This window comes from Lactobacillus sp. ESL0684 (genome assembly GCF_029392675.1).
Classification (GTDB): domain Bacteria; phylum Bacillota; class Bacilli; order Lactobacillales; family Lactobacillaceae; genus Lactobacillus.
In genome coordinates, this window is sequence record NZ_CP113941.1 from 1 (window position 1) to 45,000 (window position 45,000).

39 protein-coding genes and 1 tRNA gene are annotated in these 45,000 nt (G+C 36.6%); 29 read left to right on the forward strand and 11 right to left on the reverse strand.

All coding sequences use genetic code 11. The features are described 5' to 3' along the window. Positions 1-4 precede the first annotated feature (4 nt). The 13 genes from dnaA to OZX56_RS00065 all read left to right on the forward strand — a co-directional run bounded on the left by dnaA (position 5) and on the right by OZX56_RS00065 (position 14,380). Complete coding sequence (gene dnaA, locus OZX56_RS00005; protein ID WP_277125308.1) at positions 5-1,369, forward strand: chromosomal replication initiator protein DnaA; 1,365 nt, start codon at positions 5-7, stop codon at positions 1,367-1,369. Positions 1,370-1,539: 170 nt separating this feature from the next. Further along, on the forward strand, positions 1,540-2,670 hold the full coding sequence (gene dnaN, locus OZX56_RS00010; protein ID WP_277139699.1) for a DNA polymerase III subunit beta: 1,131 nt from the start codon (positions 1,540-1,542) through the stop codon (positions 2,668-2,670). Positions 2,671-2,890: 220 nt separating this feature from the next. After that, complete coding sequence (gene yaaA, locus OZX56_RS00015; protein WP_277125304.1) at positions 2,891-3,112, forward strand: S4 domain-containing protein YaaA; 222 nt, start codon at positions 2,891-2,893, stop codon at positions 3,110-3,112. Positions 3,113-3,115: 3 nt separating this feature from the next. Then, a complete protein-coding gene (gene recF, locus OZX56_RS00020; RefSeq protein ID WP_277139700.1) occupies positions 3,116-4,243 on the forward strand; it encodes a DNA replication/repair protein RecF in 1,128 nt (375 codons plus the stop codon). Next, positions 4,244-6,205, forward strand: a complete 1,962-nt coding sequence (gene gyrB, locus OZX56_RS00025; RefSeq protein ID WP_277139701.1) for a DNA topoisomerase (ATP-hydrolyzing) subunit B — start codon at positions 4,244-4,246, stop codon at positions 6,203-6,205. It begins immediately after the preceding gene. A 10-nt stretch (positions 6,206-6,215) separates the two neighbouring features. Continuing rightward, positions 6,216-8,696, forward strand: a complete 2,481-nt coding sequence (gene gyrA / locus OZX56_RS00030) for a DNA gyrase subunit A (protein ID WP_277125298.1) — start codon at positions 6,216-6,218, stop codon at positions 8,694-8,696. 209 nt (positions 8,697-8,905) lie between these two features. Further along, the gene (gene rpsF / locus OZX56_RS00035; protein WP_277125296.1) at positions 8,906-9,202 is read left to right on the forward strand and encodes a 30S ribosomal protein S6; all 297 of its coding nucleotides are present in this window, start codon (positions 8,906-8,908) and stop codon (positions 9,200-9,202) included. A 44-nt stretch (positions 9,203-9,246) separates the two neighbouring features. After that, positions 9,247-9,768, forward strand: coding sequence for a single-stranded DNA-binding protein (gene ssb / locus OZX56_RS00040; protein WP_277139702.1), 522 nt, complete (start codon positions 9,247-9,249; stop codon positions 9,766-9,768). Between the two features lie 25 nt (positions 9,769-9,793). After that, positions 9,794-10,030 (forward strand): 30S ribosomal protein S18, encoded by a 237-nt coding sequence (gene rpsR / locus OZX56_RS00045; RefSeq protein WP_277125293.1) that lies wholly within the window; start codon positions 9,794-9,796, stop codon positions 10,028-10,030. Between the two features lie 149 nt (positions 10,031-10,179). After that, the gene (locus tag OZX56_RS00050) at positions 10,180-12,198 is read left to right on the forward strand and encodes a DHH family phosphoesterase (RefSeq protein ID WP_277125291.1); all 2,019 of its coding nucleotides are present in this window, start codon (positions 10,180-10,182) and stop codon (positions 12,196-12,198) included. Positions 12,199-12,210: 12 nt separating this feature from the next. Next, complete coding sequence (gene rplI, locus OZX56_RS00055) at positions 12,211-12,666, forward strand: 50S ribosomal protein L9 (RefSeq protein ID WP_277139704.1); 456 nt, start codon at positions 12,211-12,213, stop codon at positions 12,664-12,666. Between the two features lie 39 nt (positions 12,667-12,705). Further along, entirely contained in the window at positions 12,706-14,088 is a 1,383-nt protein-coding gene (dnaB, locus tag OZX56_RS00060; protein ID WP_277139705.1) for a replicative DNA helicase, read from the forward strand. A 133-nt stretch (positions 14,089-14,221) separates the two neighbouring features. After that, positions 14,222-14,380, forward strand: coding sequence for a CsbD family protein (locus tag OZX56_RS00065; protein ID WP_277125286.1), 159 nt, complete (start codon positions 14,222-14,224; stop codon positions 14,378-14,380). A 63-nt stretch (positions 14,381-14,443) separates the two neighbouring features. Here OZX56_RS00065 and OZX56_RS00070 read toward each other — a convergent pair whose 3' ends face one another. Continuing rightward, positions 14,444-15,643: an Mbeg1-like protein gene (locus tag OZX56_RS00070; protein ID WP_277139706.1), complete on the reverse strand. Its 1,200-nt coding sequence runs from the start codon at positions 15,641-15,643 to the stop codon at positions 14,444-14,446. Between the two features lie 93 nt (positions 15,644-15,736). Continuing rightward, a complete protein-coding gene (locus OZX56_RS00075) occupies positions 15,737-16,438 on the reverse strand; it encodes an MgtC/SapB family protein (protein WP_277125282.1) in 702 nt (233 codons plus the stop codon). Positions 16,439-16,591: 153 nt separating this feature from the next. Between OZX56_RS00075 and OZX56_RS00080 the strand changes: the two genes are divergently transcribed. The 3 genes from OZX56_RS00080 (at position 16,592) to OZX56_RS00090 (ending at position 18,989) form a co-directional block, all read left to right on the forward strand. Next, positions 16,592-16,664, forward strand: a tRNA-Thr gene (locus tag OZX56_RS00080). Between the two features lie 359 nt (positions 16,665-17,023). Further along, positions 17,024-17,500 (forward strand): GNAT family N-acetyltransferase, encoded by a 477-nt coding sequence (locus tag OZX56_RS00085; RefSeq protein ID WP_277139707.1) that lies wholly within the window; start codon positions 17,024-17,026, stop codon positions 17,498-17,500. Positions 17,501-17,969: 469 nt separating this feature from the next. Further along, positions 17,970-18,989 (forward strand): matrixin family metalloprotease, encoded by a 1,020-nt coding sequence (locus OZX56_RS00090; RefSeq protein WP_277139708.1) that lies wholly within the window; start codon positions 17,970-17,972, stop codon positions 18,987-18,989. Between the two features lie 69 nt (positions 18,990-19,058). On the opposite strand, the gene OZX56_RS00095 is transcribed toward OZX56_RS00090, so the two are convergent. Further along, entirely contained in the window at positions 19,059-19,481 is a 423-nt protein-coding gene (locus OZX56_RS00095) for a MerR family transcriptional regulator (protein WP_277139709.1), read from the reverse strand. A 96-nt stretch (positions 19,482-19,577) separates the two neighbouring features. On the opposite strand from OZX56_RS00095, the gene OZX56_RS00100 reads away from it, so the two are divergent. Further along, positions 19,578-20,438, forward strand: coding sequence for an aldo/keto reductase (locus tag OZX56_RS00100; protein ID WP_277140377.1), 861 nt, complete (start codon positions 19,578-19,580; stop codon positions 20,436-20,438). A gap of 85 nt (positions 20,439-20,523) precedes the next feature. Here OZX56_RS00100 and OZX56_RS00105 read toward each other — a convergent pair whose 3' ends face one another. After that, the gene (locus OZX56_RS00105; protein ID WP_277139710.1) at positions 20,524-21,057 is read right to left on the reverse strand and encodes a TetR/AcrR family transcriptional regulator; all 534 of its coding nucleotides are present in this window, start codon (positions 21,055-21,057) and stop codon (positions 20,524-20,526) included. A gap of 114 nt (positions 21,058-21,171) precedes the next feature. Between OZX56_RS00105 and OZX56_RS00110 the strand changes: the two genes are divergently transcribed. The 6 genes from OZX56_RS00110 to OZX56_RS00135 all read left to right on the forward strand — a co-directional run bounded on the left by OZX56_RS00110 (position 21,172) and on the right by OZX56_RS00135 (position 27,930). Further along, on the forward strand, positions 21,172-22,176 hold the full coding sequence (locus tag OZX56_RS00110; RefSeq protein WP_277139711.1) for an NAD(P)-dependent alcohol dehydrogenase: 1,005 nt from the start codon (positions 21,172-21,174) through the stop codon (positions 22,174-22,176). 164 nt (positions 22,177-22,340) lie between these two features. Continuing rightward, positions 22,341-23,567 carry an SLAP domain-containing protein gene (locus tag OZX56_RS00115; RefSeq protein WP_277139712.1) on the forward strand — a complete coding sequence of 409 codons (1,227 nt, stop codon included), beginning with the start codon at positions 22,341-22,343 and terminating at the stop codon, positions 23,565-23,567. 318 nt (positions 23,568-23,885) lie between these two features. Then, on the forward strand, positions 23,886-25,256 hold the full coding sequence (locus tag OZX56_RS00120; RefSeq protein WP_277139713.1) for a DHA2 family efflux MFS transporter permease subunit: 1,371 nt from the start codon (positions 23,886-23,888) through the stop codon (positions 25,254-25,256). 94 nt (positions 25,257-25,350) lie between these two features. After that, on the forward strand, positions 25,351-26,019 hold the full coding sequence (locus OZX56_RS00125) for a hypothetical protein (protein ID WP_277139714.1): 669 nt from the start codon (positions 25,351-25,353) through the stop codon (positions 26,017-26,019). A gap of 167 nt (positions 26,020-26,186) precedes the next feature. After that, positions 26,187-27,050 carry an NAD(P)-dependent oxidoreductase gene (locus OZX56_RS00130; RefSeq protein WP_277139715.1) on the forward strand — a complete coding sequence of 288 codons (864 nt, stop codon included), beginning with the start codon at positions 26,187-26,189 and terminating at the stop codon, positions 27,048-27,050. Positions 27,051-27,078: 28 nt separating this feature from the next. Continuing rightward, positions 27,079-27,930: an aldo/keto reductase gene (locus tag OZX56_RS00135; protein ID WP_277139716.1), complete on the forward strand. Its 852-nt coding sequence runs from the start codon at positions 27,079-27,081 to the stop codon at positions 27,928-27,930. 41 nt (positions 27,931-27,971) lie between these two features. On the opposite strand, the gene OZX56_RS00140 is transcribed toward OZX56_RS00135, so the two are convergent. From OZX56_RS00140 to nrdJ, 4 genes are read right to left on the reverse strand one after another with little or no spacing between them, the layout of a single operon-like run. Beyond that, complete coding sequence (locus OZX56_RS00140) at positions 27,972-28,511, reverse strand: cob(I)yrinic acid a,c-diamide adenosyltransferase (protein ID WP_277139717.1); 540 nt, start codon at positions 28,509-28,511, stop codon at positions 27,972-27,974. Then, entirely contained in the window at positions 28,511-29,026 is a 516-nt protein-coding gene (locus OZX56_RS00145) for an ECF transporter S component (protein ID WP_277139718.1), read from the reverse strand. Before OZX56_RS00145 ends, OZX56_RS00140 begins: the two co-directional genes overlap by 1 nt. Before the next feature lie 16 nt (positions 29,027-29,042). Further along, complete coding sequence (locus OZX56_RS00150) at positions 29,043-29,438, reverse strand: DUF4430 domain-containing protein (RefSeq protein ID WP_277139719.1); 396 nt, start codon at positions 29,436-29,438, stop codon at positions 29,043-29,045. A gap of 33 nt (positions 29,439-29,471) precedes the next feature. Next, a complete protein-coding gene (gene nrdJ, locus OZX56_RS00155) occupies positions 29,472-31,706 on the reverse strand; it encodes a ribonucleoside-triphosphate reductase, adenosylcobalamin-dependent (protein WP_277139720.1) in 2,235 nt (744 codons plus the stop codon). Between the two features lie 598 nt (positions 31,707-32,304). On the opposite strand from nrdJ, the gene OZX56_RS00160 reads away from it, so the two are divergent. Together OZX56_RS00160 and OZX56_RS00165 are read left to right on the forward strand one after the other, a co-directional pair. Next, entirely contained in the window at positions 32,305-33,018 is a 714-nt protein-coding gene (locus OZX56_RS00160; protein ID WP_277139721.1) for a YjjG family noncanonical pyrimidine nucleotidase, read from the forward strand. Between the two features lie 67 nt (positions 33,019-33,085). After that, on the forward strand, positions 33,086-33,850 hold the full coding sequence (locus tag OZX56_RS00165; protein ID WP_277125229.1) for a pyrroline-5-carboxylate reductase: 765 nt from the start codon (positions 33,086-33,088) through the stop codon (positions 33,848-33,850). A 69-nt stretch (positions 33,851-33,919) separates the two neighbouring features. Here OZX56_RS00165 and OZX56_RS00170 read toward each other — a convergent pair whose 3' ends face one another. Then, a complete protein-coding gene (locus OZX56_RS00170; RefSeq protein WP_277139722.1) occupies positions 33,920-35,848 on the reverse strand; it encodes a PTS glucose transporter subunit IIABC in 1,929 nt (642 codons plus the stop codon). A 189-nt stretch (positions 35,849-36,037) separates the two neighbouring features. Here OZX56_RS00170 and treR point away from each other — a divergent pair, with 189 nt between their 5' ends. Together treR and treC are read left to right on the forward strand one after the other, a co-directional pair. Next, positions 36,038-36,763 carry a trehalose operon repressor gene (gene treR, locus OZX56_RS00175; protein ID WP_277139723.1) on the forward strand — a complete coding sequence of 242 codons (726 nt, stop codon included), beginning with the start codon at positions 36,038-36,040 and terminating at the stop codon, positions 36,761-36,763. Positions 36,764-36,771: 8 nt separating this feature from the next. Continuing rightward, on the forward strand, positions 36,772-38,433 hold the full coding sequence (gene treC / locus OZX56_RS00180; protein WP_277139724.1) for an alpha,alpha-phosphotrehalase: 1,662 nt from the start codon (positions 36,772-36,774) through the stop codon (positions 38,431-38,433). An 80-nt stretch (positions 38,434-38,513) separates the two neighbouring features. Here the strand turns inward: treC and OZX56_RS00185 are convergent, their stop codons facing one another. After that, complete coding sequence (locus tag OZX56_RS00185) at positions 38,514-39,524, reverse strand: D-2-hydroxyacid dehydrogenase (RefSeq protein ID WP_277139725.1); 1,011 nt, start codon at positions 39,522-39,524, stop codon at positions 38,514-38,516. 373 nt (positions 39,525-39,897) lie between these two features. On the opposite strand from OZX56_RS00185, the gene OZX56_RS00190 reads away from it, so the two are divergent. Both OZX56_RS00190 and OZX56_RS00195 read left to right on the forward strand, forming a co-directional pair. After that, positions 39,898-40,725 (forward strand): exodeoxyribonuclease III, encoded by an 828-nt coding sequence (locus OZX56_RS00190; RefSeq protein ID WP_277139726.1) that lies wholly within the window; start codon positions 39,898-39,900, stop codon positions 40,723-40,725. A 67-nt stretch (positions 40,726-40,792) separates the two neighbouring features. Continuing rightward, positions 40,793-43,627 carry a DEAD/DEAH box helicase gene (locus tag OZX56_RS00195; protein WP_277139727.1) on the forward strand — a complete coding sequence of 945 codons (2,835 nt, stop codon included), beginning with the start codon at positions 40,793-40,795 and terminating at the stop codon, positions 43,625-43,627. 203 nt (positions 43,628-43,830) lie between these two features. Here OZX56_RS00195 and OZX56_RS00200 read toward each other — a convergent pair whose 3' ends face one another. Continuing rightward, complete coding sequence (locus tag OZX56_RS00200) at positions 43,831-44,793, reverse strand: serine hydrolase domain-containing protein (protein ID WP_277140378.1); 963 nt, start codon at positions 44,791-44,793, stop codon at positions 43,831-43,833. Positions 44,794-45,000 lie beyond the last annotated feature (207 nt).

The window sequence follows — 45,000 nt, forward strand, 5'->3', positions numbered from 1 at the left end:
TATTTTGTTTGACATTAATCAATTTTGGCAACATTTCAATCATGAAATGCGCGAACGTTTTAACGAAGTTGCCTATAACGCCTGGTTCAAAAATACTAAGCCCATTTCCTACAATAATGATACCCATGAATTAAAAATTGTGGTCCAAAACCCGGTAACGAAGGGATATTGGGAAAAAAATCTAGCTTCAGAATTAATTCAATCCGCATATGGCTATGCTAATATTGAAGTTATTCCAGTTTTTCAGATTGCCGATGAGCAGAGTACTGAACGAATTGTAGCACCTAAACCGAAAACGCCAACTCAACCTGTCCAACCTACGATTACCAACAATAATTTTGTTCGTAATCTAAAGTTAAACGAAAAGTATACTTTTGATAATTTCGTCCAAGGTGAAGGCAATAAGCTCGCAGCCGGAGCAGCTCTGGCAGTTGCTGACAGTCCCGGCAGTTTTTACAATCCTTTATTCATTTTTGGTGGAGTTGGTTTAGGTAAAACTCACTTGATGCAAGCAATCGGTCACCAAATGTTGGCTGAACGCCCAAACGCCAAAGTCGTCTACATTCAAAGTGAAACTTTCGTCAATGATTTCATTAATTCTATTAAAAACAAAACGCAAGACCAATTTCGTAAAAAATATCGGACTTGCGATCTATTATTAGTTGATGATATTCAATTTTTTGCTAAAAAAGAAGGAATTCAAGAGGAATTCTTTCATACTTTTGAAACCCTGTATAACGATCAAAAACAGATCGTCATGACCAGTGATCGCTTACCAACAGAAATTCCAGATCTATCGGAACGTTTAGTCTCACGATTTACCTGGGGCTTGCAAGTTGAAATTACTCCACCTGATTTAGAAACTAGAATTGCGATTTTACGCAAAAAGGCTGAAGCTGAAGATTTAACGATTAATGATGATACACTGGATTACATTGCTTCGCAGGTTGACACTAATATCCGAGAGCTTGAAGGTGCCTTAGTGAAAGTTCAGGCTCATGCCACGATTCAGCGTGAAGATATCAACGTGAATTTGGCACGCGAGGCACTAGCTGATCTAAAGCTCGTACAGAAGAACCGTGGACTACAAATTTCTAAAATCCAAGAGGTTGTCGCCAATTACTTCCAAACTTCGACACATGAACTAAAAGGTAAGAAGCGGGTCAGACAAATCGTTGTTCCTCGGCAAATTGCCATGTACTTATCACGCGAATTAACTGATTCTAGTTTACCGAAAATCGGTCAGGAATTTGGTGGCAAAGACCATACCACTGTCATGCATGCATGTGAAAAAATTAGCCGTGCTATTAAAACAGATTCTGAAATCAAAACTGCAGTTTTTGACTTAAAGCAAATGCTGGATCATTAGCTGGTGTATAATTGTGGAAAACTCTCTGGCTTGTGCACATTTTGTAAACCGTACTAATTACGCTATTTTAAGGCTACTAGTGTTTTTCAACAGAATAAACAGGCCCTACTAATACTACTAATTTATATAATAAATAATAAAAAAGCATACCTAACTTCAGGAGGTCCAAAATGAAATTTTCAGTTAACAGAAACCTATTTATCGATAATCTAAATAATGTGATGCGTGCCATCTCATCAAGAACAACGATTCCCATCTTAAGTGGTATCAAACTTAATTTAACGGAAAATGAATTACTGCTAACTGGTAGTGATACTGATATTTCAATTGAAGTACGTATTCCGACTAGTGAAGATCTAACTGTTGAATCACCTGGAGCAATTGTTTTACCTGCACGTTTCTTCAGCGAAATTATTAAAAAGCTTCCGGGAAAAGAATTTTCGCTTGAACTTAAAGAAAGTATGCAAACTCAAATTATTTCTGAAAATAGTGAATTTACTATCAATGGCCTGGATGCAAATAACTATCCAAGATTACCGGAAATTGCTGATGAGTCCGCTTTTGTTATTTCGGGGAAAACTTTCCGAGAAATTATTACAGAAACGCAATTTGCAGTTGCTACCCAGGAAAGCCGTCAAGTTTTGACGGGTGTTCACTTTACCTTTAGCCCAGAGCAGATCAGTGCAGTCGCCACTGATTCACATCGTTTATCCAGTCGAGCTCTCAGCTTAACTGCAGGTCCACAAACTGAAACTGATTTAATTATTCCTGGTAAAAGTTTGCTTGAACTAGCGCGAATTATTGGTGAAACTGATCCGGAAATCAAGGTTTGTCCTGGGGATAGCCAAGTTTTATTTGAAATTGGGAATATGCTGTTTTATTCTCGATTACTTGAAGGTAGCTATCCAGATACTGATCGCTTAATTCCTACAGAGAGTACTACTAGCGCTGAATTTGACTTAGCAGAACTATCTAGTGCATTAGACCGTGCAAGCTTATTAACACATGCCGGTCGAAATAATGTAGTTGATTTAACTCTGGATACGGAAAAGCAGACAGTTACTTTATCAGGTGAATCTGCAGAAATCGGTAATGTTGAAGAAGAAGTTAGTTTTAAGCAATTATCTGGTCAAAATTTAAAGATTTCGTTTAATCCAGATTATTTACGTGATGCATTACGGGCTTCAGTAACTGATTCGGTGGTAACAGAATTTACGCAACCACTGCGGCCGTTTACGGTTAACCCAGCTGATAATACAATTAATTTTGTACAGTTGATTACGCCAGTAAGAACGTTTTAATAATTATTAGTAATACAAAAGCTAAAAGCCATCTGATTGATGGCTTTTTTTAGTCCAAATTTTTAAGAATTGACTAAATCAGCACTCTCTTGTGTCTTTTTAGTCGTTCACTATGAAAAGTATCTTTTACAAAACATCGTTTATATGGCGTTATATTGGCTATTTGAGTTGTTTTTTGCTAGTGAAACGAATATACTTAACTTATAGGTAAATAGAAGTGGTGAAGGTGAAGACGATTAAGGAATTTAAGATCAAGGGGGATTACATTACCCTCAGTCAATTTTTAAAAGAAGAAAGTATCATTTCTTCTGGTGGACAAGCAAAGTGGTATCTGCAAGAAAATCCAGTTTGGTTGAACGAAGTAAAGGAAGCTCGGCGTGGCAAAAAACTTCGCCCTGGTGACCAACTTCAAGTAGAGCAAACGAACTATGTGTTTCGATAAAAGATGTATCTGAAGCAGTTCAAGGCGCAGCACTATCGGAATTTACAAGAATTTGAGTTGGAATTCGATCCTAATGTTAATATTTTCATTGGAAAAAATGCGCAAGGGAAAACTAACTTACTAGAAGCAATTTATTTTTTAGCATTGACTAGATCGCACAGGACTAATAGTGACAAGGAATTAATCGCTTTCGGTGATGAATTTGCTAATGTTTATGGTCATGTTTACAAGAGTCAGGTTGATTTAACTTTACGAGTATTAATCACTAAAAAAGGCAAAAAGGTTTGGCTTAATCGTGTGGAGCAGGCAAAGTTATCTAAATATGTGGGTCAGTTAAATGCAATTTTATTTTCGCCAGAAGACCTGGAATTGATCAAAGGTGCACCAGCTTTGCGTCGGCGATTTATGGATCAAGAGTTTGGCCAAATTAATGCAGAATATTTGTATTTTGCTAGTAAATATAAACAAGTTCTGCAGCAAAAAAACAATTATCTAAAACAGCTGGCTAAAAAAGAAGCACATGATTTGCTTTTTTTAGATGTGCTATCAGATCAACTGGCAGGTGTCGCAGCGGAAGTCGTTGTTCGGCGTTACCAATTTTTAACGTATTTAGATGAATTTGCACAGGATGCCTATAAAAGCATCAGTTCTAGTGGTGAAGAACTAAAACTGCGATATCACCCATCAGTTGCTGACGTATCTGAACAAGATGATACAGAAACCGTCTATCACAAGTTGTTAGCAAATTTTAAGCAGAATAAGCAACTTGAGATAAAAAAGGGAACTACCTTAGTTGGTCCCCATCGTGATGACATTAGTTTTGAATTAGATGGCAAAGATGCTCATCTATATGGTTCTCAAGGGCAACAACGTACGATTGCACTTAGCATTAAGCTAGCAGAGATTCAGTTGGTCCATCAATTAACTTCAGAATACCCGTTGTTGTTACTTGATGATGTAATGAGTGAATTAGATCATGAGCGCCAAGGTGCATTGCTTAGTTATATTCATGGCAAGACGCAGACTTTTATTACGACAACTGATCTTGCAGGTATTTCCCGGGAAATAATCAAAAAACCTAAAATATATCAAATTAATTCTGGAAAAATTCGTTTAGCAAAGGAGAATTAAATGGCTGATAATAAAGAAAATCTTGAGCAAATCGAGCAATATGAAAAAGAAGCTGATAAATATAATGCTAGTCAAATTCAGGTTTTGGGTGGACTTGAAGCGGTTCGTAAACGACCGGGAATGTATATTGGCTCTACTAGTTCGCAAGGACTGCATCATTTGGTTTGGGAAGTAATTGATAACAGTATTGACGAGAGTTTAGCTGGTTTTGCTACCAAAATTGAAATTACAGTTAACGAAGATGGTAGCGTGACTGTTCAAGATGATGGCCGCGGAATTCCTACTGATATTCAAAAAAAGACGGGGCGGCCAGCATTGGAGACTGTTTTTACCGTTTTGCATGCCGGTGGTAAATTTGGCGGTGGCGGCTATAAAGTTTCAGGTGGTTTGCATGGTGTTGGTGCTTCTGTAGTCAATGCTTTGTCTACTGAATTAGATGTTACGACTGTGCGTGATGGTAAACAGTATTATATTGATTTTACTCGTGGTCGCGTTAAGTCAGAAATGACAATGATTGGTAATGCTCCACTTAGTGAGCATGGGACCAAAGTTCATTTTTATCCAGATCCAGACATTTTTACTGAAACCACAGCTTTCGATGATAAGATTTTAAAAACTAGAATTCGGGAATTGGCCTTTTTAAATAAGGGATTAAAGTTAACCTTTACAGATAAGCGTAAAGATAGTGCAGAAACTGATGTTTATCACTATGAAGGTGGTATTAAGGAGTATGTGGCCTTTTTAAATAAGGGAACCGATGTTTTATATGACGAGCCAATTTACGTTGAAGGAAATTATGATGAAATCAACGTAGAGGTTTCATTGCAATATACAGCTGGCTATAAGACCACATTAATGACTTTTGCTAATAATATTCATACTTATGAAGGTGGAACTCATGAAGCTGGCTTTAAAACAGCTCTTACTCGAGTAGTTAATGATTATGCTCACAAAACCAAGATTTTGAAGGAAAAAGACGATAATCTTTCAGGAGAAGATATTCGTGAAGGGATGACGGCTGTTGTTTCGGTGAAGCACCCAGATCCACAATTTGAAGGACAGACTAAGACTAAGCTAGGAAATTCTGATGCTAGAACAGCGGTTGATAAGGCCTTTTCTGAAGCATTTACTAGTTTTTTGATGGAAAATCCGCAAGTTGGTCGTAAAATTGTCGAAAAAGCACAACTGGCTGAAAGAGCGCGTAGTGCTGCTAAGCGAGCTCGAGAAGTAACCCGTAAAAAGTCAGGTTTAGAAATTGCTAACTTACCCGGAAAATTGGCAGATAATACTAGCAATGATCCAAGTATTTCAGAATTATTTATCGTTGAGGGGAATTCTGCCGGTGGTTCTGCTAAACAGGGGCGTTCACGTTTGACCCAAGCAATTTTGCCAATTCGAGGAAAAATTCTGAATGTGGAAAAGGCTTCGATGGACCGAATTTTGGCTAATGAAGAAATTCGTTCTCTATTTACTGCTTTAGGAACAGGCTTTGGTGCTGATTTTGACATTACTAAAACTCGTTATCATAAGCTAATTATTATGACAGATGCCGATGTTGATGGAGCACATATTAGAACTTTGCTTTTAACATTATTCTACAATTACATGAAGCCAATGATTGATGAAGGCTATGTATATATTGCCAAGCCACCTCTATATCAGGTTCGTCAAGGTAAAGTAATTAGATATCTTGATACTGATGAAGAGCTGCACGATTACCTAGGTCAATTACAGCCAAGTCCTAAGCCACTTGTTCAACGTTATAAGGGATTAGGGGAAATGGATCCCGAGCAATTATGGGAAACTACCATGAATCCTGAAAATCGGCGGCTTGATCGGGTTAGTCCGGAATATGCCAAAGATGTTGATGAGGTCTTTGAGCTGTTGATGGGCAATGAAGTAGCACCTCGACGCAAATTTATTGAAGATAATGCCAAATATGTTGAAAACTTGGATGCTTAGGAGGGCTTAAATGAATAATGACAATCAAGGTCAAGATCATCGGATAACTAATGTTGATTTGACTAGCGTGATGAATAGTTCATTCTTAGATTATGCGATGTCAGTTATCGTTGCGCGGGCTTTGCCTGATGTTCGAGATGGTCTAAAGCCTGTTCAACGGCGAATCTTATATGGAATGAGTGAATTAGGCGTAACTCCTGATAAGCCTTATAAAAAATCAGCTAGAATTGTCGGGGAAGTAATGGGAAAATTTCACCCCCATGGCGATTCTTCGATCTATTTAGCAATGGCGCATATGGCGCAAGATTTTAGTTATCGGTACATGCTGGTTGATGGCCATGGTAACTTTGGTTCTGTTGATGGTGATGAGCCAGCCGCAATGCGTTACACTGAGGCGCGGATGAGTAAAATCGCGGTAGAGATGCTGCGTGATATCAATAAGAATACGATTGATTGGCAACGTAACTATGATGATGAGGAAAATGAGCCGGTTGTATTGCCGGCACGGATTCCTAATTTGCTAGTTAATGGTTCTAGCGGAATAGCTGTTGGAATGACTACGAATATTCCGCCACATAATTTGTCAGAAGTAATCAGTGGAATTCATTTGCTAATGGATAATCCGGATATTACCACTAAGGAATTGATGAAGGCCATACCGGGTCCAGATTTTCCAACTGGCGGGATTATTATGGGTCGCGGTGGGATTTATCGCGCTTATGAATCTGGTCGTGGTAATATTGTCGTTCGCGCTAAGACTGAGATTGAAACTGAAAAGAGTGGGCGTGAACGAATTGTCGTTAGTGAGTTGCCATATTTAGTTAATAAGGCAGAACTAGTTAAGAAAATTGCTGATTTAGCACGTAACAAGACGATCGATGGTATTACTGGTGTGCGGGATGAATCCGATCAATCTGGGATGCGAATTACAATTGATATCCGCCGTGATGCCAGTGCTAGTGTAATCTTAAATAATTTATTTAAGTTAACACAAATGCAGGCTAATTTTGGGATGAATATGGTGGCGATCGTTGATGGTGCGCCGCATTTCTTGACCGTTAAAGAAATGCTGCAACATTATCTGCGTCATCAAGAAGATGTGGTAACTCGTAGAACTAAGTTTGAACTTGGGAAAGCGCAGGCACGAGCACATATCCTGGCTGGGTTAAAAGTTGCCCTTGATCATATTGACGAAATCGTTCATATTATTCGTGAAAGTAACTCAAGTGACATTGCTAAAGCCGCTCTAATTAGTCGTTTTGGTCTTGATGATAAGCAGTCACAAGCGATTTTGGATATGCGATTGGTCCGACTGACCGGACTAGAACGTGATAAGGTGGAAGCTGAATATAGTGAATTGCAAGCCAAAATTGCTGATTACAAAGATATTTTAGCGAAGCCTGAACGAATTAATGAAATTATTTACAATGAATTACTAGATATTCAAAAACGCTTTGGCGATAAGCGCCGCACTGAAATTGGTGCTAGCGAAGTCGTTTCAATTGAAGATGAAGATTTAATTGAAAAGCAAGATGTCTTATTGACGCTAACACATAGCGGTTATATTAAGCGCATGCTAATCAATGAGTTTAAGACTCAGAATCGTGGTGGTAAAGGTATCAAAGGAATGGGCGTCAAAGATGGCGACTTTATTGAAAAGCTAATTTATGCAAGTACCCACGATATGCTGCTATTCTTTACTAACAAGGGTAAGGTATATTCCAAGAAGGCTTATGAAGTTCCTGAATTTAGTCGAACAGCTAAAGGTTTGCCAATTGTCAATTTGCTGCAATTAGAAAAAGGTGAGCGAATTCAGACGATTGTTAATATTCCAGAAGATGCTGATGATCAATATCTCTTCTTTGTTACTAAGTTAGGATCAGTTAAACGGACCAAGGTTAGTGAATTTGCTAATATTAGAAATAGTGGGTTGATTGCATTGACTCTGCGTGATGGCGATGAATTAATCAATGTTTTAACAACTGATGGTCAACAAACTATCTTGCTTGGAACCCATTTAGGTTATGCGGTTCGCTTTAGCGAGCAAGTGGTTCGTTCAATGGGACGGACTGCTGCTGGCGTGCGCGGGATTAATTTACGCGCCGGTGACTATGTTGTTGGTGATGGTACGATCAAGGATAGCGATGAAGTTTTAGTTATTTCTGAAAAAGGATACGGGAAACGTACCTCGGCTAAGGAATATCCGGTTAAAGGTCGTGGTGGTAAAGGAATTAAGACCGTTAATATTACCGAAAAGAATGGGCCACTTGCTGGTGTTACAGTAGTTGATGGTAGCCAAGACATCATGGTAATTACTAATGACGGGATTATGATTCGTTTTAAGATTGACAATGTGTCGCAGACCAGTCGAAGCACGGTCGGTGTGCGGTTAATCAAAGTGAATGACCAAAGTAAAGTAGCAAGTCTAGCACTGGTACCTGCTGAAGCTGACCAAGAAGTAGTTTCTGATTCAACTGAAGCGGTTGACTAGTTATAAATTATTAATTTAAAAACGAAAAAAATTGGCAAGCTTTTTTACGTAATTATCTTTAGAGTAAAAATTTCTCAGAGGATCACGTGAAGATAGTTTGGTAATTTTTTTATTTATGTGCTAAAATTAGAGATTGCGAGTAATAAATTCATTACTCCTTGTTCTTGATTTTAGCAAGAACCATTTAGACCAAAAGGAGGTGCACTAGTATGACAACTACTAAGTACGAAATAACTTATATTATTAAGCCTGATATTGATGAGGAATCAAAAAAAGCGCTAACTGAAAATTATGATAAGGTTATTGCTGATAACGGCGGTACAATGGTTGAATCTAAAGACTGGGAAAAGCGTCATTTTGCATATGAAATCGATAAGTATCGTGAAGGTACTTACCACATTATGACTTTCACTGCTGATAACGCTGACGCAGTTAACGAATTTGATCGTTTGTCTAAGATTGACACTGCTGTTTTACGTTCAATGACTGTTAAGTTGGACAAGTGATTTTATTATCGTTTTCGTGATTTAGGAAAGAGAGGACATGAAGTATGATTAATCGAGTTGTACTTGTTGGCCGTTTAACACGTGATCCTGAATTGCGTACTACTGGGAGTGGAATCTCGGTTGCTACGTTTACTCTTGCTGTTGATCGTCAGTTTACTAACGCTCAAGGTGAGAGAGGTGCGGATTTTATCAGTTGTGTAATTTGGCGTAAGGCTGCAGAAAATTTCTGTAACTTTACTTCTAAAGGCTCACTTGTTGGAATTGACGGCCGAATTCAAACCAGAACTTACGATAATAAAGACGGGCAAAGAGTCTATGTGACTGAAGTTGTTGTTGACAATTTCTCACTGCTTGAATCACGTAAAGATCGTGAAACCCGTGGTCAAAATGGTGGTTATACACCGAATAATAATGCGAATTTTGGTGGTCAAAACACTAATAATTCGCAAAATATGGGATCGTTTGATCAGAATATGCCGAATAACAACCAAGCCAATATGCCTAAAGATCCGTTTGCAGGCTCTGGTGATACGATTGACATTTCTGATGACGATCTTCCATTCTAAACTTTTAAAGAAAGGAGTCTAGGATATGGCTCAACAAAGAAGAGGCGGCAGTCATCGTCGTAAGGTTGATTTTATCGCAGCCAATCATATTGATTACGTTGACTACAAAGACGTTGATCTGTTGAAACGTTTTATCTCAGAGAGAGGTAAAATTTTACCACGTCGTGTCACTGGCACCAGCGCTAAAAATCAACGTAAAGTAGCTAAGGCAATTGAAAGAGCTCGCATTATGGGCTTGTTACCATTTGTTACTGAAGATTAAACAATCAAATAAAAAATTAAAATGTGGGAATAAACTTTCCGCATTTTTTTGTACGCTATTTTAAGCATGATATTGGGGAGTTTCTTATCGAGGGGATACAAGGTATAATAAGGGTAATGTATTTTACATTAATTTAGGAAGGATCTTGCATGAAAGATTTTTTACGTAATGAATTCCCTGCTTTTATTAAAGATTCACGCTTGATGGCTTCGGTAGTGATCATCTTGGCTTTATCGCTTTTGGGTAGTATTATTGCGATGATTATGAATCCGCTGTTTGGATTAGCAATGGTGGTAATTTTTATTTTAACTGTTGCAATTACGATATACGGTGCTTACATTTTAGCCGGCAATGCCAATAATTTTGCAGTTAGCTTGTCGTATCGCATCAAACGCAGTGAGCAAGAAGCAATGATCAAGATGCCACTTGGGATCTTACTCTATGATGAAAGTCGGCAAATTCAATGGGTTAATCCATATTTGCAGCTTTATCTCAAAGATGACGACTTGATTGGACATAAAATTAAGGCAGTTGATCCTGCTTTGAATAAGTTAATTGATGAAGCTTTAGCTGCTAAAACAAACGAAAATCGAGTTGTAGAGTGGGATGGTCATCAATTTGAAATCAGTATTCAAGACAATTTAGGTGTGGTTTATCTACTGGATATTACTCGCTATGCTGAAATTGAGCAAAGGTATAATGATGAATTGCTGGCAGTTGGTCAAGTTTTCATTGATAATTATGATGAATTAAGTGAAACCATGCATGACCAAGAATTGACCAATATGAGTTCATACGTGCAAAACACTTTGAGTAATTATGCCAAAGGGTTTAATGCTTATTTAAAGCGAATTGATGAAGACCACTTTTTGCTATTGTTACATATGCAAGACTTAACTAAGATGGAACAAGATAAGTTTTCAGTCTTGGACAAGATGCGACAGGAAACCAGTCGTAACAATACACCATTAACATTATCAGTCGGAATTGCATTTGGCAGTAGTTCAATTACAGAACTGGCCGATCAGGCACAATCAAATCTAGACTTAGCTTTAGGACGTGGCGGCGATCAAGTGGTGTTATCGCAACCTGGTAAAGATGTCCGATTTTATGGTGGCAAGTCGAATCCAATGGAGAAACGGACTAGGGTTCGTGCGCGGATGGTCTCCCAAGCCATTAGTGAGTTATTTAAAGAAGCCGATCGGGTCTTCGTGGTTGGTCATGCCAATCCTGATATGGACTCAATTGGTAGTGGTATCGGGGTTGTCAAAATTGCGCAATTGCACGATGTTAAGGCTAATTTTGTATTAGACGTTAATAAAACTAATTATGATGTTGGTCGGTTAGTTGCTCAGATGCAAAAGAGTAAAGAAGAAGCTGACTTACTAATTACTCCTAAAGATGCTTTAGAAAAAGTGACTAATAAATCAATGTTAGTGATGGTTGATCATTCTAAGTATTCAATTACTTATGCTAAAGAATTGTATGACCGGCTGAAAAATCGCATTATTGTAATTGATCACCATCGTCGCGGTGAAGAGTTTCCAGAAAATCCAATGTTAACTTACGTTGAACCTTATGCTTCTTCGGCGTGTGAATTAGTGACAGAAATGATTGAGTATCAGCAACCGCGTTCTGGTAAACGAGTCTTGACTGAAATCGAAGCAACTGCAATGCTTGCAGGGATTACAGTGGATTCTAAAGAATTTTCGCTACGGACTGGAACTAGAACCTTTGATGCAGCTAGCTATTTACGTTCGATTGGCGCAAGTTCGACTGGCGTCAGTGAGTTGTTAAAAGAGAACCTTGATAGCTTTCTTGAGCGTAACCAGTTAGTTTCGACATTGAAGATGATTAAGCCGCAAATGGCAGTTTTATGTGGTCCAGATGATAAAGTGATTGATCCGATTGTAACGGCGCAGGCAGCTGATACAGCACTTGATTTAGAAAATGTTGAGGCAAGTTTTGCAATAACTCGACGTGATAAGGAAACAATCGGAATATCTGCACGGTCGATGGGAGACATCAATGTTCAGGTCATTATGGAAAAATTAGGTGGTGGTGGTCATTTGTCTAATGCTGCTACACAAATTAAAGATCTAACAATTGAACAAGCACTTGCAAAATTAACCGAAGCGGTTGATACTTATGAAAAAGAAAATGAATAAAGGAGAAAAATCATGAAGGTTATTTTTACTGAAGATGTTAAAGGACGCGGTAAGCGTGGTGAAGTTAAAAATGTGCCAGATGGTTATGCGCAGAATTTTTTATTTAAGCGTGGATTAGCCAAAGAAGCTACTAAGGCCAATATGCACACCTTACAGAGACGTAACGCAAATGAGCAGGCTGCTTATGAAGCAGAAAAGGCAGAAGCACAAAAAGTTAAGGCAGAGCTTGAAAAAGATGCAACTGTTGTTAACTTTAAGTCAAAGGCTGGAACAGATGCACGTTTGTTTGGTTCAATCTCTAGCAAAAAAATTGTTGAAGGCTTAGAACAACAATTTGGAATTAAAGTTGACAAACGCAAGTTAAACTTACCTGAACCAATCAAGGCACTTGGCTATACCAATGTTTCAGTTAAGTTATTTAAGGGTGTAGAAGCTAAAATTCGTGTTCATGTTACTGAACAAGATTAATTGTACTGGATTGAAGTTTACTAAAAGTGGTCATAATTAATGGATAATATTGTCTCACAACAAATTCCGCATGATGATGAAGCGGAGAAGGCTGTTTTAGGAGCTATTTTTATTGATCCTGAGTCGATTGCGGATGCCAGTAGTGTTGTCCAAACGGATGACTTTTATAAAAGAGCCAATCAGTTAGTTTTTCAGGCAATGCTAGAGCTATCAGACCGTGAAGCTCCGATTGATCCGCTAACTTTGCAAGATGAATTAACGAAAAAGAACCAATTAGACGATATTGGCGGAATTGCCTATGTTTCGGAATTAGCACTTGCTACACCGACTGCCGCTCATGTTACCTATTATGCTGAGATTGTTCATCGTAAGGCACTTTTACGGCGCCTAATTTCTGCCAGTCAAAAAATTATTATGACTGCTGTTCAAGATGCTGATGATGTCACTGACATTTTGGATGATGCTGAAAGTGAAATTCTGAATGTTTCTTCAGAAAATAATACTAGTGGTTTTCGCGAAATCAAGGAAATTGTTAATTCGACGATTGAAGAAATTAATAATATTCCAGAAGATGGGGACATGGTCACTGGCTTGCCAACTGGATTTGCTGAACTGGATAAAATGACCACTGGCTTTCATAATGATGAATTAGTAATTATTGCAGCGCGGCCAGGTGTTGGTAAAACTTCTTTTGCGCTAAATGTGGCACAATTTGTTGGTTTGCACACGGATAAAAGTGTAGCAATGTTTTCATTAGAAATGAGCGGGGAGCAACTAGTGCAGCGAATGCTGGCGTCTGAAGGATTAATTGATTCCCAACACTTGCGTACGGGGCAACTCGATGAAGAAGAATGGCGCAAGTTGATAGTTGCTTCTGGGTCTTTGGCGACTGCTAAGATTTATATTGATGATACGCCGGGCATTAAAATGAGTGAAATTCGGGCACAAGCGCGGCGTCTGGCTAAAGAACAGGGCAATCTAGGTTTAATTGTGATTGACTATTTGCAGCTAATTGAAGGCCCTCGTAGTGAATCACGTCAACAAGAAGTCTCTGCTATTTCGCGGCAACTTAAAAAGTTGGCTAAGGAACTTCATGTGCCAGTTATTGCACTATCGCAATTATCACGTTCGGTTGAGCAGCGTCAAGATAAGCGTCCGGTGTTGTCAGATATTCGTGAATCTGGTTCGATTGAGCAGGATGCGGATATTGTGTCGTTTTTATATCGGGATGATTATTATCGTGAAGAAGATGAAGATGACGAGAGTCAGACTGAAGTTGGAGCCGAAGACGACAACGGTGAAGTAGAAGTGATTATTGAAAAGAATCGTTCTGGGAGTCGTGGCACTATCAAGCTGATGTTCTCTAAGCCGTATAATCGCTTTTCTAATCTTGATTACAGTCATGATCAGCCAAATGGGTAATTGTTAGATTAGTGGTTATTTATTGCTAAAATTTTTAGCTAAAATGAAGCATTTTCAATGAATTTATTTTACTAAGATTGTATGATTAGAGTATAAACTTATATTATTAATTTGTTGGAAAGGACAGATAATTATGGCTGAAAAAGATTTTAAAGATAAAGTAGAGGGTAAAGCTAAAGAAGTTGAAGGCAAAGCCCAGAAGACTGCTGGTAAGGCTAAAGAAAAGATGCATGATGCCGCTGATACTGTCAAAGACAAATTTGATGATGTCAAAGATAAAGCTAAAAAATAGCTAGTTAAAAAAGGCTAAGCAATGAAGTCATTGCTTAGCCTTTTTTGTGTTACACATGAAACATTAATGCAGCTTTTGCTCGATTTCAGGTGGTAATTTCAAATTAGGTTTTGAAATATCATAAAATTCATAAAAGATAGGAGCTTTATAAGAATCATTGCTTTTTGGATACAATTCATAATTATTAGCAGTAGTTGGCAGAGTTAAATTATTCTTGTATGAGTGCCAAAGATCGCTGATTGCATGGGTAAATAATTGTCGTTGATCTGAGTCAAGTGATAGAAAGACTCGCCCCATTTTATAAGTGCCCAATAGTTTATTATTAGTTAGCTGATACAGTTCATTAATATCGAAGTTTTCGAAAGCTTCAAACAATGCCGAAAAAGTTGCTCCACGCTGATTTTCTGGGATGTTTTGATTAAAATTGATCAGTGCATGGCGAATGATGCGGCTACCAGGAGCCAATCCTTGAGCAAGGGTAAAGCTATCGCGACCAACACTCCAGCGTCGTGGATCGTGTTGTTTACGCATACTGACAGTACTTTTGACAACCATGGTGTGCTCAGGATGATCAAGCATTGCACCAAAAATTGATCCCTGTGGAATGTAAGTCTTCATTTTTGGCATTGCCCGCACGAAACCTTGGGTAGAGTAAACTTGACTAAAAAAGCCCAATCCATCGAAGCTCAAAGCTTGAATAACTCTATCTTGAATTTCTGGCTGAACAGCACTTAAGGCATATTGTGCAAAATTACCACCCTTAGAATGGCCGACTAGATAGATCTTCTTATTAGGAAATTTCTGAGCAATGTCAGTTAAATATTGTGCGGCAACACTTTGACCATAAATTTCTGGTTGATAGTTCATAAGCAGATCTTCGTTCCAGCCAATCATGGTACTGTCAGTACCGCGATAACCAATCACGATTGTTTGCTCATCAAGGGAAAAGGTGGCAGCTGTGAACTGCAGAGGATGTGGTTCTTTTTCTAGTCTGTCAGTCCAATCAAGGATTTTTAATTGTGCAAGTCGTGGACTTTGGGATAGTAATACAATTTCGGCGCCAGTTTCATCATGCATTTGGTGTTGAAAGGAAGGCAATTTTGCCAGCTTTTGAGCAAGTTCTCCTAAAGTATGATTGACGACAGAGTCATCAGCAGGTAAATACATGATTGATGAGATTAAAGCAGCATCAACGCTGTTGAATGGCTTCTCCTGCAAAGTCAGATCACCACGCCAACGTAAATAATCGAGTGGATTTGCCATAAAATTACTCCTTTCATTTAATATATTGTAGTAGTTTTACTTTTAAAAGGTAAAAAATAAGCAATGGAATTAACCATTACTTAGCAATTGTGACTATTTATCTAGTCCTGCATAACTGATTCGCTTAATGTCTGGATATTTACGCAAGGCCATAATGATATCATTTTCATCAATATTATTATTAATTACGCTATCAACGTGAAAAATGATTCTTTCATCATTCACGTAAAGGATCTTGACGGAAACGTTCTCTACATGATTAACGGCTAGTTCTTCTTCAATCGTCTTTAAAATGCCATGCTTGTTAACTGCTTCAATCTGGATATTGAAGCGAATGTGGCGAATAAACTTATCTAACAAAGTATCATCGTGGAAGATCATTTGAATAATGAATAGCAGTACAGTTGACATAATGCCGATGAAGTACAGTCCTGAGCCAATCGCCATGCCGATAGCAGCTGTTGCCCAGATACCAGCAGCAGTGGTTAAGCCAGATACCTGTTGCCGCTTAACTAGAATAGTACCAGCGCCGATAAAAGAAATTCCTGAAACAATTTGCGCGGCAATCCGTGAGGGGTCAAGTGCCATGCCGTCTAGCTTATAGATATCAGCGAAACCATACTTTGAAATAATCATGAAAAGTGCTGATGAAATCGCAACTACAACGTGAGTTCTGATGCCAGCACTTTTACGTTGAATTGCTCGTTCATAGCCAATTAGCGCTCCACACAGGGCAGCAATGATGATTCGCAACAGCCAAGGTAATTGGCTGACAATTGGTGATATGTCTGCCATAAAAAGATACTCCTTCTCTTAAATTTGCTTTGTTATTAATGATACTAATGTTTAACACTAGATAATCATAACAGAAAATAAAAAAAGGTCAAAAATGACTTGCATATCTCCAGATAATATGGTTTAATTAATATCGTTGTCAAGTGAGACAATGCTGACTTAGCTCAGTTGGCAGAGCACGTCATTAGTAATGATGAGGTCGGAGGTTCGAATCCTCTAGTCAGCATAGAGGTTAAAAGACTTAAGTAAGATAAGCTTAACAGGGTATTAGTTAGGCTTGTTTTTTTGTAAATTTTTTAATGAATTATTTCTGTGGTTACTGAAAAAGCTTTAAGTGCTACAAGAATAGCTCTCTTTTTGAGCAGGATATGGCTAATAAAAATGATCTTATAATGTTGAAATATCAAAGGTTTTCGTTTGTGTACATTAGGCTATCCGGAAGTTCAAAAAAGCATGAAAGATATGTTGAAAAATATTTGTGATCAAGTTGGAATAGATAGTAATGGTTCTGGGTATTGAAATTTTAAATCTGGGAAAAATATAAACTAAGAAAATTGAAGAAAGGTTAATGGACGACTAAATAATATGACCTATAAAATTACTCAATTAACGCAAGAAAATGCAGTAGAAATTGCTGATAAATGGCACTATGATGGGCAGTATGCTTTTTATGATATGACTGCTGACCCAGAAGATTATGAAGAAATCGTTACTCCAAAATTGCGACAAAATAGTTATTATCAGGTACTTGCTGATGATAAATTAATCGGCTTTTTTGTGATTGAACCAGCGGATGAAAATCAAGGTAGCTATGAATTAGGATTGGGGATGAAGCCGAATTTAACCGGACAAGGAAAAGGGCAAGAGTTTTTGCAACAAATATTGGCTTTTGTAACAAGTAAGTTTGCGATAACAGAGCTTATTTTAGATGTTGCCGAATTTAACGTACGTGCACAAAAGGTTTATCAGCGATTGGGCTTTATACCAGTTAAAAAGCACCAGCAAGAAACAAATAATTCGGTTTATCCTTTTATTGAAATGAGACGAAAATTTAACAGATAGTTACTATTTATGTTTAAGTTGATAAAAGCTCTGGAGTGAGTTCCACCATTTAATGGTAATTATAAATATTACTGTTACAAGATAAGAATTAACAAGTCTCCATGCTTAGTCACAATTTTATAAATTAGTTTTAAGAAGTCTATTATTGAGGTTCTATAAATACCTTGGTAATAGACTTTTTTATTATTTTTTAATTCTTAGTTGATAGTTATGCAAAGTTGTTAATATTTGGTTTTTGTGTGGTAAAGCTGTTTTTGATTTGCTAGTCAAACAAAAAAGTGCAAATAATTTGAATAGAGACTCAAATCTGACTAAATTAAAGCTAGAGTTGTAAGCGGAGCCAACCATTGAGCCAGAACAAGATACCGGTACTTGGACTGGTGAAAAATTTTAATCAGCAAAGTGTGTGTTAATTATTGGTTTTCTGATTAGAATGGCAACAGCTTAATATTTAGAAAGAGGTTCTATCATGAAAAGTAAAAATAGCAAAAAACTAATTAGGATTTCAGCTACTGTATTAGTAAGTATTGGAGCAACTAGTTTCATTAGTAATACCAATTTAAATTCAAACTTTTTACAGACCGTGCAGGCCGCTAAAAAAGCTAACTCTGACAATCCGTTTAGTCACCTTACAATTAATCAACTGCCTAGTTTTCAACTAGGGACTAATCCAACAATTGTTGAGCAGCTTTTAAATTATTGTTTTCCTGCGGAAAAAGGCTATGAGGTTAAAGCAACTTGGGTTACTGTACCTGATACTTCCAAAGTGGGTAAGACTAATTACGAAGCAAAGGTTACAATTACCGATCCCGATGGTAATAGCAATACTAAAATTGTTAGTATGCCAGTTACTATTACTTCGAATGATGGATTTGAACAAGCTGAGGCAAACCCTGCATACAACGCACCAAGTATCAGCAGTTTTGATAAATCTGTTCTTGATAAATACCACTTAGAAGGACACAGATGGGCCAAGTTATCAATTACTTACAATACAGATGAGGTTGACAAAGACAGCATAAACTATGTAAAGCGAGTTATCAAACAGATTAATAACTTAAATTTAGTAAAATTTGTACCGACAAGCAATAAGGACAGTGCCAACATCATTTTTACTGTTGAAAATAGTAACGATGACAACTATATTCAGCAACATGATGGTATTGGAAAAAATGCGGTTGGGTTAACTTCTTTTAAGCCATTTAAAAAGAATCAACATAAAGGATTAGATGAAGACGTGCAAAATCATGTTACCATTCTGCCAGCCAGAATTAGACATTGGTTAACTTGGGAACCGAAACTTGATTATCAATCTGCTTTTATGACAGTAACGGCACATGAATTAGGTCACGCGATAGGCTTAGCACACTGTGAAAATACGGGCGATGATATTATGGCTAATTATTCAACTACACGCCGTGTTGATAAGGATAAGGAGCTGTTAGATAATCATTATAAACAGGCTGTGGCAGTGCTTTATCAAAATTAGCAAAGAAATAGTATGAACATAAAACCTTTATTGACAAGTATTTGCCTATTCTGGCTAATAGGGTTTTGATTATTCTCTGTTCCAGGTTTTTGGGTTTAAATAATCTTTGGCAGTATTTGTTAAAGCTGTTTGATAAATTTCCTCTTTATGTTTTAAAAAAGCAATTTGTTTTTGAATATCAGCTAATTGCTGTTGAGTCTTAGCCATTTGGGCTTTAATTATTTGATAGCGCTCAGGAATGGTCTTTTCACCAGTAATGCAGAGGTCAACATAGTGCTTAACTTCTGTTAATGACATGCCAGTTTTTCGCAAATAATTATCTCCTTCAAGCCAATTAAGTGCTTCTTGATTAAACAAACGATGATTATTTTGATCGCGTTCGACTGCAGGAACTAGTCCCTTATTTGTATAAAATCTGATTGTGTGTTCACTCATATTTAACTTTTCGGCTGCTTGTTTAACAGTTAGTTTCATATATTTAACTTCTTTCATTTATTTTTTACAGTTTTTGCTTGCCTTAGAGTAACTCTAAGCGAATATAATAAATTTATACTAAAAATGAATAGAGGTAAAGTGATGACAAGTAAGATACCAATGATTACATTAAATAATGGGGTTGAAATGCCACAAGAAGGTTTTGGTGTATATCAAATTGATGATTTAAGTGAATGTAAGCAAGCTGTTAAGGATGCTTTAGATGTGGGATATCGTTCAATTGATACTGCACAAGCTTATTATAATGAAGAAGCAGTTGGAGCAGCAATTGCTGAAAGTCCAGTTTCTCGTGAAGAGATTTTTTTGACTACAAAAGTTTGGATTGATGACTATGGCTATGAACTAACCAAAAAGTCAATTGAGTTATCCTTGCAAAAGTTGCAAACTGATTATCTTGATTTGGTTTTATTACATCAGCCATTTAATGATTATTATGGCGCGTATCGTGCATTAGAAGATTTATATGATGAAAAAAAGATTCGTGCAATTGGTGTTTCAAATTGGTCGGCAGCTAGATTAGTTGATTTGGCTGAATTTAATCGGATTGCTCCTGCTGTTAATCAGTTAGAAACGAATATTTTTTACCAAGAGCAAGCAATTAGACCATATCTTGATCAATATCAAACTAGGCTTGAAGCTTGGGCTCCGTTGGCTCAAGGTGCGAACAATATTTTTACCAATCCAGTTTTAACTGAGATTGGTAAAAAGTATAATAAGACGCCAGCACAAGTAGCTTTAAGATTTTTGACACAAAATGGCATAATAATTATTCCTAAATCGACACACAAAGAACGTATGCAACAAAATATAAATATTTGGGATTTTGAATTAACTTCGGCTGAATTAGAACAAATTCGTCAATTGGATACGGGGCAGTCATTGACACTTGACCATGATGCACCAGAGAGTGTTAAATTCTTTGCGGATTATAGCAAGAATAACGCTCCAAAATAGTTTCTTAGTTAATGGAATACCAGTATTGAGACTTATATATTTTTAAAAAGCAGGCATTAGGCCTGCTTTTTTGGTCATAATTTGATTATTTGAACTGAGTGAGCATTGTTTCGACAATCTTCTCTATATCTGTTGGCTTTAATTTTGCACCATCTCTAATCCATTTTAAAAGTAAGTTACATAAACCACCAATAATAAAATAGTAGGCATAGCTTTCTTCTTCAATGTTTTGATAATCGCCATGTTCTATTGGTGCTTTAGGAAAAAAGTTACCAAAGATTAAGTAGAATAAATTGTTTTTATCTAATATAACTAAGAAATCTGTATATTGTTTCCAAAATTCAAAAAATTGGATAACTATACTTTGTAAGTCAAATTTTTCTTGCTTCATTAATTTTTCGATTAATAAATTCAATAAATCTTCAAGATAATAGGTTAAAATATCCTCTATTTTTTTAAAATGACGATAAAAAGTTCTCCGAGAAACTCCTGCTACTTGTGTCAGTTCAGAAATGGTAATGGTATTAAATGGTTGCTTTGACATTAAAGCTAATAGAGCATTAACCAATAAATTTTTAGATACTCTAATCTGTTTAGTTCTAGTTTTTCTATCTGTCACAGAGCATACTCCTTTGTAGCACTTAATATAATTGTGTTGTATAAGTAATTATTTAATATTATTATACATTATATAAAGACACAAATGTGACAACTAATTTTAGAGGAATTTTTAATGAAAGCAGTAATTTATACTAAACAAGGCACTAATCCAGAAGCAGTTTTAAAAATACAAGATATTGCTAAACCAGTTCCCGAAGATCATCAGGTATTGGTTAAAGTAAAAGCATGTTCTCTAAATGTAAATGATTATACTAGATTTACTACTACTAAAAGTAACGGTAAAATGTCATTTTTTGCTAAAATGATTGATAAAGTACAGCAAGCCCCTGGTAAACCAATCGGTGGAGAAATTGCGGGTGTTGTTGAAAGTATTGGCAAACAAGTTAAAAATGTAAAAATAGGTGATGAAGTTTTTGGTGTTACATTAGGATCTTTTCCCAATGGTGGTCTTGCAGAATTTGCAATTTGCTCTGATGATTTAGTTTATCAAAAGCCCGAATCTTTAACATTCGAAGCGTCGTCGGCTCTTCCGATATCTGCTATTACAGCTTTAGGAGCGGTGCGAAAAGGGAAAGTTGAACCAGGAAAAAAAGTTTTAATTTATGGTTCGTCTGGCGGAGTTGGACAGTATGCAATTCAAATTTCAAAAGCATCTGGCGGAATTATTACGGGAGTGTGTAGTACCAGAAATGTAGAAATTGCACAAAAACTAGGTTGCTCTCAAACGATTGATTATAAAAAAGCAAATTTTACTAAGTGCAACGATAAGTTTGACGTCATACTTGGTATAAATGGCTATAATCCTCTTCATGTGTATCGAAAATTATTAAAACCTAATGGTATATATGTGTCGGTTGGTGGTATTAAACAGGGAATAATGGGCGGTATGTTTGGTGGCATTTCATCTATAGGAAGTAGTAAGAAATTTACTGGAGCTTCTTTTGCAGAAAGTGTTAAACAGGAAAATGCTTTATCGACTATTAAGCAGTTATCCGATACAGGCCAAGTAAAACCTTATATTGACAAGATATATTCAGTAAATGATACAGTTGCTGCAATTCAATACATAGTTAAATATCATACTCATGGTAAAGTTGTAATCAAAATGGATATTTAAGTAAGAATATTTCTCACTTAAAAAGAAGTCTATTATCAAGGTTCTATGAATTATTTGATAATAGGCTTTTTTCTTGTTTGCAGAACTTGAGCGCATATTGCTTTTTTGAAAAGAACAGTTATGATTAATTTAGTACTTATTAATTTATAGTTAGGAGATATTTTGTGGGTTTAAAAAATAAAAAAATTAGACGAAATGTGCTTGTTGTAATTATTGCATTAGGCAGTGTTTTTAGTGGTTTAAATATGTTACTTGGTCAGACTGATGTGTCTAATGCGGCAACTATACAAACAGCAGTACACGAAGATACTGGTACTGCTAAAACAGGCAAAATTAAGAAAAAAAGTTATGTTTATAATAGCAAAGGCAAACGTGCTAATAAGAAAATTCTTAAGAAAAACAAGACTGTTAAAATATATGGAACTAAGGTAATTAAAGATAAAACGTACTATTCTTTAGGTAATGGATATTATGTACCGAAAAATAAAGTAAAATTATCTCAAAAGTTAACGGTGGTTAAAAAATCTTACTTATATACTAAAAAGGGTAAGCGTAATGGCAAGAAAGTCTTGAAAAAAGGCAAAACGATTAATGTTTATGGCACTAAAAACATTAAGGGTAAAAAGTATTATTCTTTAGGTAATGGTCAATATATTCCCGCTACCAATGTTACTGTACGTCAACCCGAGCCAGTTCCTAATCCGGTAGACAGCATAGATAACAATGTAAATAATTCTTCATCAGTGAGTCAACCAGATAAAACTGATAGCAATATTTCTGCAAATGAAGCCAGTGGGACAAGTGAAAACGGAACTGTTAATAGTAATGATTCAGGGAATAGTATCAATAATTCTGCTAATAATATTGGCGGCAATTCTGCTGGCAGTACTGGTGGGTCAAGCGCAACTTCTATCGCTGATTTTTCACTTAGTGATTTCAGAAAGGCATTTGTAACAGCACTAAATAATGAACGTTCAAAACGTGGATTAACCACTGTTACAGAAGATCCTGAGCATGATGATGTAGTTCAGAAGAGATCGCAATTACTACCAAATAATTTTAGTCATACTGATAAAAATGGTAGCTTTATTCTTGAAGACTATTATAAAAATGCCGGAATAAGCTATTATAGTATTGGCGAATGTTTAGCAATGTATCCTTGGGGTTGGGTTACTGACCATGATACTAATGAATTAATTCCTGCTCCGGATGGTGGGTCTTCAGCTGATGTCGCTCAAAATATGATTTATGAATATATTTATAATGATGCTGATTCAAATTGGGGACATCGCGATATTTTATTAAATCCTAATCAAAAGACGATAGGATTGGGTGCTGTAGTCGCATTGGATAGTGGACAAATTTATTCTGCTGTTGGGCTTACCTATTAAGCAAGATCTGATAGTTCATTTAAGTGATAAATTAATATCAAATTAGCAGAATTAAGAAAGTGCATCCCCAAGAGTGGTTAGCTGAGTAAAAATTTTGTAAAGTAGTCTAGAATTTCTAGGCTGCTTTTTTGTTTATAAAATTTGTGTTAGTCAAAGCAAGTCTTGGATGTTTAAGAGATGACCAGCAAAAATACAAGATGTTGATTAATTGATTCAATATCTTGAGGTATAATCTGTACCTAGGCACCATATATGGAAATAATAGTATGGCAATTTATTAAGATAATTTTATTTTCAGCAGTAATTGGGGGATGCATTTTGACTAAAAATACTAGATTAATTGTTTCAATTTTCGGGATAGGTTTATTAAGTTTTTTAGGGATTGTGATTGAAACTGCACTTAACATTGCTTTTCCAAGTTTAATGCAAGAATTCAATATTTCTGCAGTAACAGTTCAGTGGCTTACCAGTGGCTATATGATTGTTTCGACGTTAATTATTCCGTTCGGCTCGTTTTTAAGAAAAAGATTCAGGGCACTTATTTTATTTCGGGTAGCAGCAGCGACGTTTTTAATAGGGACACTTTGCGCTGCTACTAGCAATAATTTTTCTATTTTATTATGCGGACGACTTTTACAGGGAGTAGCAGACGGAATTTGCTTGCCGCTAATGTTTTCGCTGATTTTGGAGCAAGCACCAGCGACTAAAATGGGGACTTTTATGGGCTTAGGCAATTTAGTGATTGCCTTTGCGCCAGCAGTTGGACCTGTTTATGGTGGCTTGATTTTGAAAAACTTTACTTGGAACTATTTATTTTGGTTGATAGTTCCGATAATTGCGGTTGCCTGGATTTTAGGTGAAATAAGTATTAGCCAAGAACAAGCATTGCAGCGAGTACCCTTTGATTATCAGGGAGGTGCATTGTTAGTTGTCTTGTTAGTGTCATCATTGTTACTAATTATCAATTTGTCCTCAGGTGCCAATATCAATGAAGCCTTGATATTGCTCGTATTGGTAGTCATTAGTTGTGTTCTATTTGTAAAGGTGGAACGGGGGAATTCATCAGGTGTAGTTGATATAACTTTATTTAAGAATAAGCAATTCGTTTTATTTTTACTGACATTCTTTTTATTACAGCTAATATCGCTAAGTATGTCATATCTAATGCCGAATACATTGCAATTAGCTCTCAAACAAACTTCTGATATTACAGGATTGCTAATTTTACCAGCTGCCGTGATTGATGCACTCATGTCAATTTTAGCTGGGCAGATTTATGATAAAATAAGCCACAAATTACCCATAATTTTAGGACTTGGCATCATCATCGTTGCACTATTAGGGGCAGCAATTAACCAACTTTCGGTATTGAGTGTGGTAGCTACTTACATAATATTTATGATTGGCTTGGGACTAAGCTATGGCAATATTATGACACTTAGCTTGTCCCAGCTAACTGAAAGTGAAAAAAATGATGGCAATGCTCTTTATATGACAGCTCAACCGTTTTCTGGTGCGATTGGTACAGCAATGGCAGCTTCAGTTATGGGACTGATGCAGACCCAAAATAGTAATTTGATAATCGGAACAACTGCTGGTTATAAATCGGTTCAGGTAATATTAGTTATGTTAGCGGTAAGTGGCTTAATATTCTGTCTAATAAATTTAATTGGTAGAAAGGATAGCTAGTTTGTTTATCAATAAAAACGCTTGCAAGATGTAGAAGATGCTAGTATTCTTAACTTAATTAGTCCCATAATTTAGTTAAGGGAGGGCTAGGATTATGAAAATCAATAAAAGTATTTTAGCAATAATTAGTGTCTTGGTGATTGGGATAGGCAGTGTGCAAGCAAGTCCAGTTAGTGCGGCACTTAACACTTCTACAACTGCTAAGACTCATGCAAAAGTATCCCAAAATTTAAAACACGTTAAAGTTACTTACGATAGCAGTAAAAAGCAAGCGGGTTTTACGGGCACGGCTGCTAAAGGAATCAAAAAGGTAAAAGTTTTTTATAATAATAAATTAGTGCAGACAGTTAAGGTTAAGAAATCTAACAAGTTTGTTGCTAATGCCAAATTTACAGGTTACAAAAACTTTACTTTGCTAGGTTTAAATAAAGCAGGTAAGAAGGCAACTAATAAAGTAACGATTACTAGCCAAGATTATGCTGCTCCGAAACCGTGGATTAGTAATAGTAACCGCACGCAAGCGGCTATGACTTATGAAGTAGCTACTAGCAAGGGATGTGGACTTAATTTTTACTATCACAAGCAAAAAGTCCGTTCTGTTAGCGCTGATACGGAAAAGACAACGGTAGTATTCTCCGCTGATGAACTTAAAGCTAAGACTGGATCCTTTACCATCCGCCAAACACAGGCAGGCAAGAAGAGTAGCCCAGCTGTTAAAGCTAAGATTCTTGATAGCGGACAATCTTTTGCAACAAGTATTTAACTAAAAAAACAATTATCATCTCATCTTGAGCTAATGATAATTGCTTTTTTGTATTATAAAGAATAAGGCATATGCTTCAATTAAGGGAACGCTTTTTCAAATAACTACTAATCGTGCTATGATTAAATTAGTAGTATTAACAAATTTAGTTTAAGGGAGATGATTTGATGAAAATTGGTTTTATAGGTACAGGAGTAATGGGCAATGCAATTTGCCTGAATTTGTTGCAATCTGGTCATGAGTTATGGGTCTATAATAGGACTAAGTCTAAGGCAGAAAACTTAATGGATCGCGGTGCTAAATGGTGTGCTAATCCGCAAAAAGTGGCCGAGCAAGCCGATGTAATTTTTACGATGGTGGGTTTTCCTAGCGATGTCGAAGATGTCTATTTTGGCGAACATGGTATTTTTAAAGTCGCAGTTAAAGGAAAGTATCTAGTTGATTTGACTACCTCTAAACCGCAATTAGCACAAAAAATTTATGCTACTGGTGAAAAATTGGGTGCCAAGGTCCTAGATGCACCAGTTTCTGGCGGCGATTTAGGTGCCAAAAATGGGACATTAACGATTATGGTTGGCGGTGACCAAGCTGGCTTTAATAAACTTAAGGCAGTCTTTGGTGATTTTGGTAAACAAGTCCAATACTTTGGTCCAGCAGGTAGTGGACAAAATACTAAGATGGCGAACCAAATTATGATTGCTGGCACTATGACGGGTCTAACTGAAATGCTAGTTTATGCGCAACAGGCGGGACTGGATTTGTCAAAAGTTCTTGAAACCGTAGGGGCAGGCAGTGCTGCTAATTGGAGTTTAACTAATTATGGACCGCGAATTTTGAAGAACGATTATTCTCCAGGGTTTTTTAGTAAACACTTTTTAAAAGACTTACGCATTGCGCTAGATACGGCAAAAGAAATGAAGCTAGATTTACCTGCTACTAAGCAAGCCGAAAAGTTGTATGAAACTATGGTTGATAAGCAGCAGTTAGGTGACTTGGGAACGCAAGGTTTGATCAAATTATGGTGGCAATAAACTATTTATTGTAGAGAGGAAAATACAAATGAAGCAAGTGAAAATTAATAATCAAGAGGTACCAGCGATTGGGATTGGTACTTGGCACATGGGTAGCGATGATTCTAAAAAGCAACAGGAATTAACTGCTATCCAAGCGGGAATTGATGCTGGAGCCAAGTTAATTGATACCGCAGAAACCTATGGTTCTGGCGATTCTGAATGTTTAGTTGGTCAAGCTATCAAGCCATATCGGCGTAAAGACTTGTTCTTAGTCTCAAAAGTTTTACCTAAAAATGCAACTAAGAAAGACATGGAACAGCATTTAGATGCTAGTCTTGAGCGTTTGCAGACAGATTATCTTGATCTATATTTGTACCATTGGCGCGGTAATGTACCGTTAGCTGAGACAATTGCGGAATTGGATCGTTTGCGTGAAACTGGCAAGATTAAGTCGTGGGGCGTTTCCAACTTTGATGTGGCAGATTTAGAAGAAGTTGAGGCATTGCCAGCAGGACATCATCTAGCTGCTAATGAAGATCTGTATAACTTGAATGCGCGTGGCTTAGATTTTGATTTGATTCCGTGGCAAAAAGAACATGATGTACCATTATTGGCATATAGTCCAGTTGGCGGACTTAACAACAATTTGCATACTGATATGTTAGCTAATCCTGTGATTAAGCAAATTGCTACAGAGCATCAGGTTTCAGTTTATCAAGTATTGCTAGCTTGGACGATTCGTGACGATATTACGATTGCAATTCCGCAGACTGCCAGTGTGAGCCATATGCAAGATAATTTGGCTGCGGCCAATTTGGAATTAACTCAAGCTGACTTAGACTTGATTGATAAGGAGTATCCTCGACCGACACATAAGATTCCATTGGATTTGGATTAATAGCATGAAAAAAGCAACTTCGATTGAAGCTGCTTTTTTAGTTAATATTTGCTTTTAATATCCGTTACGCCGTCTAAAACGTTGGCGTAACGCGCTAGCGTAAAGAGATAGTCGGATAAACGATTAAGGTATTGTAAGCACTCTGGAGCTAATTCTTGTTGTTCTATGTTTAATTTAACTAGTGAGCGTTCAGCACGTCTAGCAATAGTACGGGCATATTGTAGATTGGCTGCAGTAATTGAACCACCAGGTAAAATAAATTCTGTCATTTCTGGTAATTCAGTATTTAATTGGTCGATTTTCTTTTCTAGAACGGAAACTTTCTCTGCAGTAATTTCTGAGCGTCGTTTAACAACAATATCGCCTTCAAGTAAATAAAGTTGCCGTTGTAGATTTTGTAAAGGTTGCTTTAACTTGCTGCATTTGTCTGACAGGTTAGCAGCAGTTACACCAAGATAAGATTCTAGTTCGTCAATATCGCCAACTGCTACAATTTGTAGGTCATATTTAGGAACCATTTTGCCAGTAACTTGTTTAGTGAAACCTTGGTCACCAACTTTAGTATAAATTTTTAGGGTCATCAGATTCTCCGTTTGTAATGGTCAAGAGCCAGGTTAATCGGTTTATATAAAATAGGGTAAAAAACTAAATTACCAATTGCATGATAGGTGTCAAAGGTGAGACTGCTTGCCCAATAAGCTAAAAATGCAGCGATTCCACCAAAGATTGACATACCCAAATCGACAAAAAAGCCATATTCCCAACCTAAGAAAGTTGCCAGAATTAGTTGCAATGTGAAATGTTTTTTCAATGGAGTGATTTTCGCAAAGAAAATGACGGTTAAAATACAGCCACCATAGGCTAAAATCTGGGAAATAGTCCAAATGCCGAAGCCTAAGTAAATATTAGAAATTATCATAGTAAGGATAGCTAATGTGAAACCAAAACCGAAACCAATGTTTAAAGTAACCAGCATTAAAATATCGGTCACAGGCTGTACGTTGGGAATCGGGATAATTTTAAAGATACGCAAGGTAACACACATTGCAGTTAGAATGGCCAACAAGGCAATTTGTTTGATCTGTTGATGTTTCATTTTTGGTTAGACTGACTTATTTAGCCAAGTTGAAGACAACCCGATCTTTATTGTGGACTTTTTGAGAACTAACGCCTTTGTTAGCAAATTTTCCATTTAATTTATAGGTCCAGTAGATGCCTTTACTGGTATTTTGATTTTTGCCTTTGATACCTGTAACCATGAAACCAAGTCCTGGTGAAGTCTTACCTTTAACTTTCCAAGCTTTACGTAGGCCTTTGATTACAGTAGCACCTTTTTTGGCCAGTTTGACTTTCTTTTTGGCGAATTTCTTATTATTCTTTTTTAAAGTATAGGTGACTGTAATTTTACTGCTTTTGGCTGCAACGTTTGTTGGTTGAGCAGTTCCAGCAAAAGTAAAGGTAAACACCATAGCAATAATAGTTACAATATTTAATTTCTGTTTTTTCATGATTTTTCTCCTAATTTTAAAAGGTATTATTTTTTATTTAACTGGACAAGCTCCTGATTCACAATCGGTTTGATCAACTATTTCTAGATCTTTCTGATCGTCATTTTGCTTGGCAAATACCTCAGCAACATTACCGTTTATCTGAGCTTTCTTCTGTTCGTAAGTTGTTTTGTCAATTGGTTCTTTTGGTGCTTGCTTCAAGGAACCACCATAATAAGGTAGTAAAGAAGTTGATTTAATGCAGTGACGATATTGTTTCAATAGTGAAGTAATCTGATCTGCTTCGTCATTTTGAAAAGTTACAGTACAACTGACAGCGTTGTCTGACCAATAAGTTTGCAAAAAAGCTTGAGTAGCGAATTGTTCAGCAATTGAAACTGTTCCGGCTGATGCAAAGTCTTTACTATCTGCATGAGCGGCACGCATTGGAAACTCAACGCAAATCGTATTTTCAGAATAGGTATCAGGTTCAGAATAATAACCACAGGCATCAAGTGCTTTTAGCAATGGATCTGAAGCTTGGAACCGAATTCGTTGAATTAAGTAGCCAGCATAATGAAAGTGCATGCCTTCAGAAGCACCGGCTAGTTTGGCCACTGTCCCAGATGGCTTTACGGTAGTATGCTTAATTGAAGTATTACAATTTAAAGCTTTGCTATATTCATTGTCGGCATTAATCACGGCCTGATAGGCATTGGAAAGCATTTCTATTCCTTTAGGATCATAAATTGGTGCCTTAATTTGTTCTCCAGTTTCTTCATCAAACTCATCCTTAAAGCCTGTAACTACGCGGTGGCCAAGGTCATTTAATAGCCAATCTTGAATTCCTGAAATTGAAACACCAATTCGGCGATTTTGATAAATTATTTCCCGGGAAATTTCCCAATCATAGTTACTAAAAGTGATTCGTTTAGTGTAACGTGTTGCTAAGCGAAAAACTTCGTTTAAATCCCAATCTTGTTGTTCCGCAATATAAGGAAAAACTTCAAAAAGATTGCAAGGTTCACCATTTGCTAAAGAAATTTCACCACATGGGTTAGTGCCTTCAACCTCGCCATCAATGTTTTTTTGATAGCCATCAATAATTCGACCGTAATTGCGTGATAGGTCAAGATTAACTACACCTGGTTCACCGTTTTCTTTAATGCCATCAGCAATTGGTTGGTAATTATCAAAGTTTGCATCAATGGCGACACTATTATTGGAAGCCCAGCGGTGATGATATAATTTATCTTTGTCTTGTTTCATGGTAATAAAATCTTGATCATCATTCGAACCAAGAGCCAATTCTGCAGATCTACGAACATTGCCGGCTACTACAGCTTTTCCAATTAGATTACAAATGTCAGTTGCATCGACTGAAGTCATTCGTTGATTGTGTTGCTCATTGATAATTTGATTAATATCAAGCAGCATGTCGATTAATGGCATTGGGCCTGAAGCAGTTCCACCGAATCCATGTATCTTTGCGCCATAGGGACGAATGTCACTAATATCAAGTACTAGTTTTGTCTTGTTTTCTGGATTTGTTTGTTTAAAATGCATATCGATTAGGCGAGCATTAGCTAAAACCCAGCCCTCGCGCGTATCAGGTAATTTATAATAAATATAATTATCAGCATCCGCGTTTGCCTGTGCCCAATCTGCATAATCAACCGCGCCATGCTCAAGTGAGTTATCATAAGACGGACTTTTTTGGTCAATCACAATTGTTAAGGCAACTTGATTATCGACTTGAGGAATTTTGACGATATTTTCTTCCGCGACAGAAAAACCAACACCGCCACCCTTCATTAGTTGATCAAATAAGAAAGAGAAGGGGAGTGAGACGGCCAATTGATCTTGGTCAAGATAACTTGGTACAATTGAGCTGTTGCCGTATTTCTGTGGTCTAATGGCAATAAACCAACAGTTATTTAAAGCATCACCATTACGCTTTTGATAGTCTGTACCCGAAATCCAAAGATTCCGCCCAGAAGGTGTGGCAGCAAGACCATAAACTAGTTTGAATAGTTGTTTGGCTTCATTGGTTAATTCAGTTACTACTTCAGTAGTAGGGTTATTTTTTAAACGAGGATCAAGATTAATATTTCCTTCGATAACCCGTTTTACTGTTTCGTCCCAATTTTCAGAACGATTCTGGTCTGGTAACCATCTAGCGTAGGTACGCTTGTAAGTAACCCAACCTAATTCTCCCCAGTGTGGTTTAATGTTTTGTTTCACTTGATCAATATAGGCTTGATCTAAAGTTATACTAGTGTTTTCCATGTAAAAGCAACTCCTAAAAAGATAAACGTTTCACATATACATCATATATGGCTTACCTATAAACTATACCACAATATCTTGTGCTAAGTATAAGAAATGAAGTTGGTGGCTTAACTTGTAAATTACAATTATATGGCAGAATGGGATTTGTGAGTCTGAAATTTTTTTACTAAAAGAGGGTTTTACCATCAAAAAACACGTTAGAAAGTAAGTAGTCCTAGCGTGTAAATATAAATTGTTTCTTTTTAAAAACGGATGAGTGCCCAAAAAATAGTGATGGCAGCAATAATTATTAAAATAGGTATCAACAAATGAATAAAGCAGAAAAAGAGAACTGCACAAATTAATAAGAAAGCAAAAATTTTAAATAGGCCAATTCCTAATTTCATTAGTAGCCAAGTAACAAACAAGATCAATAATAGTGTAAGCATTCTAAGCACTCCTTCAAAATAAATAAGCCCAATTATATCCCTTTTTTCCTAAGAAAAATAGTTAATTATATCTTTTATAATTAAGAAATTGCTATAATTATTCTTAGACTAAATTCGTTCACGCGGAAATTAAAGCAGATGAATAAATTAGAAGGAGTGAAAAATACTTGCGATTTAAACAAATAATTTTTGATGTTGATGATACGTTAATTGACTTTGCTGCAACGGAAGATTTTGCTTTGCATGCTCTATTTAAGAAACATCATTGGCAATTGACTCGTGAAATGCAGAAACGCTATCATGCTTATAATCAAGGGCTATGGCGTAAACTTGAACAGGGCACTATTTCCTATAACCAATTAAGTGAACAGGTTTTTCAAGTTTTTTTGAAGCAAAATTTTGGCTTAGAAGTTGATGGGAAAGCGATCATGGCTGAGTATCGTTCATATTTTGAGCAGGCATATCAATTACTGCCAGGTGTTGAAGATGCTTTACGTTTTGCGCAAAATGATTATCAATTAACTGTTTTAAGTAATGGCGAAGCATTTATGCAACGTCATCGGCTTGAGCAAGCGGGAGTTGAGCAGTACTTTTCACTAATTGTAACCTCTGAAGAAGCTGGATTTTCAAAACCGGACCGCCGAGTTTTTGATTATTTTTTTGATCAGACGACAATTGGACCTGAAGATACTATTTTCTTTGGTGATGGGTTACAGTCAGATATTTTGGGTGCAGAAAATTATGGTTTTGCCAGTGTTTGGTACAATCATCGTCATCGCAGAAATGATCTTAATTTGCATCCTATGTTTGAAGTACAGACATATCCGCAATTTGTTGATTTGTTAAAACGAGATTTTCAACCGGGCTATCGATTAGGATAGATTTAATGTAAGCATTGTTACAATAATGGCGTTAAATAACTAATTAAGTATTAAAGGAGCGTAGAAAATGAAAATTGGATTCATTGGAACAGGTAAAATAGGTAGTTCAATTATTCAAGGTTTGTTACATGCAGATGTGGTTAGTCAGGATATTTATGTGTATGATGGTGGTCACCGATCTGCTCAAGCATTAGCTAAAAAAGCTGGCCTACACTTAATTAATGAGTATGGTGATTTTAATAATTGTCGCGCTGTCGTAGTCGCTGTTGGTGGTGATGCTCAAGAAACAATTATTAATGACTTGGGTCAGGTCTATCATGGTATTATTATTTCAACTGGTGGTGGCGATTTAACTCTAATTAATCGCCAAATTGTCGCAGATGCGTCTTTTGTTAAAGCTGTTCCAAATACCCCTGTGCAAATTGGAGAGGGCATTACTGTAGTTAGCTTTATTCCTAATGAAAGTAGCGAGGTAATTGATACAGTTAAAGCGATTTTTAGTCAAATGGGTGATGTTTACGTCGTTGATGAAACTTTACTAGGGATTTATGGCACGATTGCTGGCTGTACGCCAGCTTATGTTGATCTAATGATTGAGGCATTAAGTGATGCTGCAGTTCAGAATGGTGTTAAGCGGACTGAGTCTTATGCAATAATTGAAAAGATGCTGCTTGGTACAGCTAAATTAGCTTTAACCAATCAGAAATTACCAGAAGAATTAAAGGATGAGGTAACTACTCCGGGTGGTTCAACAATTAGAGGCGTTACTAAACTAGAAGAAGCAGGCTTTAGAAATGCTCTAATTCAAGCAGTTAATGCATCAGCTAATTAGGTTTAGTAAATCAAAAAGAGCGAATGTTTCATATGAAACATTTGCTCTTTTTTGTTTAAAATAATTATATTATTTTGTTCCTGGTCTCTTAGCTTTAGCAACTTTTTTACCCATTGTCATATCATCGTTGTAGCCCCAAAACCAAGTTACAACAAAGGCGATAACGATTGATACGGCACTAGCAATCAAGAAAGTATAAAAACTATTTAAGTCACCAGGATTTTTAGGATTAAAGAAACTGGAAAAGCCAATTAATCCGCCAGTGAAGCCAAACATGGTTCCATGCATTAATCCAGTTATCAGACCACCAAAGGCAGCGCCGATTGATCCGGAAATAAAGACGCGTTTATATCTTAGATTCACGCCATAAATCGCTGGTTCAGTTACTCCACAAAATGCACTAATCATGGCAGCAAAGCCTAACTCTTTGATGTCAGCTTTCTTGGACTTGATAGCAACAGCTAAGACAGCAGCTCCTTGGGCAATCATAGTTGAACAAATGATAGCGTTGATTGCACTTTGTCCGGTACTAGCAATTTGTTGGGCGACTAACGGTACGACACCCCAATGGAAGCCAAAAATCACTAATACTTGGTAAAAGCCACCAATAATGAAGCCCCCTAGCCAACCGGATACAGAAACTAGCCAGTTAATGAAGATAGCAATGCCGTTTGCAATACCTTGAATAACGGGCCCAGTGATTATTAAAGTGATGGTCGCCACGATTAATATCGTAATTAGTGGTACAAAGATCATTTGTAAATAGGTCGGTAATACCTGCTTAAGCCACTTTTCTATTTTAGCAGCTAACCAAGCTGCTAAAATCATAGGGAAGATAGAGTAAGTATAGTCTAGAAACTGGAAATTTAATCCCGCTAAGTTAAACATTACTTTACCAGCTTTACCCCAAGTAATTAGCTGTGGCATTGTGAGCACACCGCCGATTACTGCGGCAATGATTGGATCACTGCCTAGTCTTTTAGCAGCACTAAAGCCAACCCAAACTGGCAAAAAATAAAAAGCTGCATCAGCCATTGCGCTAATTGTAAGATAGGGCACACTGTTGATATTTAGTAGTGACCCTAATTGCGGTAAAGTAAGCAGCGCAAGGATTCCCTTGATAATTCCAGAAGCTGCAATTACGCCGATAACAGGACTCATTGAACCAGTTATGAAGCCAATCAAATTATTAATAGCATGAGAAACTGGATTTTTACTATCATCTTGATTATTGGTGCTTGTGGCTGAAGTATCTAACTTTGGTAGCTGTTTGATTACTGCATCGTATAAGTTAGATACACCGTCACCAATGACAACCTGATATTGACCAGAAGAGTGTAAGACGTCAAGAATACCGCGTTGATTTTTTAGGAGGTCATCATTTGCTTTGTTTTCATCTTTTAAATAAAAACGTAAACGAGTAATACAGTGGATCACATTGTTAATATTATCTGGACCACCAACATTTTTAATAATTAAAGTTGCTAGTTCGTCATATGAAAGCTTATGTTTGGTAGAAGTATCTTCAGTTTTTAAAGTAGCCTCAGCAATACTTGCTAGCGCCTTGGTATTGCCAATCGCTAAATCAAGGTTAGTTAACTTTTCTTGAGAATTGGTGATTACAACAATCACAGTAGGATCTAACTTTCTGTTCTTAATGAGACCAAGATCCATATTTGCGATTATCTGTCCAGCCTTGACTTCATCATCAGGTTTGACTTGGATGTTAAACCCAGTTCCCTTAAGCGTTACTGTATCTATACCCATATGAATGAGAACTTCAAGTCCATCGTTGGTGGTAATACCGATAGCATGCTTAGTCGTGGCAATTGTTGTGACTTTGCCAGCAATTGGGGCAATAATTTCACCAGACTTTGGAATAACTCCAAAGCCTTTACCCATAGTTTCTTTATTAAAAATTGGATCACTGACTTTATTTAATGGAATAATTTGTCCATCAGTTGGACTCAGGAACGTAACTTTTTGATTGAATGTCATTATTTTACTCCTAACATAAAACGTTTACATGATATTATGTTATACTTGTCTATACAAGCTGTCAAATAAATTAAGTTTATAGACATTATTGTCTTTATAAACTATAAAAAGTTAATAATATGCCAAGTTGTTTGCTTGTCTATATATCTATCGTTATAATAAAAAGTAAACTAATTGAAAGGAAATAAGATGGCACAAGGAAAGGCAGATCTTATTGCTCAAGATATCGCAGCTAAAATAAGACATAAACAATTTGTAGTAGGGAGTTTTTTGCCAAGCGAGAGTCAATTAAAGCAGTTGTACGGCACCTCTCGTGAAACTGTAAGAAAAGCATTGGCACAACTTGAAGCACTAGGCTTGATTCAAAAAATTCGTGGTAAGGGATCATTAGTCTTAAATTTAGATAAATATTCGTTTCCAATTTCAGGGATTACTAGTTTTGCAGAATTAAATAAGTCATTAGGTATGCATGCACAAACTAAAGTACTGGCCTTAGAGAAATTAATAACTATACCGAAGATTTTCAAGGAAAAGTTTCCCAAACAGCCTGAAACTAAAGGTATTTATGTTGAACGACTTCGTTTGCTAAAGCAGCAACCTGCCGTACTTGATTGTGACTTTTTATTTAATCCTCCCATATCAAATATTCCTGAGGTTGCAGCAGAAAATTCGATTTATGAATATATTGAAAACGATCTGGGTTTAACTATTTCGTATGCAACCAAAGCGATTACAGTTGAAGAAGTTACGCCGCAATTACAGCAAAAGTTAGGGCTTAAAGATAATATGGTTGTGTTGGTTGCCAGTCAAAGTTTTTTGAGTGACGCAACGCCATTTCAGCTGACACTTTCTTTTCATAATCCAAGTAAGTTTGTTTTTGTTGATTTTGCGCGTAGACAGAAAATTAAGCCTTAGGAGTAAAAATGGTTGATTTAGGTAAAAAAGTAATTTATCAGATTTATCCCAGATCTTTTTATGATTCAAATAATGATGGCGTTGGTGATTTACAAGGGATTATTCAAAAGATTCCGTATATTCAAAAATTGAATGTTGATATGATTTGGTTTAATCCTTTTTTTGTTTCGCCACAGCGTGATAATGGCTATGATGTTGCTGATTATTATCGAATTGATCCGGTTTTTGGGACAATGGCTGACTTCGAAGAGTTGGTTGCTAAACTCAAACAGATTAATGTTGGGGTAATGCTTGATATGGTATTCAATCATTGCTCAATTGATAACGAGTGGTTCCAAAAAGCACTGGCAGGTAATGAGAAATATCGAAAATTCTTTTATCTGAGAAAAGCCAAGTCTGATGGCAGTTTGCCGACAAATTGGCAGAGCAAATTCGGTGGTCCTGCTTGGAGCAAATTTGGCAATACAGATTATTACTATCTTCATCTTTATGATCCAAGTCAAGCGGATTTAGATTGGCACAATCCAGAGGTAAGACAAGCTGTATTTGATGTTGTCAATTTTTGGCGTGCAAAAGGGGTAAAGGGGTTTCGCTTTGATGTTATTAATGTAACTGGTAAGGCTAAAGAACTAGTTGATTCAACTGATCCAATTCAAGAAAAAGGTCTATATACTGATACGCCAGTAGTTCACCGTTATTTAAAGGAAATGAATGCAGCCAGCTTTGGACAAGATTCGGAAAGCATTACAGTTGGGGAAATGTCGTCAACCACAATCGAAAATTCACTTGAATATTCAAATCCAGATGAGCATGAACTTTCAATGGTTTTTAATTTTCATCATTTAAAAGTTGATTATAAAGATGGCCAAAAGTGGACTAAGAAGTCCTTTGATTTTATGCAGTTAAAACAAATTTTAACGCAATGGCAAGAAGAAATGGATGCTGGTAATGGTTGGAATGCACTGTTTTGGAATAATCATGACCAGCCAATGGCATTAAGCCGTTTTGGTGATACTGGTAAATACCGAGTTAAGTCTGCACAGATGCTTGCTACTGCACTACATTTATTAAGAGGAACGCCATATATTTATATGGGAGAAGAAATTGGACTTGTTGATCCAGACTATTCATCGATTGATGATTATGTTGATGTTGAGGCACGTAATGCATATCAGAATTTACAACAAGCGGGTATGAGTCGGGCACAAGCGTTTGATATTATTCATGCTAAAGCTCGGGATAATTCGCGTACGCCGATGCATTGGGATAATAGTAAGTACGCAGGTTTCAGTAAGGTTAAACCGTGGCTAATGCCGACAAATCAATCGGAAATTAATGTGCAGCATGAACTTGCTAACGGTGAGATCTTTTCTTATTACCAAAAACTCATCGAGTTGCGTAAGCAGGAGGAGTTAATTTCTGCTGGACATATCAAGATGTTCTTAAAAGAAGATCGGCAAGTATTTGCTTATGAACGTTTCTTAACTAAAGGTCAAAAGGTGTTACTAGTACTGACTAATTTCTATGGTCAAGAGCACACTGTGAAAGTTCCTGACAAATTTCAAAATAAACCTTTTACTGTATTAATTAGTAATTACCAAGTAACTGATTTTAAGTTGGGAAATGAACTAGTGCTAAAGCCCTATGAAGCAATTGCACTTAAAATTTAAAATATTTCCCAGGAAATAAAAGAGAACTGAGCAATTGTACTCAGTTCTCTTTTTAGATATTAGTTATATGTGCAAGTTTGTTAGAACTCTTTATTTAAGTCAACTGGCGTTTCTGGCGTCTTTCCCTTGATTAAGTTCAAGTTGTTATCAAATGATTTAACAACCATATTGCGAACAGCGTGAGTAGTATAGAAAGCTGTATGAGGAGTTACAGAAACGTTTGGACGTGCAATTAAATTGGCTAAACGTTCATCTGGAAAATCCTTATTACTCCAGTCTTCGTTAAAAATACCAACTTCATTTTCGTAAGTATCCATTACAAAGCCAAAGACTTTACCCGAATCAAGACCACGGATAATTGCGTCAGTATCAACTAATGGACCACGAGATACGTTAACAATCACTACGCCATCTTTCATTTTCTTGATTGAATCATCATTGATCATATGGACGTTTTCAGGAACATCTGGTACGTGCAATGAGATTACGTCTGCTTGTGCGTAAATATCGTCAAGGCTATCAACGTAATAACCCTGCTTTTCTAATTCAGGATTTTTGAAGATATCATAAGCAATAACTTTGGCACCGAAGCCCTCCATAATCTTCATGAAAACTTGACCAATGTGGCCAGTTCCGACTACACCAACGGTCTGATCACGCACTTCACGACCAATAGTTGGTGCCCATTGTAAATTGTGTTTAGCGACTTTTTCTGCCATGCGTTTATCTTGACGTAAAATATTTGCAGCTTGGACAGCAGCGTGTTCAGCAATTGCATTCGGAGAGTAAACTGGTACGTTGGTCAACTTAAAGTCTAATTCCTTAGCTTTCTTTAAATCAACATTGTCAATTCCGACGTTGCGAAGTGACAAGTTGTGAATTCCTTCATCAGCTAAGGCTTGTAAGGTCTCAGCTGTATAATTTAGTTGTTGGTATGCAACTACACCATCAGCACCTTTAGCTAATTTGGCAGTTTCAGGAGTTAGCAATTGGTCAGTATATTCAACTTTAATATCCTTGTGGGCATCTTTCCATTCTTTAACGTATGGTTCTTCGTCTTTGCGAATTGCATAAGCGTATATTTTAGTCATAAAATTGGACCTCCATAAAATTAAAAATATTATCTCTTGTGCTATTATACACTTGTATTGTCAGAATAAAAAATAAAAGTTTGTGAAAAAGCAATTTTTGTTAAAATATTAATTTAATAGGAACTAAACGTATGATTAGATTAAGAAATGGTAAATTTATATCAGACAAGTGATGTAATGATTAAATAAAAACAGTTTATTATGTAAAAACATTCACGAAAGCGATGTCAAAAATCATGAGAGGTACGAATTTATTTATCTAACTGGTTATTTTTAGAAATAATTTCCAAGAATAGTTCGATTAGGTATTGAGAGTTTGTGTCATTGATGAAAAACTTTATAATAGAAACTGATAGGATAAAAGGAGAACAAAATGATCTTAATTTCGTGGAATATTGATTCATTGAATGCAGCTTTAACGGGTACATCTGAGCGAGCCGAAGAAACACGTAAAGTATTATCCCAAATACATGATAAGCAGCCAGCTATCATTGCTATTCAAGAGACTAAATTACGTGCGACTGGTCCAACTAAAAAGCATCAAGAAATTTTGACAGCAGAATTTCCAGAGTATGATTATGTGTGGCGCTCGGCAGAGGAACCTGCTCGTAAAGGATATGCTGGTACGATGTATTTATATCAAAAAGGATTAAAACCAAAGGTTACTTATCCGGAAATTGGTGCCCCAACGCCAATGGATCAAGAAGGTCGTATCATTACCCTTGAATTTGCACAATATTTTGTAACACAGGTTTATACGCCTAATTCTGGTAACGGCTTGAAGCGTTTGAGTGAACGGCAAGAATGGGATAAAAAATATCTGGAATATCTGCAGAAGTTAGACAATAAAAAGCCAGTGCTTGCTAGTGGCGACTATAATTGTGCTCATGAAGAAATTGATTTGAAGCATCCAGACAATAATCATCATTCAGCTGGTTTTACGGATGAAGAAAGAACTGGCTTTTCACAATTGCTTGATGCTGGATTTTGTGATACTTTTAGAAAAATAAATGGTAATGTTACAGATGTCTATTCATGGTGGGCTCAAAGAGTGCGGACGGCCAAAGCTAATAATTCTGGCTGGAGAATTGATTATTGGTTAACTAGTAATCGAATTGCTGATAAAGTTAATCGTTCGGAAATGATAGATACTGGCTCGCGTGCTGATCATTGTCCAATTCTACTTGATATTGATTTATAAAAGACGAAACTCATGGTATTGGGTTTCTTTTTATTTTGTGTAAAATACTAAGTTGAGGCGATATTAAATGAATGAACCACTACAAGATGCAATTTTGAATGGTCTATATGATCCTAGCTATTCGGAACATGAGGTGCTACGGCCACAATTATTGCAAAATACTAAGAACAATAATATTTGGCTGACTCTACGTCAAGAACTGCTAACATGTAATAGTTTTACCTGGGCTGTAGCGTTTGTAACCCAAGATATGCTAGTTCCACTTAAAGTTGTTTTGGCAGACTTAGCTAAGAAAAATGTTTCGGGTACGCTCATTACGGGTGACTACTTAGGGTTTAATGCTCCGCAAGTTTTTTATGAACTATTAAAAATTCCTAATTTAACGGTAAAAATAGCTTCAACCCAAGGCTTTCATGCTAAAGGCTATCTGTTTGAACACATAGATTGGCAGACATTAGTAATTGGTAGTGCTAATTTTACTCGTTCTGCGTTGCTTAGTAACTATGAATGGGCATTAAAAGTCAGTTCTACCCAAAACGCGGTGCTAACTAAAGAAGTAGCCGACCAATTATGTCAATTGAAAGCCAATAGTAGATCATTAACTTTAGATTGGATCAATGACTATGAGACTAATTGGACAAGACCAGTAACGACATCAGCTGTAAAAAATATTTCCCAGGAAATAACGCCTAATCAAATGCAACAGGATGCATTACAAAAACTAGATCAACTGATTAAAGCAGGTGAGCATCGCGGCTTAGTAGTTTCTGCTACGGGAACTGGGAAAACATACTTGGGTGCCTTTGCTGTTCAAAAGTATCAACCAAGAAAATTTTTGTATGTTGTTCATAGAGAACAAATTGCTAAAAAGGCTTTGGCTAGTTTTAAACAAGTAATTGGTGGTAAAAACTCAGATTATGGCTTGTTAACAGGACACAAACATGAAACCAATTGTAAATATCTCTTTGCGACGGTTCAAACGCTGTGTAGACCAGAAACATTAGCTGAATTAAAGCCAACTGAATTTGATTATATTCTAATTGATGAAGCGCATCGGGCACCAGCGCCAAGCTATCAAAAGTTGTTTGATCATTTTAAACCCGATTTTTGGTTAGGAATGACGGCAACTCCTGAACGTATGGACGAGCAAGATGTTTATCAACTGTTTGACTATAACTTGGCGTACGAAATCCGTTTGACAGACGCGCTGGAAGAACATATGCTGACACCATTTCATTATGTTGGGGTTGAAGACTACGAAGTAGATGGCGTTAAAATTGATGAGACAACCGATTTACGTAATTTGTTAGCACCTAAAAGAGTAGATTATATCCTAAATCAGCTAAATTATTACGGCTATTGCGGCAATAAGGCTAAAGGCCTAGTTTTTTGTAGTCGTCAAAAAGAAGCACGTGAACTTGCTCAGATATTCACTGCTAAAAAGCACCCAGCAGTTGCTCTGACTAATGAAGATAGCGAGTCTAAGCGTGCACAAGTAGTCAAACAGCTTGAAAACGGCGACTTGGAGTATATTGTTACAGTTGATTTATTTAATGAGGGCGTTGATATTCCAGCCCTAAATCAAATCGTGATGCTGCGCAACACCCAATCTAGTATTGTTTTTATTCAGCAGCTAGGGCGAGGACTACGTAAATATCCGCAAAAAGATTATGTCACGGTGATTGATTTTATTGGTAACTATCAAAATAACTACTTAATTCCCATTGCTTTAAATCAAGACAATAGTCGCGATCAGGATAAAGTGCGCGCGGAAACCCTATTACCGAGCTTTATTGATGTTTCTACGATTAATTTTAGTCGGATTGCTTCTGAACGAATTCTAGCTTCACTTGATCGAGTTAAACTGGATAGCATCAAAGAATTGCGCCAATCTTATCAGGAACTAAAACAAAAATTGGGGCGAGTACCACTACTGCTCGACTTTTATCAAGAAGGCTCGACCTCACCGTTGGTATTTGCACGTAATAACAGCTTGCAGCATTATGGTAAATTTTTAGTAAAAATGGGAGAATCATTAACTTTATCAACATTTGAAGATGGTGTCTTATCATTTATGACCAAGGAATTGCTGAACGGAAAAAGACCGCATGAATTATTACTTTTGCAGCAATTATTACAGCAGCAAACAGTAGGACTAGCTGAATTTGAGCAAATCTTAAAAAAACATAATGCTTACTTTAATTCAGCAGTTGTGACTTCGGTTGAAGATATTCTAACTTTAACGTTTTTTGAGATTAAACAAGGTAAGACTACCAAAAAAGAGCAATATGGTGGGCAAGCACTAATTGAACATAACTTGCTAGGCTATGAATTAGCACCGCAGCTAGTCCAATCTTTGCAAGGTAATCCAGAATTTAGAAAACTATTTAGTGATGTAATTGAAACAGGACTGCTGCTAAATCAGCCTTATGATGATCAAGCACAATTTACGTTATATCAGCAATATGATCGCAAAGATGTTTGTCGTTTACTTAATTGGCCAAAGGATGTTTCTGCACCAATGTATGGGTATCGAGTAGACGAACGAGAAACGCCAATTTTTATTACTTATCAAAAGGCCTCAAGTGAAAAACGCAATGCAGTATATCATAATACGTTGGCTGATGGTCGTAGCTTACGGTGGTACACACGTACACCGCGGCACCTTAATTCAAATGAAGTCCAACGTTTGCTTAATACCCCGCAGATGGTGCTACATTTATTTGTTAAAAAGAGTGATGCCGTTGGCAAACAATTTTTCTATTTAGGCCAAGTCGATATTCAAAAAGAGACGGTGAAAGAAGAGTTAATTGGCCCTAAGAAAAAAGTGGCTGTAGGGATGAATTTGTTGCTACGACATCCACTCGAGGCCAAAATGTATAACTTATTATTTGCAGAATAAAAAAGTGTCTGGGAAAAAACTCAGCACAAAAGGGAATGTTAGAATAAAAAGCTAACATTCCCTTTTTGATGCAATCTTTTGTTCATATTAAGCTCTGAAAAAGTTACAAAGCTTAAAAACATTTGCAATAATATTCGATTTTAACGGCCACTTTTAACCCTAATTTTTAAAAATCAGAGTTATTTCCCAGACACTTTTTGATTTTATCTTGAGACGAAAGTCCCTGGCTTAATGTATTGTAAAATATCATAACCCACGTCTTTTTCAGCATTTTCATTATCATTAGTTTGGTTTAGGAACATGACAATACCGTTTTGATTGTCAGTTGTTAATTGCACCCAACTACCAAAATGCAAATTATTAAGGCTACCATAAGCTAGTTTTAGTGTGTCGTTTTTCTTCAAATACATGCCTCCAGAATAGTCATTTACTTTGCTATTTAGGTGGGTTAAGTAATTGAAGTTTTTCTTAGTTAAAATGGAACCATCACATAGTCCAACTTGAATTTTATAATAATCTGCTGGGGTAGAGAACAAATTACCCGCTCCAGGAATTTGAGAAGCAAGTGAACGTTTAACGTAACCGGCTTTTTGATAATTTTTGCCACCATTTGAATAATAGGAGATCGCATCCGTCATCCGATTAGGGATGTTTTGATACAAATATGTATTTTTTAAGCCAAGTGGTTTGATGATCCGCTTTTTGAGATTGGCTTCATATGATTGACCAGTAATTTGTCTAATGATACCGGCAAGCAGGATATAATTACTGTTGTTGTAATGATAGGTGCCGACTTTATCGGATGAAGCAGCGTTAATATTATTGACTACCCAATTAATTGCATTGGCTTCAGAGTAATTATAACCTCGATTGATTTCGGTTTTAGTAGCCTTAATACCAGATGTGTGGGTCAATAAATTGCCAATCGAGATTTTATTGGAGTTTCTCAGAGTTGGATACCAACGGGAAATCTTGGTATATTGTGAAAGTTCAGGATTTTCATCAATTAGCTGAACGATCATTGCAGCAGTAACTACTTTTTGCAGAGATGCAGTTGGATAGACCACTTTAGCATTGCCATTACCCAATTTTTTGCCATACCAGGCATAGCCGTAACTAACAGTTTGCACCTGACCGTCTTTAATTATAGCGACACTACCTCGCATGTGATGCTTTTTTAGGGTGTTTCTGACGAAGTTATATGTTTGGACTTGCTCGTTAGTTTGTGCTGCATTAACAGTAGTTGGTCGATAAAAGCTAGCAGCACTTCCAAAAAGTAATGCTGTTAATATGAAGAGTCTATGTTTCAAGATTAAAAATGTGCTCCTTATATAGAAAATATTATTTTTAGTATAGAATACTAGTGTTAACAA

Coding starts and splice junctions, on each gene's coding strand:
- dnaN (WP_277139699.1), top strand. CDS start 1,540: ATGAAATTTTCAGTTAACAGAAACCTATTTATCGATAATCTAAATAAT.
- recF (WP_277139700.1), top strand. CDS start 3,116: ATGTATCTGAAGCAGTTCAAGGCGCAGCACTATCGGAATTTACAAGAA.
- gyrB (WP_277139701.1), top strand. CDS start 4,244: ATGGCTGATAATAAAGAAAATCTTGAGCAAATCGAGCAATATGAAAAA.
- gyrA (WP_277125298.1), top strand. CDS start 6,216: ATGAATAATGACAATCAAGGTCAAGATCATCGGATAACTAATGTTGAT.
- rpsF (WP_277125296.1), top strand. CDS start 8,906: ATGACAACTACTAAGTACGAAATAACTTATATTATTAAGCCTGATATT.
- ssb (WP_277139702.1), top strand. CDS start 9,247: ATGATTAATCGAGTTGTACTTGTTGGCCGTTTAACACGTGATCCTGAA.
- rpsR (WP_277125293.1), top strand. CDS start 9,794: ATGGCTCAACAAAGAAGAGGCGGCAGTCATCGTCGTAAGGTTGATTTT.
- OZX56_RS00050 (WP_277125291.1), top strand. CDS start 10,180: ATGAAAGATTTTTTACGTAATGAATTCCCTGCTTTTATTAAAGATTCA.
- rplI (WP_277139704.1), top strand. CDS start 12,211: ATGAAGGTTATTTTTACTGAAGATGTTAAAGGACGCGGTAAGCGTGGT.
- dnaB (WP_277139705.1), top strand. CDS start 12,706: ATGGATAATATTGTCTCACAACAAATTCCGCATGATGATGAAGCGGAG.
- OZX56_RS00065 (WP_277125286.1), top strand. CDS start 14,222: ATGGCTGAAAAAGATTTTAAAGATAAAGTAGAGGGTAAAGCTAAAGAA.
- OZX56_RS00070 (WP_277139706.1), bottom strand. CDS start 15,643: ATGGCAAATCCACTCGATTATTTACGTTGGCGTGGTGATCTGACTTTG.
- OZX56_RS00075 (WP_277125282.1), bottom strand. CDS start 16,438: ATGGCAGACATATCACCAATTGTCAGCCAATTACCTTGGCTGTTGCGA.
- OZX56_RS00085 (WP_277139707.1), top strand. CDS start 17,024: ATGACCTATAAAATTACTCAATTAACGCAAGAAAATGCAGTAGAAATT.
- OZX56_RS00090 (WP_277139708.1), top strand. CDS start 17,970: ATGAAAAGTAAAAATAGCAAAAAACTAATTAGGATTTCAGCTACTGTA.
- OZX56_RS00095 (WP_277139709.1), bottom strand. CDS start 19,481: ATGAAAGAAGTTAAATATATGAAACTAACTGTTAAACAAGCAGCCGAA.
- OZX56_RS00110 (WP_277139711.1), top strand. CDS start 21,172: ATGAAAGCAGTAATTTATACTAAACAAGGCACTAATCCAGAAGCAGTT.
- OZX56_RS00125 (WP_277139714.1), top strand. CDS start 25,351: ATGAAAATCAATAAAAGTATTTTAGCAATAATTAGTGTCTTGGTGATT.
- OZX56_RS00130 (WP_277139715.1), top strand. CDS start 26,187: ATGAAAATTGGTTTTATAGGTACAGGAGTAATGGGCAATGCAATTTGC.
- OZX56_RS00135 (WP_277139716.1), top strand. CDS start 27,079: ATGAAGCAAGTGAAAATTAATAATCAAGAGGTACCAGCGATTGGGATT.
- OZX56_RS00140 (WP_277139717.1), bottom strand. CDS start 28,511: ATGACCCTAAAAATTTATACTAAAGTTGGTGACCAAGGTTTCACTAAA.
- OZX56_RS00145 (WP_277139718.1), bottom strand. CDS start 29,026: ATGAAACATCAACAGATCAAACAAATTGCCTTGTTGGCCATTCTAACT.
- OZX56_RS00150 (WP_277139719.1), bottom strand. CDS start 29,438: ATGAAAAAACAGAAATTAAATATTGTAACTATTATTGCTATGGTGTTT.
- nrdJ (WP_277139720.1), bottom strand. CDS start 31,706: ATGGAAAACACTAGTATAACTTTAGATCAAGCCTATATTGATCAAGTG.
- OZX56_RS00165 (WP_277125229.1), top strand. CDS start 33,086: ATGAAAATTGGATTCATTGGAACAGGTAAAATAGGTAGTTCAATTATT.
- OZX56_RS00170 (WP_277139722.1), bottom strand. CDS start 35,848: ATGACATTCAATCAAAAAGTTACGTTCCTGAGTCCAACTGATGGACAA.
- treR (WP_277139723.1), top strand. CDS start 36,038: ATGGCACAAGGAAAGGCAGATCTTATTGCTCAAGATATCGCAGCTAAA.
- treC (WP_277139724.1), top strand. CDS start 36,772: ATGGTTGATTTAGGTAAAAAAGTAATTTATCAGATTTATCCCAGATCT.
- OZX56_RS00185 (WP_277139725.1), bottom strand. CDS start 39,524: ATGACTAAAATATACGCTTATGCAATTCGCAAAGACGAAGAACCATAC.
- OZX56_RS00190 (WP_277139726.1), top strand. CDS start 39,898: ATGATCTTAATTTCGTGGAATATTGATTCATTGAATGCAGCTTTAACG.
- OZX56_RS00195 (WP_277139727.1), top strand. CDS start 40,793: ATGAATGAACCACTACAAGATGCAATTTTGAATGGTCTATATGATCCT.
- OZX56_RS00200 (WP_277140378.1), bottom strand. CDS start 44,793: ATGCGAGGTAGTGTCGCTATAATTAAAGACGGTCAGGTGCAAACTGTT.